The organism is Shewanella sp. 5S214 (assembly GCF_041439795.1).
In the GTDB taxonomy this organism is placed as follows: domain Bacteria; phylum Pseudomonadota; class Gammaproteobacteria; order Enterobacterales; family Shewanellaceae; genus Shewanella; species Shewanella vesiculosa.
In genome coordinates, this window is record NZ_JBGOOV010000020.1 from 1 (window position 1) to 57,671 (window position 57,671).

Annotated in this window: 44 protein-coding genes and 1 tRNA gene (1 of these 45 running past the window's edge); 21 read left to right on the forward strand and 24 right to left on the reverse strand. The window is 43.5% G+C overall.

Going from position 1 to position 57,671, the window contains the following annotated elements:
- The first annotated feature begins 140 nt into the window (after nucleotides 1-140).
- A tRNA-Asp gene (locus ACED29_RS13740) sits at nucleotides 141-217 on the forward strand.
- A 437-nt stretch (nucleotides 218-654) separates the two neighbouring features.
- Nucleotides 655-1,929: a CinA family nicotinamide mononucleotide deamidase-related protein gene (locus ACED29_RS13745; protein ID WP_371697912.1), complete on the forward strand. Its 1,275-nt coding sequence runs from the start codon at nucleotides 655-657 to the stop codon at nucleotides 1,927-1,929.
- 50 nt (nucleotides 1,930-1,979) lie between these two features.
- Here the strand turns inward: ACED29_RS13745 and ACED29_RS13750 are convergent, their stop codons facing one another.
- From ACED29_RS13750 to argE, 4 genes are all read right to left on the reverse strand, one after another.
- Nucleotides 1,980-5,039, reverse strand: a complete 3,060-nt coding sequence (locus tag ACED29_RS13750) for a DUF2339 domain-containing protein (protein WP_371697880.1) — start codon at nucleotides 5,037-5,039, stop codon at nucleotides 1,980-1,982.
- Nucleotides 5,040-5,224: 185 nt separating this feature from the next.
- Nucleotides 5,225-5,764: a DUF1439 domain-containing protein gene (locus tag ACED29_RS13755; RefSeq protein WP_371697881.1), complete on the reverse strand. Its 540-nt coding sequence runs from the start codon at nucleotides 5,762-5,764 to the stop codon at nucleotides 5,225-5,227.
- Nucleotides 5,761-8,409: a phosphoenolpyruvate carboxylase gene (gene ppc, locus ACED29_RS13760; protein ID WP_124018200.1), complete on the reverse strand. Its 2,649-nt coding sequence runs from the start codon at nucleotides 8,407-8,409 to the stop codon at nucleotides 5,761-5,763. Before ppc ends, ACED29_RS13755 begins: the two co-directional genes overlap by 4 nt.
- Before the next feature lie 151 nt (nucleotides 8,410-8,560).
- Entirely contained in the window at nucleotides 8,561-9,712 is a 1,152-nt protein-coding gene (argE, locus tag ACED29_RS13765; protein ID WP_182756060.1) for an acetylornithine deacetylase, read from the reverse strand.
- A gap of 261 nt (nucleotides 9,713-9,973) precedes the next feature.
- On the opposite strand from argE, the gene argC reads away from it, so the two are divergent.
- The 7 genes from argC to ACED29_RS13800 all read left to right on the forward strand — a co-directional run bounded on the left by argC (nucleotide 9,974) and on the right by ACED29_RS13800 (nucleotide 18,165).
- Nucleotides 9,974-10,954: an N-acetyl-gamma-glutamyl-phosphate reductase gene (argC, locus tag ACED29_RS13770; protein ID WP_347690491.1), complete on the forward strand. Its 981-nt coding sequence runs from the start codon at nucleotides 9,974-9,976 to the stop codon at nucleotides 10,952-10,954.
- 18 nt (nucleotides 10,955-10,972) lie between these two features.
- On the forward strand, nucleotides 10,973-11,755 hold the full coding sequence (gene argB, locus ACED29_RS13775) for an acetylglutamate kinase (protein WP_124018203.1): 783 nt from the start codon (nucleotides 10,973-10,975) through the stop codon (nucleotides 11,753-11,755).
- Nucleotides 11,756-11,769: 14 nt separating this feature from the next.
- Nucleotides 11,770-12,675, forward strand: coding sequence for an ornithine carbamoyltransferase (locus ACED29_RS13780; RefSeq protein WP_124018204.1), 906 nt, complete (start codon nucleotides 11,770-11,772; stop codon nucleotides 12,673-12,675).
- A gap of 93 nt (nucleotides 12,676-12,768) precedes the next feature.
- Nucleotides 12,769-13,992 carry an argininosuccinate synthase gene (locus ACED29_RS13785; protein ID WP_124018205.1) on the forward strand — a complete coding sequence of 408 codons (1,224 nt, stop codon included), beginning with the start codon at nucleotides 12,769-12,771 and terminating at the stop codon, nucleotides 13,990-13,992.
- 155 nt (nucleotides 13,993-14,147) lie between these two features.
- Nucleotides 14,148-15,512, forward strand: a complete 1,365-nt coding sequence (gene argH / locus ACED29_RS13790; RefSeq protein WP_273058720.1) for an argininosuccinate lyase — start codon at nucleotides 14,148-14,150, stop codon at nucleotides 15,510-15,512.
- Nucleotides 15,513-16,053: 541 nt separating this feature from the next.
- Nucleotides 16,054-17,103 (forward strand): hypothetical protein, encoded by a 1,050-nt coding sequence (locus ACED29_RS13795; protein ID WP_182722984.1) that lies wholly within the window; start codon nucleotides 16,054-16,056, stop codon nucleotides 17,101-17,103.
- A 6-nt stretch (nucleotides 17,104-17,109) separates the two neighbouring features.
- Nucleotides 17,110-18,165, forward strand: a complete 1,056-nt coding sequence (locus ACED29_RS13800) for a hypothetical protein (RefSeq protein ID WP_371697882.1) — start codon at nucleotides 17,110-17,112, stop codon at nucleotides 18,163-18,165.
- Between the two features lie 279 nt (nucleotides 18,166-18,444).
- On the opposite strand, the gene ACED29_RS13805 is transcribed toward ACED29_RS13800, so the two are convergent.
- From ACED29_RS13805 to ACED29_RS13815, 3 genes are read right to left on the reverse strand one after another with little or no spacing between them, the layout of a single operon-like run.
- Nucleotides 18,445-20,748, reverse strand: coding sequence for a molybdopterin cofactor-binding domain-containing protein (locus tag ACED29_RS13805; protein WP_371697883.1), 2,304 nt, complete (start codon nucleotides 20,746-20,748; stop codon nucleotides 18,445-18,447).
- Nucleotides 20,732-21,211, reverse strand: a complete 480-nt coding sequence (locus ACED29_RS13810; protein WP_101084828.1) for a (2Fe-2S)-binding protein — start codon at nucleotides 21,209-21,211, stop codon at nucleotides 20,732-20,734. Before ACED29_RS13810 ends, ACED29_RS13805 begins: the two co-directional genes overlap by 17 nt.
- 18 nt (nucleotides 21,212-21,229) lie before the next feature.
- Nucleotides 21,230-22,528 (reverse strand): cytochrome c, encoded by a 1,299-nt coding sequence (locus ACED29_RS13815; RefSeq protein ID WP_371697884.1) that lies wholly within the window; start codon nucleotides 22,526-22,528, stop codon nucleotides 21,230-21,232.
- Nucleotides 22,529-23,204: 676 nt separating this feature from the next.
- On the opposite strand from ACED29_RS13815, the gene ACED29_RS13820 reads away from it, so the two are divergent.
- From ACED29_RS13820 to ACED29_RS13830, 3 genes are read left to right on the forward strand one after another with little or no spacing between them, the layout of a single operon-like run.
- Nucleotides 23,205-23,522, forward strand: a complete 318-nt coding sequence (locus tag ACED29_RS13820) for a hypothetical protein (RefSeq protein ID WP_124018213.1) — start codon at nucleotides 23,205-23,207, stop codon at nucleotides 23,520-23,522.
- A gap of 2 nt (nucleotides 23,523-23,524) precedes the next feature.
- Nucleotides 23,525-23,782, forward strand: coding sequence for a hypothetical protein (locus ACED29_RS13825; RefSeq protein ID WP_124018214.1), 258 nt, complete (start codon nucleotides 23,525-23,527; stop codon nucleotides 23,780-23,782).
- Between the two features lie 15 nt (nucleotides 23,783-23,797).
- On the forward strand, nucleotides 23,798-25,387 hold the full coding sequence (locus tag ACED29_RS13830; RefSeq protein WP_371697885.1) for a PepSY-associated TM helix domain-containing protein: 1,590 nt from the start codon (nucleotides 23,798-23,800) through the stop codon (nucleotides 25,385-25,387).
- A 68-nt stretch (nucleotides 25,388-25,455) separates the two neighbouring features.
- Here the strand turns inward: ACED29_RS13830 and ACED29_RS13835 are convergent, their stop codons facing one another.
- Together ACED29_RS13835 and ACED29_RS13840 are read right to left on the reverse strand one after the other, a co-directional pair.
- Nucleotides 25,456-26,151 (reverse strand): pirin family protein, encoded by a 696-nt coding sequence (locus ACED29_RS13835; protein WP_124018216.1) that lies wholly within the window; start codon nucleotides 26,149-26,151, stop codon nucleotides 25,456-25,458.
- Between the two features lie 45 nt (nucleotides 26,152-26,196).
- Nucleotides 26,197-26,643 (reverse strand): DoxX family protein, encoded by a 447-nt coding sequence (locus ACED29_RS13840; protein ID WP_182722990.1) that lies wholly within the window; start codon nucleotides 26,641-26,643, stop codon nucleotides 26,197-26,199.
- Nucleotides 26,644-26,792: 149 nt separating this feature from the next.
- Here ACED29_RS13840 and ACED29_RS13845 point away from each other — a divergent pair, with 149 nt between their 5' ends.
- Nucleotides 26,793-27,686, forward strand: a complete 894-nt coding sequence (locus ACED29_RS13845; RefSeq protein WP_273058638.1) for a LysR substrate-binding domain-containing protein — start codon at nucleotides 26,793-26,795, stop codon at nucleotides 27,684-27,686.
- Between the two features lie 153 nt (nucleotides 27,687-27,839).
- Here the strand turns inward: ACED29_RS13845 and ACED29_RS13850 are convergent, their stop codons facing one another.
- The gene (locus tag ACED29_RS13850) at nucleotides 27,840-29,042 is read right to left on the reverse strand and encodes an MFS transporter (protein ID WP_371697886.1); all 1,203 of its coding nucleotides are present in this window, start codon (nucleotides 29,040-29,042) and stop codon (nucleotides 27,840-27,842) included.
- Between the two features lie 179 nt (nucleotides 29,043-29,221).
- Here ACED29_RS13850 and ACED29_RS13855 point away from each other — a divergent pair, with 179 nt between their 5' ends.
- From ACED29_RS13855 to ACED29_RS13865, 3 genes are all read left to right on the forward strand, one after another.
- Entirely contained in the window at nucleotides 29,222-30,103 is an 882-nt protein-coding gene (locus ACED29_RS13855; RefSeq protein WP_273058642.1) for a LysR family transcriptional regulator, read from the forward strand.
- An 89-nt stretch (nucleotides 30,104-30,192) separates the two neighbouring features.
- Nucleotides 30,193-30,705, forward strand: a complete 513-nt coding sequence (locus ACED29_RS13860) for a DUF2937 family protein (protein WP_124018219.1) — start codon at nucleotides 30,193-30,195, stop codon at nucleotides 30,703-30,705.
- A 30-nt stretch (nucleotides 30,706-30,735) separates the two neighbouring features.
- Nucleotides 30,736-31,209, forward strand: coding sequence for a peroxiredoxin (locus ACED29_RS13865; protein WP_124018220.1), 474 nt, complete (start codon nucleotides 30,736-30,738; stop codon nucleotides 31,207-31,209).
- An 81-nt stretch (nucleotides 31,210-31,290) separates the two neighbouring features.
- Here the strand turns inward: ACED29_RS13865 and ACED29_RS13870 are convergent, their stop codons facing one another.
- The 10 genes from ACED29_RS13870 to ACED29_RS13915 form a co-directional block, all read right to left on the reverse strand.
- A complete protein-coding gene (locus ACED29_RS13870) occupies nucleotides 31,291-33,246 on the reverse strand; it encodes a methyl-accepting chemotaxis protein (RefSeq protein ID WP_371697887.1) in 1,956 nt (651 codons plus the stop codon).
- Nucleotides 33,247-33,370: 124 nt separating this feature from the next.
- The gene (gene envZ, locus ACED29_RS13875; RefSeq protein WP_124018222.1) at nucleotides 33,371-34,702 is read right to left on the reverse strand and encodes a two-component system sensor histidine kinase EnvZ; all 1,332 of its coding nucleotides are present in this window, start codon (nucleotides 34,700-34,702) and stop codon (nucleotides 33,371-33,373) included.
- Nucleotides 34,703-34,705: 3 nt separating this feature from the next.
- Nucleotides 34,706-35,431 (reverse strand): two-component system response regulator OmpR, encoded by a 726-nt coding sequence (gene ompR, locus ACED29_RS13880; RefSeq protein WP_182697654.1) that lies wholly within the window; start codon nucleotides 35,429-35,431, stop codon nucleotides 34,706-34,708.
- Between the two features lie 417 nt (nucleotides 35,432-35,848).
- The gene (locus ACED29_RS13885; protein WP_371697888.1) at nucleotides 35,849-36,649 is read right to left on the reverse strand and encodes a hypothetical protein; all 801 of its coding nucleotides are present in this window, start codon (nucleotides 36,647-36,649) and stop codon (nucleotides 35,849-35,851) included.
- Nucleotides 36,650-36,897: 248 nt separating this feature from the next.
- Nucleotides 36,898-37,830 carry a heme o synthase gene (cyoE, locus tag ACED29_RS13890; protein ID WP_124018229.1) on the reverse strand — a complete coding sequence of 311 codons (933 nt, stop codon included), beginning with the start codon at nucleotides 37,828-37,830 and terminating at the stop codon, nucleotides 36,898-36,900.
- A 13-nt stretch (nucleotides 37,831-37,843) separates the two neighbouring features.
- Nucleotides 37,844-38,167 carry a cytochrome o ubiquinol oxidase subunit IV gene (cyoD, locus tag ACED29_RS13895; RefSeq protein WP_182771502.1) on the reverse strand — a complete coding sequence of 108 codons (324 nt, stop codon included), beginning with the start codon at nucleotides 38,165-38,167 and terminating at the stop codon, nucleotides 37,844-37,846.
- On the reverse strand, nucleotides 38,167-38,790 hold the full coding sequence (gene cyoC / locus ACED29_RS13900; RefSeq protein ID WP_124018231.1) for a cytochrome o ubiquinol oxidase subunit III: 624 nt from the start codon (nucleotides 38,788-38,790) through the stop codon (nucleotides 38,167-38,169). Before cyoC ends, cyoD begins: the two co-directional genes overlap by 1 nt.
- Nucleotides 38,790-40,772, reverse strand: coding sequence for a cytochrome o ubiquinol oxidase subunit I (gene cyoB, locus ACED29_RS13905; RefSeq protein ID WP_124018232.1), 1,983 nt, complete (start codon nucleotides 40,770-40,772; stop codon nucleotides 38,790-38,792). Before cyoB ends, cyoC begins: the two co-directional genes overlap by 1 nt.
- Nucleotides 40,773-40,774: 2 nt before the next feature.
- Nucleotides 40,775-41,812, reverse strand: coding sequence for a ubiquinol oxidase subunit II (cyoA, locus tag ACED29_RS13910; RefSeq protein ID WP_182723003.1), 1,038 nt, complete (start codon nucleotides 41,810-41,812; stop codon nucleotides 40,775-40,777).
- Between the two features lie 175 nt (nucleotides 41,813-41,987).
- A complete protein-coding gene (locus tag ACED29_RS13915; protein WP_243640999.1) occupies nucleotides 41,988-42,320 on the reverse strand; it encodes a hypothetical protein in 333 nt (110 codons plus the stop codon).
- 801 nt (nucleotides 42,321-43,121) lie between these two features.
- Between ACED29_RS13915 and ACED29_RS13920 the strand changes: the two genes are divergently transcribed.
- Together ACED29_RS13920 and ACED29_RS13925 are read left to right on the forward strand one after the other, a co-directional pair.
- The gene (locus ACED29_RS13920; protein ID WP_371697889.1) at nucleotides 43,122-43,937 is read left to right on the forward strand and encodes a RecX family transcriptional regulator; all 816 of its coding nucleotides are present in this window, start codon (nucleotides 43,122-43,124) and stop codon (nucleotides 43,935-43,937) included.
- A 167-nt stretch (nucleotides 43,938-44,104) separates the two neighbouring features.
- Entirely contained in the window at nucleotides 44,105-45,631 is a 1,527-nt protein-coding gene (locus tag ACED29_RS13925) for an EAL domain-containing protein (protein WP_371697890.1), read from the forward strand.
- Between the two features lie 155 nt (nucleotides 45,632-45,786).
- Here ACED29_RS13925 and ACED29_RS13930 read toward each other — a convergent pair whose 3' ends face one another.
- Complete coding sequence (locus ACED29_RS13930) at nucleotides 45,787-47,163, reverse strand: lyase family protein (protein ID WP_371697891.1); 1,377 nt, start codon at nucleotides 47,161-47,163, stop codon at nucleotides 45,787-45,789.
- Nucleotides 47,164-47,255: 92 nt separating this feature from the next.
- Here ACED29_RS13930 and acnA point away from each other — a divergent pair, with 92 nt between their 5' ends.
- Nucleotides 47,256-49,991 carry an aconitate hydratase AcnA gene (acnA, locus tag ACED29_RS13935; RefSeq protein WP_371697892.1) on the forward strand — a complete coding sequence of 912 codons (2,736 nt, stop codon included), beginning with the start codon at nucleotides 47,256-47,258 and terminating at the stop codon, nucleotides 49,989-49,991.
- 199 nt (nucleotides 49,992-50,190) lie between these two features.
- Here the strand turns inward: acnA and ACED29_RS13940 are convergent, their stop codons facing one another.
- Nucleotides 50,191-51,735 carry a methyl-accepting chemotaxis protein gene (locus tag ACED29_RS13940; RefSeq protein WP_371697893.1) on the reverse strand — a complete coding sequence of 515 codons (1,545 nt, stop codon included), beginning with the start codon at nucleotides 51,733-51,735 and terminating at the stop codon, nucleotides 50,191-50,193.
- A 286-nt stretch (nucleotides 51,736-52,021) separates the two neighbouring features.
- The gene (locus ACED29_RS13945) at nucleotides 52,022-52,918 is read right to left on the reverse strand and encodes a LysR substrate-binding domain-containing protein (RefSeq protein WP_371697894.1); all 897 of its coding nucleotides are present in this window, start codon (nucleotides 52,916-52,918) and stop codon (nucleotides 52,022-52,024) included.
- A gap of 97 nt (nucleotides 52,919-53,015) precedes the next feature.
- Between ACED29_RS13945 and ACED29_RS13950 the strand changes: the two genes are divergently transcribed.
- Nucleotides 53,016-54,608, forward strand: coding sequence for an NADH-quinone oxidoreductase subunit L (locus ACED29_RS13950; protein WP_371697895.1), 1,593 nt, complete (start codon nucleotides 53,016-53,018; stop codon nucleotides 54,606-54,608).
- Between the two features lie 2 nt (nucleotides 54,609-54,610).
- On the forward strand, nucleotides 54,611-57,031 hold the full coding sequence (locus ACED29_RS13955) for a YbcC family protein (protein ID WP_371697896.1): 2,421 nt from the start codon (nucleotides 54,611-54,613) through the stop codon (nucleotides 57,029-57,031).
- Nucleotides 57,032-57,389: 358 nt separating this feature from the next.
- Here the strand turns inward: ACED29_RS13955 and ACED29_RS13960 are convergent, their stop codons facing one another.
- Nucleotides 57,390-57,671, reverse strand: partial view of a copper resistance protein CopC gene (locus ACED29_RS13960; protein WP_371697897.1) — the 3' portion only. Its footprint extends 141 nt past the window's final position; only the last 282 of its 423 coding nucleotides appear in the window; the start codon falls outside the window, past its right edge; it ends in the stop codon at nucleotides 57,390-57,392.

Here is a 57,671-nt window from a genome sequence, read left to right on the forward strand (position 1 = left end):
GATGGTAGTGTGGGGTCTCCCCATGCGAGAGTAGGTCATTTCCAGGCGCCTAATTTCTCTTTTACGAAAGAGAAGTCTCCTGATAGTGACATATCAGCGACTTAAAAAGATTTAGCATAGTGCGTAAGCAATTTGCTAAAGGAGCGGTAGTTCAGTTGGTTAGAATACCGGCCTGTCACGCCGGGGGTCGCGGGTTCGAGTCCCGTCCGCTCCGCCAACTTAAGATGAAAGCCCTAGCAGAAATGCTAGGGCTTTTTTCGTTGGGCGATAAAAAGTTAACAACATAAAATCCCGCGGCGGTTCGTTGAAGTGACAAGGTTGCGAGATTATAGGGCATGGCCCCATCCATGGCTTGTTAGCCTCTTTATGAACAGACAGCGGCCTGTCTTTGTCGCAAAGACTCACGGATTAAGCTCCCGTTCGTTCCGGCAACGTAAGTTGAAGGCTGTTGCTGTAACCTACTTTGGCAACATAGTGCCAACCTCATTGGTATTGTCTGTTTATCTCCTTTAATTGTTTTGAGCTATTTGTGTTGATTTGTTGTAATCCATTCATCTACTTATGATTTAATTTTCTCTTATTTCGATCTATTTTCTTGCCATTCAGATGTTGGACGCCTAAGTTAGTGCCAATGAAAGGGTATAGGAAATAATGATGAAGCTAGAAATGATTTGCACGGGTGAAGAAGTATTATCTGGTCAGATAGTCGATACTAATGCTGCTTGGGTTGCTAATACTATGATGGAAATAGGTATTGAGATGCAGCATAGGGTAACCGTTGGCGATCGAATGGAAGATCTCATTGCCGTATTCCAAGAACGTAGTAAGCATGCAGATGTTATTATTGTGAATGGTGGTTTAGGGCCTACTAGTGACGATATGTCGGCATTAGCGATGGCTAAAGCTAAAGGCGAAGAGCTTGTCGAAAATGTGGAGTGGCGTGAGCATTTAGAAGACTGGTTTACGCGTAATAACCGGGTGATGGCGAAGAGTAACTTAAAACAAGCTTGGTTACCTGCCTCGGCTATTATGATCGATAATCCTGTCGGTACAGCTTGTGGCTTTCGTGTGAAGTTGAATAATGCATGGCTATTTTTTACTCCTGGTGTGCCATTTGAATTAAAGCACATGATCACCGAACAGTTTATTCCATTTATTATCGAAGAGTTTGGTGCTCAACAAAAGTCAGCTTTAGAAAAGTTACTCACAATTGGTCACGGCGAGTCATCTTTAGCGGACACCTTATCTGAGCTGAATTTACCTGAAGGTATCGAGTTAGGTTATCGTTCATCAATGCCACACATTGAAATTAAAATTTTTGCTCGTGGTGAAAAAGCTATCCGTCAGCTACCCAAAGTAACAAAGCAGGTTAAAGCCTTGTTAGGGTATGCAGTTGTCGCTGAGAATCGACCAACATTAGCAGCTGAAATTCATCATCGCTTATATCAGTCTGGCCTGAGTTTAAGTGTCGCAGAGTCATGTACTGGTGGAATGATTACCAGTCAGTTAATCGACTTTGCTGGCAGTTCATCATACTTACACCATGGATTGGTGACCTATAGCAATGAATCTAAAGTGAGAGTTTTAGGTGTTAACCCACAAATATTGGACGATCATGGTGCTGTCTCTATTGCTACTGTTGAGGCGATGGCGCAAGGCGTACGCGCTATTCTTGATAGTGATTATGCATTAGCCACTAGCGGTATTGCTGGCCCAGATGGTGGATCTGATGATAAGCCTGTTGGGACAGTGGCGATAGCATTAGCAACTAAACATGGCGTATACAGTCAAATGGTGAAATTACCAAAGCGTTCACGCCAGCTTGTAAGAAGTATGAGTACCGCAATTGCTTACGATATGCTTCGTCGTGCATTGCTTGAAGAAGCTGTTATTGTCGATTACCCGTCAATTCCACGGTTTGCCAAGTAGGTTTACATCGAGCTTGCTTACCTCTGGTGTAAGCAAGCTCGATGTAATGACTAGGCTGTAAGGTCATCAGGTAATTGATTGTTTTTCGCCTTTTGATAAAAGTAAGCAACCGTCAGCAAAATAACGCCAATCAAAATAAAGGCGACGATTTTTTGAATTAATTCAAATGACGCCATATCAACAAAAATCACCTTGATACAAGCCAGAGCAAATAGCAGCGCAGCTAGCCTAACCAGGTTCGCTTGCTGAGGCCGTAGGCTTATAAACATCACCACACAGGCATGTACAACTAACAGTATTGCACTCATTGGTGCTGCAATACTCTGGTCGAATTGATAGCTCCACAGCAAGTAACTTATTACTAATAATGCATGCCAAGCCCACTTAAGCGCGACATAAGAGATAATTTTTCTGTGTGCTCTAATGCCTAATCTTGCCGTTAACAAATAACGACCTAATAACATCAGCACTCCAAGCTCTGCTAAATTAATCAGCACATTATCAATATTAAAGGTGAGCTGTGTTTCGCTGTGAAATAGGATAGGTAAAATCGCACAAGTAAAAATCATACAATATGCCAAGCTATAGCTTGGTGCTAAAGCCTGCTTAAAATGTTGACCGATACGTGTGTTTCTTTCGCCAATAACACTAAAATATCCACAGATAATTAACGCTGTAATTGCCCATGATGGATGGAACAAGTTGGTGATGGTTTGGCTTAACACGGCTATCACTAAGGCAATATAGTATGGCGCAATGTGCCATTGTAGCGTGGTAATGTGTTGCCATTTTTTGGGTAGTTGTTCATAACGTAAGCTAATAAATCCGAGAAATAGCAAGCCTAGGACCAATGCTGCAAGTCCTTGCCACTGTTCTGCTAGACACATTGCTGCGGTGATCATGGTTGCTAGGATCGTGAGTATTTGCGTCTCATAGTGAAGACTTTTGTGCTTAACAAAGTAAGCCAAACCTAGACTCATCAAACTGCTCAGCCACAATGAGATAGCAATGTAGTCAGGATAGCTACGTATGATTTTGGGCAATATTAGTAACGGTAGCACTAGGTAACAAATTAACTGAACATAGTAAGCAAAGCGGATTAACTTGGCATCAGCATAGTATTTTTTGTACCAATAATACGCCAGTAATAATCCGCCAAAGAGCTCAATACGGGCTAATTTAGCGTTGATTGCTTGGTCGGCAAAGCTAAGGCTATCAGCGTCTACCATGCCAAAAATAATTAAACCTAATAACGGCAGTTGCAATAACCAGGCTAATACTTCGCTAAAGCGTAAGGTGTGTTTAGCGCTCATGTACAGCAGCAATAAGCTGATGAATGGCAATGTATTAAGCCAATATTGCTCGGTGATGAAGAAGCTCACCAGCAATAAGGTGATTGTATAAAGCACCCCAAGTAACTCGCGGATAAATCGCACTGCTAAGTGTTCTAATTTCATTAAGTCAGCTTGATGGCGGCTAAGCAGCTTTTGCGCCGCCAAAGTCATCGCGCAGGTTAGCGCCATCGATATACTCAATAATGCTTGATATCCTAATAGACCATCATTGTCATAGTTCGACAGTGTTAGCACATCAAAGACGTTAGCAAAGCTGCTGATTATGCCTAGTATAAGTAAGACATAGGCTTCAGCTCTAATAGGGCTAAATAGCTGTTTACAGCCAATCCACAGTAACAGCAAACCTTCTAACAGCAGCACTAGTCCTAGCAGTTCTACGCTAAGTAAAAACAGTGCAGCAAAACCAGCAAAGCTTCCTGCAAAAGCCAAAGCTAGGGCTGCAATATCTTTATCGCGTTTAATCACCCAATATAACAAGCCACACAGTAATGTATTAAGTACAAAAATCTCTCCAGCAAAAACGCTCCATTGCGTCAGGGCGTAAAGGATAAAGGCCATTAGTGCGATTGGAACCGCTAGCAGTCTTGGTGTTAAAGCTGATTTTATGACAAATAATAAACTGGCAATACTGTAGAGGTAGAACAACCCATTGATCATCAGTAATGCTAAGCCGGTTTGCCAATCGATAACAGGTAAAGGCAATTGAATAGCTAAGCCCAATATTTGTACGCAAGCAATGTGGAGTAATGCGGTGACTTCGATAAGTATCGGCCAAGCTAATTTGTGGCTTTGGATCATCGAGCAGATGCCGATAAGCATCAAATAGGGTAGATATAATAAAGGTGTTTGACCGCCGTCAAGTAACATCAATGGCGCAAGTGAGCCGCCAATTAAGGCGATAATTGCCACTACTTTGGTGTCGAGTTTACTTGAAAGGCCATAACCTAATATCGTATTGAGAAATAGCAAACCAAAGCAGGCAACATCGGCAATAAGATTAAAATATGGTCCTAGGAAATACAAACACAAGTAGTTAAGAATAAGCCCAAGACCGACGAGTCCGGAACCAAAATCTTGCATCCCCGGGCGTTTTTGCCGAATAAACACTCCGCCGACAATAATGCTATTTGCGACCCCGAGTCCTAGTAAGGCTTTACCCAACTCTGAAAACCAGTTGTTGATTGAAAACTGCAGTAAATAACCAAAGCCTAGTGTCAGAGTAATGATGCCCGCCACTGTCATCAAAAATACTGGGCCTAAGCCTTTAGCTTGGTAATGCTGATAAAAGCCTTTTGCTTGTTCGGTTAACCCAGACAAAGGTGCAAGTGCAGATGCACTGAACTCACCAATAGCTTCAGCTAACTGGGTGAGCATGGCACTAAGGGCGCTTTGTCTGGCTGGTGACTTTGTGACTACCGAAGTTTGTTGTGCCGATATCGATGCTGCTGACACCGAATGACTTGTGTCTGACGGTTGGCGCTCCCAAGCGGAAGATGAGTATTGAGGCTTATCGGCAACAATATTGCTGCTCGAATCGTTTGCTCGACTCTCGTGCACAGGAATATGTAAGTTTTCTGCAGACAAGCTAAGCGGTTGTTGATTATTACTTTGCGCCTGTACTTGCTGGGCTAAAGCATCAAGTTGCTGAGCGAACCGAGCCAATTGTTGATTTACATCGGCCTGTTGTGCACCTTGCTGTGAGACTAGCTCCGCCAGTTGTGCTTTTAATTTGGCTACGTCATCCATTAACGGCATCATTCATCCCATGATTATTATGCACTCCAATATTGCCAAGTTATTGTACGTGGTTATGATTGAATAGGAAATGCTCAGTTTTTTGATATTTGAGATGTTGAGCCTTTATTGATTATGTGGATGTACAGAGATTTGAAGCAATAAAAAAGCACCCGCAGGTGCTTTCTATTACGATGATGATAGTGCTAAAACTTAACTACCAGTTTGCCCTGTTGTACGGCAATCTCTTTGGTCATTTTCGCCATTAGCGCTTGATTACTGTCGCGAGTGTCTAAGGTATACACTGGCTGATTTTCAAGATAACTACATAAAAAACTCATTAATTGTGGCGTAGCTTGGCTGATGTAACGCTCAATATCAGCGGGTTCAGACTCAACTTTGACTAAGTTTAACTGTCGTAGATACACGCTCTTAGTGTCAGTATCGTACCAAGGCACTGCCTCAAATGTCGTTTTTAATTTAGCGTGAATGGGCAGTAATGGGTTATTAACAGTGATCATAGTTGCTGCTGTTACTGCCATAGTATTTGGCTTAGCGCCTAATACTACCTGCATGTCATTTAGCTTAAGCGACACTCCAATTAACTTATTGCCCTGTTTGACCTCAAAATGCATGTCTTTATTAAGGTATTGTTCTATTTCAGACTCAGTGATGCTGTACTGACTGGCACAGCCAGTCAGTAGTAATAACAATCCAAGTCCAAGGGTTTTAACCAAGGTTATCATCCAGTATTTCTCATTCCTGCAGCAACGCCGGCAATAGTCAGCATCAATGCTAACTGAACATGCGCCGATGGCTCTACCTCTCTACGTGTACGGGCTAATAGCTCGGTTTGTAAAAAGTTAAGTGGGTCGATATAAGGATTGCGCAGTTTAACAGATTCACGGCTCCAAGGAGTATGTGCCATTAACTCTGTTGCTTGGGTTAATGACAATACAGCATCAATACCCAGTTGCAGACGTTGACGCAACTTTTCGCCTAAATGATGTAGTTCTGGTTTAACTAAACATAGCTCGTAATACTTAGCTAAGTTAGGTTCTGCTTTGGTGTAAACCATCTCTAGCATTGAAATACGAGTTTCAAAGAAAGGCCATTGGTCTTCCATCTCGCGTAATAGTTCAAGCTCGCCGCGATCCGCAGCATCTTGTAATGCTTCACCAGCACCCAACCAAGCCGGTAACATTAAGCGGTTTTGTGACCAAGCGAAAATCCACGGAATAGCACGGAGACTTTCAATGCCACCATCGACTTTTCGTTTCGCTGGGCGGCTGCCTAATGGCAGTTTACCGAGTTCAACTTCTGGCGTAGCGGATCTAAAGTACGCAACAAAGTCTGGTTCTTCACGAACAATACCGCGGTAATGCGCTACTGACTCAGCAGCGATACGTTGCATACAATCACGCCATGCCTTTTTAGGCTCGGGTGGCGGCAGTAGTGTCGCTTCCATTACGGCCGAAGTGTACAGCGCTAAACTTTGCACTGCTAATTTGGGTAAGCCAAATTTAAAGCGGATCATTTCGCCTTGCTCTGTCACACGAATGCGACCATCAACCGAACCTGGTGGTTGCGATAAAATGGCTTTGTGAGCTGGTCCACCTCCACGGCCAATTGAGCCACCACGACCATGGAACAGCATCAACTTAACGTCAGCCTTTTTACAGACAGCAACGAGTTGCTCCTGAGCACGATATTGTGCCCAAGCGGCTGCCATAACCCCAGCATCTTTTGCAGAGTCAGAATAACCAATCATGACTTCTTGCATGCCTTTGGTGTAACCACGATACCAATCAATGTTGAGCAGCGCTGTCATACAATCAGCTGCACTTTCAAGGTCTGCTAATGTTTCAAATAACGGTACCACCCGCATTGGGTTCGTGCAGCCAGCTTCTTTTAACAGTAACAACACTGTGAGTACATCAGATGGCTTACTGGCCATAGAGATCACATACGACCCTAATGCATTAACGGGTTGTTGGGCGACTAAGTTGCAGGTTCTGACAACTTCTGCCACATCATCACTTGGTTGCCAATTTGCAGGGATCAGCGGGCGTTTACTGGTGAGTTCACGCAGTAAAAAGGCTTGTTTTTCATTTTCGTCCCAGTGGTTGTAATCGCCCATACCTAAATAACGGGTCAGTTCGGCGATTACGTCGCTGTGGCGTGATGCATCTTGACGGATATCGAGGCGCAACATGTGAATACCAAAGCAGGCTAAACGACGCAAGATGTCGAGTAACAGGCCGTTGGCAATTAACTTCATGCCGCAATCGGTCAAGCTTTTATAAAGCAACTGAAGCGGTTCAAGTAAGTCTGTTTTATGCCAAATAAGCTCGCGAGTATCGACGTCAGGTTTTTTACCTTCAAGGCGAGCGTTAAGGTAATCGATAGTGTTACGTAACTGACAGCGCAACTTGCGTAACACATCACGGTACGGTTCTTTACTGTTATCGGTTAACGCTGATAATTCAGCATTAGCGTGTTCCATCGACAATTCGCCGAGTAAGGTCACAATATCTTTTAGATATAGTCTGGCTGCCGCGTGACGATTACGGTCAAGCACTTCTTGAGTGACGGTAGAGGTCACAAATGGATTGCCGTCGCGGTCACCACCCATCCAGCTCGAAAAGCGTACTGGAGATACATCAATAGGTAACTGCTGGCCGGTTTTATGCTCAACTTGATCATTTAATTGACGTAAAAAGTCAGGGATCGCTTGCCACAATGAAGTTTCAATCGTGCTCAAGCCCCAGCGTGCTTCATCAACAGGTGTTGGGCGTTCGCTGCGGATTTCGTTGGTATGCCAAATTTGAGCAATCAACTGACGAAGACGCAGTGTGCTTTGTTCACGTTCGCGATCGGTAAGCTGAGAATTTTCTTGCTCGGTTAAGCAATCTACAACGGCGGCGTATTTTTGGATTAAGGTGCGACGAGATATTTCTGTTGGATGTGCCGTTAATACTAAATCAATGTCTAAGTTTTTTAAGCACTTTATGACATCTTTTTTATCTAAATCAGTGTCTAGCATTCGCCCGAGCAGTTGCTCTACAGGATCCGGAACACACACTAGCTCGTCGCAATTGCGGCTAATGGTATGGAATTGTTCTGCGATATTGGCTAAGTTTAAAAATTGGTTGAAGGCTTTCGCGAAAGGCACCAGCTCTTCGTCTGGTAACGCGGTTAATAATGCTAGCATTTGCTCACGAGAGGCTTCGTCACCCTGGCGAGATTTTTTGGCTAAAATACGAATTTGTTCTACTTTTTCTAAGAATGCATCACCTAAGTGGGTTTGCATTGTTTCGCCTAATATCTGGCCTAGATGCCCCACATTTGATCGAAGTGACGCATACATATCTGCCGTTTGCTCTGTCATACTTACTCCCGAAAAATGAACGATTTTTCCAATATCTCTTACATCACAATACCCAGCGTATCAATATCGGTCAATACACGGGCAGTGTGTTTCGTAATTTTATTTCGTAAAAATGTTACATTTATATCGTTAAAAAACCTAACTGCGCCGATTATTTGATACAAGCGTGATAAATCATTTTTTTGATCAATTCAACCGTAGGTGTGAGGTATTCTAAGCCAATAAATTCGTCTGGCTGGTGGGCTTGGTTAATACTTCCTGGGCCCAATACTAAGGTTTGGCAACCGAGTTTATTGATGTATGGTGCCTCAGTAGAATAGTTGACCACTTCAGCTTCATTACCTGATAATTGTGCCACTAATTTGGTCCACGGGTTATCTGCTTTTCCTGCAAATGATTCAGCCCCTGGATACAAAGTACTGACGCTAATACTGCCAGGATACTCTTTACTGATGTCAGATAAGTAGTTTAATACCATTAATTCCAGATCAGCTAGCTCCATACCCGGTAATGGGCGAATATCTAAATGCAAGTCGCAGCAACCACAAATGCGGTTAGCCGCATCACCACCATGAATATGGCCAAAGTTCATCGTAGGATAAGGCACGGTAAACGCATCTTCGCGGTAATTTTCACTTAAATGCTGTTTGAGTAGCATTAGTTTGCCAATGACTTTGTGCATCACTTCAATGGCATTGAGGCCGCGTGCTGGATCAGATGAATGGCCACTGCGACCAATGACGCGGATCCCTTGGGCTAAATGCCCCTTATGCATGTAGACAGGTTTCAAGCTGGTGGGCTCACCGATAACCGCATAATCTGGCGCGATAACAGCAGAGTCAGCAAATGCCTTGGCGCCACTCATAGTGGTTTCTTCGTCAGCGCTGGCAAAAATAGTTAAAGGTCGCTTAAATTGATCGAGTGGCATGTCTTTTAATGCTTCAAGTACTAGCGCAAAAAAGCCTTTCATGTCGCAAGTACCTAAGCCGTACCAACGATTATTTTTTTCAACCATCTCAAATGGGCTTTGGCTCCAGCGGCCTTCATCAAATGGCACGGTATCGGTATGGCCTGCTAATAATAGTCCGCCGCTACCTGAACCTATTCGGGCAATAAGATTTTGCTTATTACGCGAATCTTCTACTGTAGGGGTTTCACATTCAAAACCAAGCTCGCTAAACCAGTTTTGCAACAAGTTGATAACTGCATGGTTACTCATATCATGTTCAGCTTCGAGTGCACTGACTGATGGCGCTGCAATCAGCTGTGTAAAACAACTTTTTAGATTTGGGAGTGTGCTCATGGGTTATCCTAAAAATAATATGTAAAATACTTATTCACATATATTGCATAATTAATGTTGTGTGGTAGTCTAGCAAACAGCATTAACCGACACCATAAATTGAACATTAGAAATGAAAATAAATATGTGCATTCTCGCTGCTAAATCCACTATATCAATAATCATCGCTAACTTCCTGCGACGATAGTTCTAAATTAGGCGGCTCCCGTCTAAATAGGCTATGCTGACACTTTCTCTCATTATCAAAAAGAAACCAAACTTATGAAAAGCATCGCAATTATTGGCGCCAGTGGCTACACAGGTGCACAAATCACCTCGTTAATTAATGCAGACACTAATCTAAGCGTTCAAGGTTTGTATGTATCAGAAAATAGTTTAGATAAAGGTCGTAAATTAGCTGATTTATACCCGGTATATAGCCACATGGCTTATACACTATCGCCATTATCTGATGATGCTAAAAAACGAATTGTAGCCGAAGCTGATGCAGTAGTATTAGCGACTGAGCATTCAGTGAGCCTAGAGCTTGCGGCATGGTTTTACCAGCAGGGTTTGGCTGTATTCGATTTAAGTGGTGCTTATCGTTTTGCTGATGTGGCGCAGTACCCTAAATGGTATGGCTTTGAGCATACTCATCCTGATGTGTTAGCTCAGGCAGTGTATGGCTTAGCCGAGTGGAATAGCGAACAAATTAAACAAACCAGAATGATTGCGGTACCCGGTTGTTATCCTACGGCATCACTTACTGCACTAAAACCGCTTAAACCATTTTTAACTGAAATGTACCCAGTGATTAATGCGGTTAGTGGTGTCACGGGAGCGGGACGTAAAGCGCAACTGCATACTAATTTTTGTGAAGTCAGCTTAACGCCATACGGTGTGTTAGGCCACAGACATCAGCCTGAAATTGCCACACACTTGGGTCAAGAAGTGATCTTCACGCCGCATTTGGGTAACTTTAAGCGCGGCATTTTAGCGACGATAACCGTACAGCTAAAGCCGGGCACTACCGAAGCGGATGTGGTCAAGGCTTACAGCGTCTACGATAATGCCCCAATCGTAACGGTTAAGCACAACCAGTTTCCTAAAGTCGATGATGTAGTCAATACAGCCAATTGTCATTTAGGTTGGAAATATGATGCTAAAAGTGGTTATTTAGTGGTCGCCAGTGCGATTGATAATTTAATGAAAGGCGCTGCCAGCCAAGGGCTTCAGTGTATTAAAATCCATTTCGATGTGTAAGCGGATTAAGGAATAATAATAATGACTACAAAATCAGTGTTAGTGCTTAAAGTCGGTGGTGCTTTACTGCAATGCGAAATGGGTATGGCGCGCTTAATGGATGCCGCTGCTGAAATGATTGCCGCGGGTCAACAAGTGATATTGGTACACGGTGGTGGGTGTTTAGTTGATGAGCAACTGACTGCAAATGGTAAAGAAACTATTAAATTAGACGGTTTACGCGTTACGCCTGCCGATCAAATTGCAATCGTGGTAGGTGCACTCGCTGGCTCGTCGAATAAAATTCTACAAGCCGCAGCCGCTAAAGCTGGCATTGTCAGTATCGGCATGAGCCTAGGAGACGGCAATGTCGTTACGGCTAAAATTAAAGATGAACGTTTAGGGCTGGTGGGCGAAGTTGAGCCAAAAGATGCTACCTATTTAAACTTTATTTTAAGCCAAGGTTGGATGCCAATTTGCAGTTCTATTGCCATTTCTAGCCAAGGCGAGATGTTAAATGTGAATGCTGACCAAGCCGCAACGGCACTTGCTAAATTAGTAAATGGCACCCTAGTGCTATTGTCAGATGTATCGGGTGTATTAGACGGTAAAGGGCAATTAATTCATAGTTTAAATAAAAGCGAAATTGAACACTTAGTCGCCCAAGGGGTGATTGAAAAAGGCATGAAAGTGAAAGTGGAAGCGGCACTAGAAGTTGCTCAGTGGATGGGGAAACCTGTGCAAGTGGCTTCGTGGCGCGACGCGGAACAATTAAAAACCTTAGTCAAAGGTGGGTCCGTCGGGACTCAAATACAACCTTAATGGAGTAGTCGTATATGCAGCACCTATTGTCGATAAAAGAGTTAACTCAATCTCAGCTATTAGCCATCATTGAATTGGCTAAAAAAATTAAGCACAACCCAGCTGAGTACCGTCGTGCCTTAGATGGAAAAAGTGTGGTGATGTTATTTGAAAAGCCATCACTGCGCACCCGAGTCAGCTTTGACATTGGCATTAATAAATTAGGTGGTCACTGCTTATACTTAGACCAACAAAATGGCGCCTTAGGCCAACGTGAAACCGTGGCAGACTTTGCAACTAATATTTCATGTTGGGCTGATGCCATTGTCGCGAGAACTTACTCGCATACGACTATCGAACAGCTCGCGCTGCATGGCACAGTACCAGTGATTAATGCATTGTCTGACTTATATCATCCTTGCCAGGCTCTGGCCGATTTTTTAACCTTATCCGAGCAGTTTGATGATGTAAGCCAAGCAAAATTAGCTTATGTTGGTGATGGTAATAACGTCACCCACTCACTCATTTATGGTGCGGCGATTTTAGGTATGACCATGACAGTGATTTGCCCTGAAGGTGCATTCCCTGATGCATTAGTGGTCACCGAAGCACAAGCGTTAGCGCAAAAAAATGGTGGTAAGTTAACGTTGAGTGCTGACATTAATGCTATAGAAGGTCATGATGCTGTTTATACCGATACGTGGATTTCTATGGGCGATGACACTCCGCTTGCTGACATAAAAGCCCGTTTTGCACCGTACCAAGTTAACAGCGAGCTAATGGCTCAAGCTGGTGCTAAATTCTTTATGCATTGCTTACCAGCACATCGTGGCGTAGAAGTAACCGACGAGGTAATGGATGGTCAAGGCTCGTTGATTTTACATCAAGCAGAAAATCGCATGCATGCGCAAAATGCAGTATTAGTGACCTTATTAAGTTAGGCACCTTATTTAAGTTATTCAAAAGATTAAGACAATAATGCCTCTGGCGTTATTTAAATTGAACATATACGTAATCGATTCTAGGAATTAAACATGTCTAGTGCAGTGAAAAAAACCGGCGTTAAAAAAGTGGTATTGGCATATTCAGGTGGTTTAGATACTTCAGCCATTATCCCGTGGTTAAAAGAAACCTATGATAACTGCGAAATCATCGCATTCTGTGCCGATGTAGGCCAAGGCGAAGAAGAGCTCGTTGGCTTAACCGAAAAGGCATTAGCCTCTGGTGCTTCTGAGTGCCATATTGTTGATCTAAAAGAAGAGTTTGTTGCCGATTATATTTACCCAACTATCGCCACGGGCGCTATTTACGAAGGCACTTATTTATTAGGTACTTCGATGGCGCGGCCGATTATTGCTAAAGCGCAAGTTGAAGTGGCCCGTAAAGTCGGCGCCGATGCGGTATGTCACGGCTGCACAGGTAAAGGTAACGACCAAGTGCGTTTTGAAGGTTGTTTTGCCGCATTAGCCCCAGACTTAAAAGTCATCGCGCCATGGCGTGAGTGGGAAATGCGTAGCCGTGAAGACTTGTTGGCTTACCTTGCTGAGCGCGGCATTAAAACCAGCGCCTCAGCTACTAAAATTTATAGCCGTGATGCCAACGCATGGCATATTTCACATGAAGGCGGTGAGTTAGAAGATCCGTGGAACGAGCCATCAAAAGGTGTATGGACGCTAACAGTCGCGCCAGAAGATGCACCAAATGAAGCAGAATATGTGTCGTTAGCGATTAAAAATGGTCGTGTTACCCATGTCAATGACGAGGCATTATCACCATATGCAGCATTAATGACGTTAAATGATATTGCTGCTAAGCACGGTGTTGGTCGTATCGACATTACTGAAAACCGTTTAGTGGGCATGAAGTCACGTGGTTGTTATGAAACCCCTGGTGGCACAGTGATGTTTGCTGGTTTGCGTGCCATTGAAGAATTGGTATTAGATAAAACCAGCCGTACCTGGCGCGAGCAGATTGCAGCCCAAATGTCGCACCTAGTGTACGACGGTCGTTGGTTTACGCCTTTATGTAAGTCACTTATCGCAGCATCTGAATCATTAGCGGAGTCAGTTAACGGTGATGTAGTGATTAAGCTGTATAAAGGCCAAGCAACAGCAGTTAAAAAGCGTTCACCTAACAGCTTGTATTCAGAAGCTTTCGCTACCTTTGGTGAAGATGACGTATACGATCAAAAACACGCTGAAGGCTTTATCCGTTTGTATTCTTTAGCTAGCCGTATTCGCGCGCTCAATACTAAATAACCAATACGGCAACCATATAAAGGCGCTGCAAAGCGCCTTTCTTATAATGACTTTTGGGCTAATGGCAGAGTCATTACAAGAAAGAGAATATGATTTACAGCTATATTATTGAACACCCAGTTCTTAACACAGTTTTTAATACAGAGGATACCGACATGGCGTTATGGGGCGGAAGATTTCAAGGTGAAACCAGTGCACTTTTCAAGTTATTTAATGACTCACTGCCGGTTGATTATCGCTTATTTGAACAAGACGTTGTTGGATCAATCGCATGGGCTGATGCTATTGCCAGCGTAGGCATTATTACTGCTCAAGAATGTACTGATTTAAAAGCGGCCCTCAATGAATTGCTGGTGGAAGTGGGTAATGATCCCCAAGCTATCATCAGCAATGGCGCAGAAGATATTCACAGTTTTGTTGAACAAAAGCTGATTGCTAAAGTCGGTGATTTAGGTAAAAAACTCCATACAGGCCGTTCACGTAATGATCAAGTCGCTACCGATTTAAAACTGTGGTGTAAAAAAGAAGGTGCAGCGCTGCTAGCGCGTTTAGGCACATTACACGCAGAATTAATTGCCCTTGCAGAGCGTGAAGTCGATGCAGTAATGCCTGGTTATACCCATTTACAGCGCGCACAACCGGTCACTTTTGGCCACTGGGCGTTGGCCTATGTCGAAATGTTCGAGCGTGATATTAGCCGTCTGCAAGATGCATTGGGGCGTGCCGATTCATGTCCATTAGGTTCAGGCGCACTTGCTGGTACCGCGTATCCTATTGACCGTCACGCACTCGCAGCAGCATTGAACTTTGCCCGCCCGACATTAAACAGTTTAGACAGTGTGTCAGATCGCGATCACGTGGTTGAATTATGTAGCACAGCGTCTATCAGCATGATGCATTTAAGCCGGATGGCCGAAGACTTAATTTTCTTCAATTCTGGTGAAGCTAATTTTATCTCGTTAAGCGATCAAGTTACCTCTGGCTCATCATTAATGCCACAAAAGAAAAACCCAGATGCATTAGAGCTTATTCGTGGTAAAACCGGCCGTGTTTATGGCAGTTTAGTGGGGATTCTCACTACCATGAAAGCCTTACCTTTGGCTTACAACAAAGACATGCAAGAAGACAAAGAAGGCTTGTTTGATGTGGTCGACAGCTGGGCTATTTGCTTAGACATGGCTGCATTAGTGTTGTCGGGCTTAACCGTTAACCGCCCGCAAGCTTTGGTCGCGGCGCAGCAAGGTTACGCTAATGCCACTGAACTAGCCGACTACCTTGTAGCTAAAGGCATGCCATTTCGTGAAGCGCATCATGTCGTCGGTGAGGTGGTGGTATTTGCCATTGGTGAGCAAAAGCCGATTGAAGACTTAAGCGTGGCTGAGTTGCAACAATTTGCAAAAGTGATTAGCGATGATGTGTATCCAAACCTTACGATTGAAGCGTGTTTAGAAAAGCGTGATGTATTAGGCGGCACCGCCATTAATCAAGTGCAAGCCGCCATTGCGGCTAAAAAAGCGTAACCAATCTCATAAGATGAAGTGAGCAAAATAATCTGGCGGTTTGTCTTTGGCAGACAGTCTGTAAAGCCCTATGGATGCAAGTCTATAGGGCTTTTTTATGTCTAACACTGCTTATAGATAACCAGCATTTGGGATAATAGTGTAGCTTATCTATTATGTTTTGATCTGAGTCAGCGTAAATATCAGCAAATTTTTTGCACATACTTCGATTCTTGAGCATCTCAAACAGGTGAACTAAGTTTTTATCTAATATTGGAGTAAAAGCTTAAAACATATGTGTTAGTGCTTACTGCCATTGTTAAATTCTTGTTATCGCCTATTGGTAAGATCTGCTCTCGATATCGACCACTTATCGATTGTTTTGATTCAAACACTCGGGTGTTTTTGGTGTAAAAATCTTGATTTTTAAGAGTTGCATTGTTTTATTTCTGCTCTATGTTGATGTTGGTGCTGGAGTGAAATGCATCAATTCGGTAACAAAAATATAAAAAAACACGCACACGGCACAGGCTGATGTAGCGGAAAATATAAGGATATTGCGATGAAAAAATCTCTATTTTTATTATTAGCGGGTTTATTAACTGGTGCAGCACAAGCATCTGTGGGGGGATACCCTGTGGTGTTAGTGCACGGTTTTCAACCCGATAACTTACAAAGCAAACCGACTGGGGAGAAGGTAAGCGAAAATGGTGGCCAATATTGGGCACAGTATTGGCGTGATCGCGCAGACGAACGTATTGATTGGCCCTCGCAAGAGCGCATTGCCAATAAAATTACCAGTCAATATGTATGGCCTAAACTACAGCAATTATCGCGTTCAGGGACATGTGACAGTGGTTGTGTATTTGTCACCCATTCTACTGGTGATTTAGTGATGCGCTATATTATTGATAATCAAGCGTTATGGTTACAAAATGCCGGTTTAAAACCGCTTAATATTGTCGCCACATTTGATTTTTCTGGTGCCGGCGGTGGTGTTGAGCTGGCAGATTTAGCCGCGAATGTTGCCAGTGGCTCAGGTTTACTGGATAGCACATTAAAACTGGCAGTATCACTATGGTTAGGTGAGCTGCCGTCGTCATCCAATATTGGGGTATTGAATGACTTACGTGTAAATACTGCACGTCAATTGGCCGCGTTTCCTGACAGTCGAGTTCCACGTTTGCGTTTTGCTGGTGCAGGTTCTGACTTTCTCGGTGTTACGGGGGCATTTTTACCCGGCGAAGATGATGGTGTTGTTGCCAGTCACTCGAGTTGCGGTGCTGCATCAGTTGGCAGTTACAACAGTTGCTCACGCAGCGTGGCATTTGATGGCAAGCTCACTTCAACAAATGGCCCAAGTGGATTTATGCCTTATCACTATCCTATGTTAATGAGTAAAGGGTATAGCCATGGCGATACTATTTTAAATAGCGCTAAAGATGAAGTGACTTCTGCTAATAGTCGTGCCAATTATCTCAATGGCGATAACTTACAATTCAGCACCTATGATGAAAAACGTGGCTGGTGGATATTTAGTTCGCGTTATAGATTGGTGAGTAATTCGAATAAAACCAGTATGTCAGCACTGGTATATCAAGCAGCTAACTAAGCGTATATGAAATATAAAAAACTCGCTATAACCATTACCCTACTTGTTGTAGCGGTAGGGTATGGGATATACCGCTATACCGCAGAGCCGACACTTAAGCCGTCTCTGGCGGTTGCTGTAGCGCCGGTTGATCTTGTGTCTGTTCAGTCCAAGGTGCCCTCGATGAAGCCAAAGCAGATAACCGTAGTTGAAAAGCTGCCTCAATCGATCAGCGACAGCTTTCAGCTTATGGCTCAGGCTTATGCTAGTGACCTAACTTTGCCCGCTTATTCGATACCACTGTCAGCTAATGACAGTACCTTGCTTAACCCTAATGCTTATATCCCACAAGCGGTTTTACTACAAGATGGCGCCAGCGCCAGTATCGTGTTACCACAATACCGCTTTAGTTTTCCAGAACCTGTGGTGGTAAAGCTTGAAGTAAAGGGCTTAGCGGTTAATGGTGCAAGTGTATCGTTACGCAGCGAGCTTGCTGGTGGAACAGAGGTATTAGTGGCTAAAACCATGCTAGGGAGTGATGGAGAATGGGCGATAACTCTCGATGCCGAAGAGGATTGGGATGGCCCAATAGAGATCAGTGTAACCTTTAGTGCTAAGGGCAAAAAGCAAACGCTAAAAACCGGTATAGAATATAGTCATCCTACTGCAACCATAACTGGAGTCGGGGATATTCGTGCTGAAGGCAGTGATATGTTAATCCCGGTTAAAGTGGATGTCGAGCTAGCGGGCTATTATCGTTTACGTGCCAATTTATATACAGCAGATAAGCAGCCGATTGCCTTGCTAACTGGCTCAGACAAGCTGACACAAGGTTCAGTGGTGTTGGATCTTAAAGCCTATAAAGAAGTGTTAGCACAATATAAAGGCCCTTATGTTCTAAGCACATTTGTATTGGAGCGTCGTCCAGCTGTGCCCGGTGAATTAACTCAGTACGGCCATAGTGAGGAACCTGCCTATGAGCTAGGTGACTTTGCCGTTGAGTCGTTATCTGATGAGCCATGGCAACCCGATGAGCAAGAAATGCAGCGACTTGAGTTTTTGCAAAAAATGGCAGGAGACTAAGGTTTAGCCATTGTTACTTACATTATCTAAAAAACCGCATTAGTAAATAGTGCGGTTTTTTTGTGTCTAAATAACGTCAAATTAGCCATGTATGCAGCATGAAATTGTGCAGGTAATCCGATTAGTTTCCTCGTTTTTCAAGCGTTTCAAGGTATTTTTTAATCAGTTCTATACTGAAATTGGCTTCACTGTCTATTCAAGCAATGGCAATGATGAGGTTAAGTGGGTATAAAAAAGCCCAGTCATTATGATAAAGACTGGGCTATTAGTGCAGATAAATTATGCTTTAGTTAACGCGCTTTTCACGTCGCTAGGCTTCATCGGAATTTTACGTAAACGCACACCAACTGCTTGGTAGATTGCATTGGCAATCGCTGGCGCAACAGGAGTTACCGCCGGTTCACCTAATCCAGAGGGTGGCATTTTGCTCGGGATAAACTCGATTTTAACGTCTGGAGTTTGACCTAAACGCAGCGGGGTATAAGTATCGAAGTTTGAGTCTTTATACTGACCATTAAGCAGTTCAGTACCTTCATACAAGGCCATCGATAATCCCCATAATGCCGCGCCCTGACACTGCGCTTCAGCACCATTAGGATCAACAATAATACCAGCATCGATAGCGATATACAGTTTCTGAACATTGACAATACCGTTGCTTTTGTCGACATGAACTTGTACTGCACACGATACCCATGTTGGCATGTCACGCTCTTGGCCAAAGGTTGATGCAATTCCAAGCGCTGTATCTTTGGCTTGTGGAGTACCCCAACCAATCATCTCAGCAGCTTTCTTAAGTACTACGGCTTGGCGAGCCGCGCCACCTTCAGCAACGGGTGTGCTACCAGCATTTCGGCCTTCGGCAATAAGCATGTCTAGGCGGAACTGCAATGGATCTTTACCCGCGTGATGTGCCGCTTCATCCATAAAGCTTTCAACAGCCCAACCTGTCCAACCTGGTCCAACTGAACGTAACCAACCTGGTCTGAAGGTCGCAATCGCAAGATCATTGGATACCGCACGTACTTTTTGAGCTCCAACAGTGTACCAATGGTCTGCGCCGGCAATCGAGAACGGATCATACGGTTCACCATTGGTGCCTTTAGGCATAAATCCTGGGGCTAATACTTGAGTTGGCCAACCTGCTGTGGCGTGATGTTCCATTGCGGTAACCGCTTTTTTGTCATCAAATGCCATTTTTAGCTGTTGAACTGATGCAGAACGTGCGCTATCAAATAACATGTCTTGTGGACGCATCATCACCATTTTAACCGGTTTACCGCCTAATGCTTTAGAGGTCAATGCCGCTGGAATGGTGTAGTCGCCGTTAAGTCTGCGGCCAAAGCCGCCGCCTAACATGTAGCTACGAATAACAATGTTAGCTTCTTCTTCACCTAATGCTGTTGCTAATACGGGGAGGGTAAGTGATTGCCACTGACAACCTGAATGCACTTCCCATATACCGTCTTGGTTTTTAAATACCAAGGCGTTAAGCGGTTCCATTTGCGCATGTAATACCGTGCTGGTGATGTATTCTTCTGCAATGGTGCTTTTGGCACTGGCAAATGCTGGCTCAGTGTCAGCATTGCCCGTGTCTAAAATACTGCCTTTGGTTTGATCGCCAAGTAATTTTTGACCATGAGCAATGATGTCTGCTTCAGACACGTTGGCCGTTTTACCCGCATCCCATGTAACCTTTACCAGCTTTGAGGCTTTTTGGGCCGCATTGAAGCTGCTGGCGATAACCATTAACCATCCTGGCACACTGCCACTGGCATCATCTAGTACGATAGTTTGTTGGTAACCCTTTACTGCTTTTGCTGCAGAGTCATCAAACTTAACGACTTTAGAGCCATAACGTGTAGGAGGCAGAATAGGGTTGGCGTACACCATGCCATCAACTTTCGCATCGATACCAAATATGGTTTTACCATTGGTCTTGTTGGCGATATCAAGAGACGTTACCTGTTGACCAACAAGTTTAAGATCGGCATTAGGTTTCAGCGGCAGGGTTTTCAGTTCTTCTTCAGTAAACTGACGTGTTAAGCCCATAGTGACTAATTCACCGTAAGATAGCTCGCCTTTAGTTGAGATAATTTTACCGTTACTGGCTTTACAGTCTTTTGCAGCGATGCCCCATTTTTTAGCCGCAGCTTCAATTAACGCTGTACGACCAGCAGCACCTGCTTGACGGTATACAGGCCAACTTTGCGAAATAGACCAGCTGCCACCCGTAACCATGTAACCCCAGCGTGGATCACTGTCGACATGGATAATTTCAATATCATCCCATGAAGCTTCTAGTTCATCAGCAAGAATACGAGCAATAGCAGTACCGACATGTTGGCCCATTTCTGAGCGCATAATGTTGACTTTAATTTTGCCGGCGGTATCGATTGAGTACCATAAAGACGGTTCGTAAATGTCGCCTTCACTTGGTAATACTTTACCGTCAGGGCTAGCCGGATCCATTGCCGCCATTAAATGGCGAGGAAAACCAAAGCTGACACCTACCGCTGTCATGGCAATTAAAAAACCGCGGCGGGTTATCCCAGCCGATCCACGTTTAGGCAGTCTGCTCATCGTTGCTCTCCTTGATTGCGTTTGCTGCTTCATGAATGGCGCTACGAATACGAACGTAGGTCATACAACGACATAAGTTTCCGCCCATCACAGCGTCAATGTCTTTGTCTGAAGGCTCTGGAATGTCTTTTAGTAGTGCTGCAGCTTGCATAATTTGGCCCGACTGGCAGTAACCACACTGTGGTACTTGCAGTTTTTGCCAAGAAATTTGCAATGGATGATCGCCCTTTTCAGAAAGCCCTTCAATCGTGGTGATTTCAGCTCCTTCAACTGACGATATCGGGGTTATACACGAACGTGTAGCTCGGCCGCCAACATGGACGGTACAGGCACCACAGGTACCAATACCACAGCCAAATTTAGTGCCTGTCATGTCCAGTTCATCACGAATAACCCACAGTAGAGGAGTATCACTCTCTACGTCGGCAGTCATCGGTTTGCCGTTTAAAATAAATTTTGCCATTGTCACTTCTCCAGTGAATTAGTGCTCAAATCGGGGTTGATTGCGGATCTCGCCCACTTTTTGTTGTAGTTTCGGCCAGGTGTTTTCCCCAGCTGCTTGACGCAAATAGGCTGCTATAGCGGTAATATCATCATCGTTAAGTGCATCGCGGAATCCTGGCATTACAACGCCGCTAATCCCTTGGTCGCTGCGTACGCCATCCAGTATTACGTTAATCAGGTTGCTTGGATCATTAAGATGTGTTGCTGAGCCAATAGTAATCAATGGTCGCCCTTTCACTAATTGGTCGCTGTTGTAGTGGCATGCTTGGCAAGCCGTCGCATATAAACGTGCACCTTGATCAATCCGCTGATCTGGTTGTTGATCTTGTGCCGCTATTGCTGCCTGTAAGGTGCTACTTGAGTCAGGCTCGTCGGTATTATTGGTACCGGCAATCTCAGCAAAGTATCCACTAATGGCTTCTATGTCACTGTCAGGTAGAGCTGACAGACCTTTGTGCATAACCGGCGCCATTGGACCTGCCGCACTACCATGGTAAGGCGAGTTACCAGTAGTAAGGTATTCGTAAAAGTCTTGCGCGTGCCATGGCAGAGGTGAAGTACTCGTTGATGTTAATGATGGTGCTATCCAACCATCAATGGCAGCCCCTTGGTACATTTGTGCATATTTTTCGCCGCCCAACGCATTACGTGGTGTATGACATGCACCACAGTGAGCAATACCTTCAGCTAAGTAAGCCCCACGGTTCCATTCTGCAGATTGCTGGCTGTTGATCTCAAAAGGTTGGGTGTCAGCAAACAGCAGTTTCCAACCCGCTTGAAACCAGCGGATGTTGAGTGGAAACGGAATACCGTTGTCTTTTTTGGCTTGGTTAACTGCCGGAACTGACGTCATGATGTAAGCGTAAATCGCGTTTATGTCATCGTCGGTCATTTTATTAAAGTGTTCATAAGGGAACGCAGGCAATAAATGATGTCCATCGCGGCTCACACCAGTGCGCATGGCACGAGCGAAAGCGGCTTGCGACCAGCTACCAATGCCTGTTTCGACATCAGGAGTGATGTTACTTGAATAAATGGTGCCAAAGTCAGTATGCATTTCATAGTTACCAGCATAGGCGGTGCCACCCGGTGGTGTATGACAAGTACTGCAATAGCCTGCTGCGGCTAAGACTTTACCTTGTTCGATAACGTGTGGAGAGTAATCTGTTTGAGTAGGTTCGACGGGATCAATTGCTGGGTGCCAAGCATATATACTGAATATACCTAATCCAACAATAGCTGCGCCACATACGCCGTAAACGATGCGCTTTAGCATATAACATTGCCTTATTTTAAATAAAAAATGATATTAGAGAAGGGAAAATCTTATTTAACATTCCCTGTTCGACTTTGTATTATTATTGTGATTGGTCAAATATTAATCCTAAGCAAGGGATAGCCCTTTGTCCAGCATTGATAATGACGGATCTTGTATTGTATTAGAATAAAATAATACAGCACTGTGCTGACAAGTAACATTGAGTACGGTAAAAAAAACATTATAGTTAATTTTATGTTAGTTAACCGTTTTTTAGGTTTACTCTATGTTGCGTTAATCATAGCGTTCTATTACAAATGTGACCGGTACAACAAGATTGATGAGCGAGTGGACGTACGGTTTTAAAAAACGCTATTTTCTGACTGACTCCTTTATATATTAAGCGGCCTTCATTTGCCTATGACTGACTTGTTCCATGATTATATAAGGTAGTAACCATGTGATTACCTCTAAGGTGGCTTGTTTCAAGGCGGTAATTCTCTTAGCAACTCTGCCTTTCACCTGGAGATACCATTGTGGCAGTGGTATCGCTAAGTGGATAAAGCGCTTTTAGATTGCCGATCCAGAGTTATTGTTAAGCCTGATTGACATTCTACTTGTAATAATCGAGTACATTTAGGATAATTAATGCAAATCATTATCATTTGCGTTAATCGGCTTGGGATTGTATCAAATGGAACTTGTCAGTGTATCTTCTTTATGGCTTGGTTGTTTGTTTGCCTATTTGGCATCTGACAAACAGCAGCTCATTAGTTTGCCTTTCCCTAAATTATTAGCTTGGAGCTTGTGCTGTTTAGCGGTGTTATTTTCTGTGTGGGGATTTAGTCATACATACAGTGTATTAGTTGCCAGTTTAGTGGTGCTGATTTGCATGATGACCATGTGGATATTGCTGGTGCTGGTGGCCTCGCACTATAAAGGTCGAAGCATCTGGGTCAGTTCGCTAGGCTTTGCATTGTTTGTCAGTATCCTCCTTATTGGGGTTAAATAACCATGTGGCCTAAATCTGTTGCTGCATTTTTATGGGGATTAGTACTGGCCATCAGTTTAATGCTCATCGTCTTTCGGATATTGCCGGCTGCTGTTGATGTAAAACTATTTGTGGGGCTAATGCTGGGTTTTTGTATGTGGGTTGGGGTGATGACATTTTGTTATAGCCGCAATAGTGCAAAGGCGGCCAGTGTCGTATGTGTAAAATGGCTTATGGCCAGTAGCCTTATCAATGCGTTGTTATTTTTTTCTCAAACTTAAGTCATGAATACCTCAATGAAGTCTGATTATCCCGTTAAGCACAAGGTCATTAAAAATCTTATCGAAGCCCATAGCTGGCTTGGACTAATTATTTCACCGTTATTATTTTTGGTTTTTTGGGCTGGAGCCGTAACCTTATTTCACGATGAGATCACTCAATGGGCCGTCACCCCGCATCATCCAATTGATCCTACTCAAGTTGATATTCCTTTAGCAAAACTTGTCGAGCAAAAAAGGGCTGAATACCCAATGGATCAAACTGGCCGTTTTCGGATTAATATGCCGACCCAGCTAGTACCTTATTATATTTTTTACTTTGACAAAGTAAGAGACGATCCACAATCTGCATCTCAGTCAATGGCGATACTGGTTGATCCTAAAAGCGGTGAAACTGTGGCTGATAAGGATGACTTTTATTTATCACAATTTATTTACCGCCTGCATTACAACCTTGATCTGCCTGGCGGCAGTTATTTAATTGGTGTGGTGACGCTGATTTTTCTATTTGCGTTAGTCTCGGGTATTTTTATCCATGCGCGTAAATTACTGAAACATTTCTTTTTGTATCGTGTCGATAAACAACGCCGGGATAAATTACTTGATCTTCATACTGTTGTTGGGGTGATGACACTACCTTTTACTTTGATGTATGCGTTGAGTGGCTTGATCCTTAACTTGGCCATAGTGTTTCAGCTGGCTTTTGTGGTGTTTATTTATCAGGGCGATCGACAAGCTTTGTTTAATGATGCCGGTTTTAACCGTAGCAGCGAACCTCGCAGTGAAATGCCACTGGATATGAGCAATGCGTTTACCTTAATTGAACACACTACACAGCAAGCGAATTTTGAATTACGGAATATTATTTTCCACCATTACGGCGCCGATAATGCTCTGGTACAAGTGCGTGGAACCGACACGGTTAATTTCGCCCAACGAGATGAAGTGACCTATCGGGTTCAGGACGGCACTGTGATGGATAAGGTTAATGCAGATAATTACAATGTGTTCCGTCAAGGTAGAGATGTATTAGTGACATTGCATTTTAGTAACTTTGCAGGCTTAGATATCCGTATTTTGTACTTTATTTTGGCGCTAGCTATCAGTGCCATGATTGTGACAGGCAATATGCTATGGATTAACAAACGCAGTGCTCAGCGCCAGTCTTCTCCTCGCAGTATTGCTATCGTAACTGCCATGACGATTGGCGGCTGTGGTGGCATTATTGTGGCGACAGCAGTTGGTTTTTTGTGTGAACGACTATTACCCACAGCCTTAATAGGGCGAGGGGAATGGCTGGTGGGTTGTTTTGTAACGTCACTGTTGGCCGTCATGTTGTACAGTCTAAAAGTGAGTGATATTAAGCGTCATATCAGTCAGTTGCTGTTACTCACCAGTGGCATATTAGTCATCACTGTTGTGGCAGATTGGTTGTTGTTTTCTGAGCAAATATTAGCATTATGGCAAGGTGGTTATCATGGAGTCATCGGCATCCAAGTCGGCATGATACTGATAACAGCAGTGTGTTTATGGACCGCTAGTCAGTTAAGAGTATCACCTTGTTCGCTGCCAACAATGGCTAAAAATATCACAGCTACCAATGGATAATGAATTGATATAAATTGATTAAACCTGTGAACAACACTATCACAGGCTTAATCATTAACTAGGCTGATCTAGGGCAAATCAAAAATCAGTGCTGTTGACTGAGTGTCCGCTGGATTAACTAAGGTCACTGTGGTGATGTCGGTAAGTTTAGCACCGTCTCCAGCACTCAGATTTTGCTCATCAATACTCAGCTGTCCAGCCACCTGATGCACGTATACTTTGCGTCCAACAGTCACCTGATAGGTTATTTCGGAGTTAGGTGCCAGAATCAGTTGTGACAATGTCGCATTTTGCTTGATTTGCAAGGTACCTTTGTCACCCGTTGGCGTAGCTATCGTCGTTAGTCCTACTGCTTGACCAAAGTTTTTTTGTTGGTATCCAGGCGTGTTACCTAAGGTATTTGGCTGGATCCAAATTTGCAAAAACTTCAGTGATTCAGTTTTTGATGCATTGTATTCACTGTGACTAATACCGCTACCGGCTGACATCAATTGAAATTCCCCAGCGGGTAATACTTCAACATTGCCTTCGCTGTCTTTATGGGCGATAGAGCCTTCAAGTACGTAGCTGATAATTTCCATGTCACGGTGACCGTGAGTAGCAAATCCTGCACCTGGAGTGACGCTGTCATCATTGATGACGCGTAGCGCTGAAAAGCCCATGTGCTCTGGATCGTAATAGCTACCAAATGAAAAGCTGTGCTTACTGTCTAACCAGCCAAAATTAGCTTTACCGCGTTCACTTGCAAGTCGTAATGTAATCATAATGTGCTCCTAAAGCGTGATCTAAATACAGAATATAAGCTCGGCTTACTTAGCTAATTTCGCGGCAATGACGTTATCTATCCCAACTCTGCCTGAACCCGATATTGCCAGTGACACTGTGATAGCCAACAGTGCTAACGCAAATTCATAACCGTTATTTGCCATAAATAAACCGTTACTGATGTGTACGCTAGCAATGGCGATGACCATAGTGAACGCTAACACCACCGCAGCTGGACGAGTCAGTAAGCCTAATAGAATGAACAAGCCACCGAAAAGCTCTGCACTGCCAGCCATAAACGCCATTAATACGCCAGGTTCCATGCCTATCGATGCCATCCATTGTCCTGTGCCTTCTAAACCATAACCGCCAAACCAACCAAACAATTTTTGTGCACCGTGAGCCATAAAAATAATCCCAACTGGTACACGTAATGCCAAGGTACTGAAACCAGCGGTAGAGCGAGTGATATTTTTGATTAGTGCTTTCATGATAGTTATCCTCAATAAATTTAAACATAATATAAATACTGTTGTGAGTAGGTCTCACCGATTGATAATGAGTATATTGAGACTTGATTGAATAAAAAATCGGAATAAACTGAGCTCATAGTTCAAAATAATTGAATATGGAGTTAGCCATGCACCATGCCATTACGATTGATGCATTACGGGCGCTAGACGCCATAGAGCGTAAAGGCAGTTTTGCTGCTGCGGCCGCGTCACTGTATCGGGTTCCGTCAGCATTGACCTATACCATCAAAAAACTTGAAGATGATATGGGCACGGCATTATTTGACCGAACAAAACAAAAAGCCCAGCTGACGCCCGCAGGCAAAATTGTGCTGGAACAAGGACGGCAAATCTTACTCGCCACCAATCGGTTGATTGATTCAGTGCAGCAGTTAGAGTCAGGTTGGGAAACCGAAATTCGGCTGTCGCGCGATACTGTCATTCCTCAAGCGCCACTGTTTCAGTTGATTGAGCAATTTAACCAATTAGATCATTCAGTCGACATTAGTATCGATGTCGAAGCCGTCGGCGGAGGCTGGGATGCATTACACAGTCGCCGTGCCGATATTGTCATTGGTGCATCTGGCGAGTTACCTCGAGGCGTATTTCAAACCCATAAAATCGGTGAAATTGAATTTGTATTTGCAGTAGCACCGCATCATCCATTGGCGTTTGTTGATGGCGTGTTAGAAGCTGACAAGCTCACTGAATACGCTTCAGTGGTGGTTGCTGATACCGCACAAGTTTTGCCGACACGCAGCAGTGGCCTGTTTAAAAGTAAGCAGGTGATTAAAGTGAACACCATGGAAACCAAGATAGCTGCCCAACTGCAAGGGCTCGGGATTGGTTTTTTACCTAAGCATATGGTGCAATGCTACTTTGACAGTGGTGAATTAATTGAAAAAAAATGTTCAATTCCAAGGCCAAATCAGAGTTTGTATCTTGCCTGGCATAAAGATCATCAAGGTCGCGCTTTTGACTGGTTTGTGGAGCATTTACCTAATGCCGACTGGGGTTTGTAGCATCTGATGAGAACACAGTAACGACCAATGCGAGGTCGCAGATACGAGCTCACATTGGCGTTAATCAATCTAATCAGCATAATTGTGATATTGAATATCGACGTTGATGTCGTTGCTAAACAACTCGCTTAACTATTCCTAATTCCTATTCCTTTAACTATTCGCTTGAACACTCATTTGAACATTCTTGCTAACGTTAGTTTTCTTGTCCAGAAAGCCACTGAAACGTGTTAATCCTAGCGCTATAACCACAATCACAGCACCAACCCAAGGGGTATGCATTAGTCCTGCCTTAGCAACAATTAGCCCACCTCCCCAAGATCCAAGAGCAATTCCAACATTAAAAGCGGCAATATTTAATCCTGAAGCCACATCAACAGCATCGGGGGTGTACTTCTGCGCAAGTGACACCACGTAAACTTGTAGCCCGGGTACATTACCAAATGCAAAAGCGCCCCAGATTAAAATAGTGATCACAGCAGCAATAGGGTTAACCGCAGTAAAGTTAAATACCACTAATATGGTCGCAAGACCGCTGAAAATAATGCTTAACGCTTTAATTGGGCCCATTTTATCGGCCATTTTTCCGCCCCAAATATTACCAATGGCAACCGATATCCCGTATACCAACATGATTAGGCCAATAGATTGAGCTTCAAAACCAGACACTTGCTCTAAAATGGGGGCTAAAAAAGTAAAGGCCGTGAATGTGCCGCCATAACCTAGCGTAGTAATGGCATAGACCAGTAATAACCTTGGTTGAGTCAGTACTTTTAATTGCGATGATAATTTTGCCGCTGGTGGCTGGCTTAAATTACTCGGTACCAGCAAGCTGCTGCCAATCAAGGCCACAAACCCAAGGATTGCGACAGTTAAGAAAGTAGCTTGCCAGCCAAAGGTTTGGCCAATGTAAGTGCCCAAAGGAACTCCTGTCACCAAGGCGACGGTTAATCCGGTAAACATAATGGCAATTGCACTGGCGGCTTTCTCTTTTGGCACTAACCCTGTGGCAATAGTTGAGCCAATAGAGAAAAACACTCCGTGGGCTAGCCCTGTGATAATACGTGCGGCGATTAAGGTTTCGTAACCGGGCGCTTGCCAAGCTAGTAGGTTACCAGCCACAAACAGTATCATTACTGACAGCAATACATGTTTGCGATTCCATTTTCCTGTTAATGCCGTTAGTACTGGTGCACCTATCGCAACACCAAGAGCATATAAGCTAACGAGTAACCCGGCGGAGGGTAAAGACACGTTAAGGTCTTGCGCCATCGTGGGTAGCAATCCCACAATGACAAATTCTGTTGTTCCTATGGCAAAGGCGCTAAGCGTCAGTGCAAGTAAAGCTAACGGCATGTTGTAGTCCTCTTTGAGTCATCAGTTAAATTGCTTGTCTGTTAATAGCGGCTATTATTGATTAGATTTTTGTTGCCAAAAACAGTATCTTTAGCAAATGACTTTTGTAATAAATAACAGTAATTGATACTAATAACCTCCAATCGGGATAACCCTTGAGGTTAATGAATGGGGTAGCCATGTTGACGCGATCTGATGACTTAGATATTTTATTAACTGTGGTCGACAGTGGCGGGTTTTCTGCTGCGGCAGACTCACTCAATATTCAAGTTGCGCGGGTGTCTCGTGCAGTGAGTAAAATTGAGCAACAACTTGGGGTGACCATATTAAATCGCACCACGCGGCGGATTGAATTAACCGATGAAGGGCGGCAATTTGTTGAGTCTGTTCGTTGCGGTTTATTGCAGTTGCAGCAAGCTGAGGATGATTTGGTTCGCCGTGGTGAACTACCGCAAGGGCGTTTGCGCGTCGATGCTGCCAGCCCATTTGTGTTCCATCAGTTAGTGCCGTTAGTACAAAATTTTCGCGCAACCTATCCAGATATCGAACTTGTGCTGACCTCTAATGAAGGTTATGTCGATTTATTAGAAAAACGCACCGATGTGGCAATTCGTATTGGAAAATTAGCAGATTCAAGCTTGTACGCGCGGCCATTAGGTCACAGCGCGTTACATATCGTTGCCTCGGCAGACTATTTAGCACGTCGTGGAGTACCGCAAAAGGTAGCCGATTTAGCCAATCATGATTTGCTTGGTTTTACCGAACCTAAAGTGCTGAATCAATGGCCACTAAAGGGCTGCGATGCGATTACTCCAACGATCAGCACCAGCAATGGCGAAACCCTGCGCCAACTGGTATTAGCGGGTAATGGTATCGCATGTTTATCGGGATTTATGATCAAAAATGACCTCGCCGCAGGGCGATTAGTGCCAATGCTCATGAATGAAAAAATCATCGCAACAGAACGTGAACAAATTAATGCTGTGTATTATAAGTCGTCAATAGTGGCTAGGCGGATCTCGGCATTTATTGAGTTTATTCAGCCAAGGTTAACCTTGTAAATTAACATCCCTTTATACAAGATGCTTAGTTAACTGAGAGGTGATATTGTGGTGTTTGTGAATTTATTTTTATCGTAACCGATGACATCATGATAAAACATTTAATGGACTACCTTCGTTTAGTGCTGTTTGTTTGTGGCGTATTGATTGGCATTCAAGTTCCCGGCTTTGTTGACCAATACGGCCAACGCCTAGAAGCGCATCAGTTAGAGGCGAAGCAGAGTTTGGGTGAGTTTCAGCATGACGCCGACCGTTTTTTTGGTGGTGATATCAATAAACTGATCCGTCATTATCGACAGAATAACGACCCAGTGTTCAGTGCTGGTGGTGAGAGTATTGAGTCTATCTACCAGCGTTATGTACTACTAACTGATGCATTAACTCGTTTTCGTCAACATAGTTATAGTCCTTACCAGCAAGTGTTTCTCGCACCGCAAACAGACATTCAGGCTGAAGTATGGCAAAACTATTCGCATGTTATTTTGTTAAAGCCAGAAGCTATTGCGGTAGGTATGTTGTTAGGACTATTGATCTCGATTCTATGTGAATCAGTATTATCTATTCTATATTTGGGCTGCCGTAAAGTATTGGCGCCAAGATAACCCTTCTTATTTAACTGTTAAGGAAATATTATGATCGCGAAAGGACAATCTCTACCAAAAGCTACCCTAAGCCAACTGACTAAAGACGGTATGGTTAACCATGATGTAACTGAATTATTTGCCGGTAAAAAAGTGGTCTTATTTGCCGTGCCGGGTGCATTTACCCCAACGTGTTCAGAAGCGCATTTGCCTGGTTTTGTTGTATTAGCTGACGAGTTCAAAGCTAAAGGTGTTGATCTTATCGCTTGTGTTGCTGTAAATGATGCATTCGTTATGAAAGCGTGGGGCGAAGCGCAAAATGCATCTGAATTGATGATGCTTGCAGATGGTGATGCCAGCTTCACTAAAGCATTAGGCTTAGAAATGGATACCGCAGGTTTTGGTGGCATTCGTTCACAACGTTATGCAATGGTCATTGACAATGGCGTGGTGACTTTACTGAACGTTGAAGAAGGTAAGTCATTTGAAGTCAGCACTGCAGAAGCGGTAATGGCTGCACTATAATCTGTTAATAACAGCTTGATGATATGACAAAAGGGTGCCGAATGTGGCACCCTTTTTACATTTGAAAAGCCTGTTAGAGATTTAAACCTTACTCGCACCAATCCCCAAGTTTTGTTCGATATTATCGACACTGTTGCTCACTTCTAATGCAATGGTCTCACTTTGTTCAAAGGCATGCTTTGCCCGCTGGAGTAAATTGTCCATGGCTGCTACAAACTCATCAAGATGATGTACTTGTTGGTTAGCGTGTTCACTGCCTTGGCTGGCACTCTTTGCCATAGTACTGGCTTGTTGCTGTACTTGCTTAGCCACTGTTAACAAGCTTTGCGCGCGTATTTTTTGTTGTTCAGATGCTTGGCTAATGTCATTAACGCTGCTACTGAGCGCAGCATTAGAGGTCGTTAATTGGGTCAATATCGCCATAATATCTTTAAGCGATAACTGAGTTCGATGAGATAAGTTACGCACCTCATCGGCTACGACCGCAAATCCACGGCCTTGTTCGCCCGCTCTTGCTGCTTCAATAGCAGCATTGAGTGCCAACAAGTTAGTTTGATCGGCAATATTACCAATCACATCAACAATTTTAGCGGCATCAGCGACAGAGGTACTTAGCTGGGTTAGTGAACGGTTACATTGGTTGACTGTCGTCAGGGTATTTTCGGTTGCCGTCAACACACCTTGCGCCTCTTGCTGGCTGGCTAGCATGTCATTCATGGTCTGTTGGGCGCTGTCAGTTAACTCGCTAGACGACCGGTTTACTAATTCGGCTAGCGCAATTAAATCAGCGGTTTGCCCTTGTGCTTGCTGCACCACGGTTTGCGTTTGCTGGGTGCTATTTGATAATGAGCCTATTCTGGCAACTAATTCGCTTAATGAGTGCGACACTTGGGTCATATTGTGTTTTTGCTGCTCATCCTCTTGCTCAAATCGTTGCAGTAGTCGATTAAAATGCGCCGCAATTTGGCCTGTCTCACATTGGCTTGTTACGGGGAGCGGTTCACGTTGGTTAGACTCACTTAACATAGAAAAAGCACGATTTAAGCGTTTTAACGGCGCTACAACTCTGCGCTGTTGTAAGATTAAATAAATCACTGAAAACAGTGCCAGCAAGGTCACCATGCCATACAGCAACCATTGTAAGTTGCGCTTTAATTGTTGGTCAGTTGCTGTCTGTATATCGGCCAGAGACACTAATTGCTGCTCGACTTGGCTAGTCGCATTCATTAGCGCCTTTTGTACCGCTTGAATATCGGTTTGCATTTGCTTGGTGTTGGCAACCTCTTTACTGTAGCGCTGGGTTAAGCTGAGTAATTCTGAGCGAGGCGATTCGCCAATTTCAACTCGCTCGGGCTCATCATCACCTAAGGCAAACTCATCGACTTCTTCAGTGCGGTAAATGCCTAATAATGGCAGTCTTTGCAAATCATCATGCCAAGTATTAAGTGCACTTATAGAGAAGTTAACACTGTTGATTACACCCGTATCTTGGTCTATTAGTAAGGTTTGGGTTAGCTGTGATAATTGATAAACCAAGCTGGGTAATTCCAGCGTAAGCGCTAAATATTGCTGAGCATCGCTGTTGTCTTGTGGGGCCGATTGAGCATAGCGGGTTAGGCTGCGAGCGTAGTTGAGCATTTCTGATTCAGCAAATGCTAACAATTGACGTGGATTACCTGCTAGTTTGCCAGCAGCACGATATTTAGTGTCTAAGTCGCTGATCAGCTGGGTCATTAACTCAGTTAACGAGGTGCTATCTAGCTGCGGATGTGCCTGATGTAATTGGTTAATGCTGTTGGTGATACCTATAATATCGGTACGCGCTTGTTCGAGGTAGTTGCTTTGCCCAGTTTGTAGGTAGTTACTTATATTATTGCGTACATCGAACTGAAAGGTGTGTTGGATTTGCTGTAAATTTTGATTGAGCTGTTCGCTCACTTGTCGTTGCTGGTTACTCCATAGTACTGTTGCCGCTAATAAGGCTGCAAGTATTAATAATAATGCCGATGCACCGAGGGATAAAGTTGATATTTTCATGCTATCCAAACTTAACAGAAAGACCATTATGTGTATTTTATGGCACTAATGTTACAGTTTGTGTTGCGCAGTGAAGGTTGTTTAAGATAGGCCGAAAATCGGTCATAACATCAGTTTAGTGATATTAGTTTTTATCGATTATCGGCAGTGATACGAGTGCTTTCAGGCCACCTTGGGGGCGATTAGACAATTGAATATTGCCATGATGACGATCAACAATGCGCTTAATAATGGCTAAACCTAAGCCTGAGCCCACACTGCCACGAGCTGAGTCGCCTTGGGTAAAGGGTTGAAACAGTGACTCGACTTTAGTTTCATCAATGCCGGGGCCATTATCTTCAACACTAAAACATACTGTATTACCTTGATGATAAGAGCTTATTTTTATCCAGCCATTGCCATAACGGAAAGCATTTTCAACCAAATTACTCAGCACCCGTTTGATCGCTACACTATTAATGGCGATGTCAGGACAATCGGCTAATGATAATTCGAGGGTTTCTTCACGATGTGACTCTTGTTGGCTAATTTCTTGGATTAAGCGGTTGATTTGGTCAGGCTCACGAACGCCTTCTTGGTCGTTACGAATGTATGCAATAAATTGGTTAATAATCGCATCCATGTCTTCAATATCGGTGACTATGCCTTCTTTTAGATACTGATCATCTTCCACCATCATTTCAGATGCTAAGCGAATGCGGGTTAACGGAGTGCGTAAATCGTGAGAAATTCCTGCCATCAGTAAGGCACGGTCTTGCTCAAGTTGCTTCATGCTGTTGGCCATTTGGTTAAATGCATGAGTTACTTCAACAATCTCGGTAGAGCCGCTTAATGGTAACGTTGGCGGAAAATCACCTTTAGATACCGCGACGGCAGCTTTTTGCAGTCGTTTTAACGGTCTGTTTTGTCGCCGTGCAAACAACCAGCCTCCGGCGACACTGAGCCCACCAATAACTAATAAATACAGCGTTAATGGCGATAAATCTGACTCGTTAATACTGCTCAGCGGCACTTTAATCCATAACGTCGGTGCTTGTGGTGGCTTAATCCACACATTGAGTTTTTCACCTTGCGAAAAACGCACTTCAGCTTCACCGCCCAGATATACCGACATTTGCTCAGATAAAAAGCTGTAATAAGTGGCTTGGTTCAGTCCCGCTTCTTGAGCTTGTTTAAGATTATAAACCGTCATACCATCGTCACGCACTTTGGCATTTAAGGCATCAACCATGGTGAGATGCTCACGGCCAACATCAACACCATCGACAAATAAAATATTGATTTGGCGGGCGATCAGTTGGTTAATTTGTTCATAACTGGGTTTGATAAAGTAAACGGCGACAGACCAATAAGACACCAATTGATTGATCAGCAGTAAACTGCCAATCAACAATACGGTCTGGCTAAAAGCGCTGCGGGGTAAAAAGCGTTGCCACCATTTTAACTTAAGTTCCATGACTTATTTACGTGTGGTGCCGTCGGGGACAAATACATAACCTAAGCCCCAAACCGTTTGGATATAGCGTGGGTTAGCAGCATCTTTCTCAATTAAACGGCGTAGGCGTGAAACCTGCACATCAATAGAACGTTCAAGTGCCGAATAATCACGCCCTCGAGCAAGGTTCATCAGCTTGTCACGCGATAATGGCTCTCTAGGGTGGTTAACCAGTACTTTAAGTACTGCAAATTCACCGCTGGTTAGGGCAATGCTTTCATCACCATGAAACATTTCACGGGTGGCAAGATTTAGTGAAAACTCACCAAATTCAATCATTTCTTCTTGTTGAGCTGGTGCTCCAGGGACTTCGATTATTTGACGACGCATTACCGCTTTAATGCGCGCTAATAATTCACGCGGGTTAAAGGGTTTTGGTAAGTAGTCATCGGCGCCCAGTTCTAGGCCGATAATTCGGTCTACTTCATCGCCTTTGGCGGTTAACATCACAATCGGAATAGGGTTTTCTTGTTGGCGCAAGCGGCGACAAATCGATAAACCATCTTCACCGGGTAGCATCAGATCAAGTACTAAAAGGTGAAAGTTTTCGCGCTCAAGTAATCTATCCATTTGTTCTGCATTCGCAGCACTACGAACTTGGAAGCCTTGCTCTATCAAGTAACGTTCTAATAATGAACGTAATCTCATGTCGTCATCGACAACGAGAATCTTCGAGGTTTCTTGGCCCATGACATATCCTTTAAACACTAAATTGATACCAGCAATGACTCAGTATGAAGTGTAATCGCTTAAATTTGAATAGCTGATTGTGGCAGAAATTGTAACTAAATAGCTGTAAATGTTTGTTTATCGCATAAATAGTACTGGATAGTTACATAAGTTGTCTTTCATTAAACTATTTAGGGTTAATGAGGTGATGGATAACGACTTATCATTATCCTTGTAATAACCGGCTAATACTGTGGCGTAAGATGCGTTTAGCGGCCAAAAATGTAATTGCAATAATCAGTAAAGTGCAAAACACAATCCCATATAGCCATAACATAGGTTGCCACATTGATACCCCTAATAGGCTTATGCTGTAGTCATCTATTGTGAGCATCAGTAAGCCTGCGCACAGAGCTGCAATTTCATATTCGGTTTGAGCTAACGTCGATATCGTTGATTAATCGCGATGTCATCAGGATTAGCCTCCATCATAAAAGATAACGTCAATTGCTGTTTGCTAGGCAGATAAACAATGCTCGAAATGGCGCTTAATAAGCTTGATGTTTGTTGTGGATGGCTATTAAACATGGGCTCAATGGTCAGCTGCTTTTGTTGCAGTACAAATCGCCCCCATTGTAGATGGGTGAAGTGCTCATTAGCTTGTGGGTCTTGGTGGAGGTTAATCTTCACCATGGCGTAATAGCCATTATCGAACAGCACCAAGCTACTCAGTGCAGGGGTCGACAACTGATGCCAGACACCATAGACAGATTGGCTTGGAGTGATGTCATAGTGATGTTGTTCATCGGCAACGCTGTCACCATTAGTGTCGATACTAAAGACTAACCGGGCTGACTCGACAGTAAGTGCTATGTGCAATTTAGGATGAGCTATTTGATAGGCAACTAGACCCTGTTGTTGATTACTACTGTAGCTTGGAAAAAAGTGAACATCAGCTTGCTGGATATCTATTCGTCCCCATTCTGCAACGCTGTTTTGTGGCTCAATTAAGTTTAATTGTATGTATAAGTAACTCTGGTCACGAGTTAACTGTAACAGCGTGATTTGTTCTGGGCTATCAATGATCCAATTACCAAAAATAGTCGCTGTAGGCGGCGATTGCGGGGCTGCATACAGTGAGTTGACCGTGATCAAAGCGCACACTAGCAACAACAATCGCGGAACGATATTTTTGACGCGATTAAGTGCAAGCGCTGGATGCTGAATTGTGCGTGACATGATAAACATAAGATCCCTTTATGTTTGCCTTTACAGTTCGGTGTGATTCTTATTGAACCGTGAGAGGTCTAGCTAGTGTATTTTAGCCCCAAATCTTAGCGAGTACTAAGCTTAGACCTTAGTGTTAAATCCTAATTGATGGCTTAATTTTTAGAGTTTAAGCCTAGTAACATATTCTGATTAATCAAATAAAAAAGCCCATTGCGTTATGTAATGGGCTTAAGAATGGTTAATTTTTGCTGAGCGACTTAAGGCGCTAATGTTAGCAGTGCAGGTTGGGCTACAACTTGAAAGTCCAATGCCATGGTCACGCTTAATGCGGTAATGGTAATAATGGAAAATCCAAATACTTGCCTAGCCCAAGACTGTAAGTTGATGTCGCGACGATAACCTTTTAACGCCATGGCTAACCACCATAAACTGGTGGCAAAGGTCACGGCCATAAAGGCAATACCTGTATAACCCGCCAGCGGTAATAGTGCGCTAACCAATGCAAACACGGCAATGTAGAGCACTATATGCAGTTTTGCTTTGGCCATACCTTCAGCAACAGGTAACACCGGAATGTTGGCTGCGGCATAGTCATCAAAGCGAAATATTGCAATTGCATACGAGTGTGGCATTTGCCATAAACTGAACATCAGTAGCAAAATGATTGCACCTGTGTCCATTTGTCCACTGACCGCACAATAGCCTACAACTGGTGGCACAGCACCTGAGAAACTACCCACTAAGGTGCCGTAAACCGAGTTGCGCTTCATGTATAGACTGTACACGCCGACATAAACCACATAACCGATAGCGGCAAATAATACCGCTAAATTGTTAGTGAATATGGCTAGCATGGTAAAGCCAATAATCCCCAGACCAATGCCAAAGCTCAATACAGCTTGTACCGATATTTCACCGGTAACGGTAACTCGGTTACGAGTACGCTGCATTTTGGCGTCGATATCGCGATCAATACAATTATTGACAGCGCAACCAGACGCCACCACTAAAGAGAGCCCTATCATGGTTGCAAACATCAAGGTCCAATCTACGTTACCTTGTGCGGCGAGTAAAAACCCGCCGGCGACGGAAATTAAATTGCCCATGATGATGCCAGGCTTAGTGACCTGAACATATCCTCGTAAGCGTGATGTTAATTGTGCTGACATAGATTGACCTTGATTATTCATGATAGCTGTCTAATTACATCATCAATTCGTTAGCTGCGTAGATAATCCACACAGATAAACCCACTACCATGACAATAATCAGTGCAGTGAATAAGAAAGAGAATGTATTGATCCTGCCTTCTTTAGAAAAATCTAAATGAAGGAAGTACTTTAAGTGCACCACGATTTGTACTATTGCCGCAGCAACCACAATCCATAAGGTGGTTGTATGGTCAAAGCTGTGAGTCATCACCGACCAAAATGGAATACCGGTTAAGATCACCGATAACACAAAGCCGACTAAATATGACTTAACACTGGCGCCAAAGTCGCCCTCGCTTGAATGTGCATTGCTCATCACAAGACTCCTAACAAATAAACAACGGTAAACACACACACCCACACGATGTCTAAGAAATGCCAGAATAAACTTAAGCAACTTAGGCGAGTGATACTACGATTATTTAAACCGCACTTGATAACTTCGACCATCATGATCAGCATCCAAATTAAACCCGCGGTAACATGCAAACCATGCATGCCGACTAAGGCAAAAAATGCTGATAAAAAGGCGCTGCGATCTGGGCCATTGCCGTGTTCAATCAGATGATGGAACTCGTACACTTCCATCGTGATAAACACACAACCTAACGCGAAGGTGATTAACAACCACGCTAATGTCGCCGCTTTCTTTTGGTGTCTAGCGCAAATCATGGCAAAGCCATAAGTAATACTACTGACTAGTAAGGCGGCGGTTTCGATAAGCACGAAGTCTAATTCGAAAATATCTTTGCCCGACACCCCACCATCAGTGTTCATGAATAACACTGCATAAGTCGCAAAAACGGATGCGAACAAAATACAGTCGGTCATTAGATAAATCCAAAAACCGAATAAGGTGTTACCACTGGTATCGTGGTGTTCATCATGGTGCTCAGCAGAATGAGCGTCGTGTAAATCTGCTTTAATAGCAATACTCATTATCTGCCCCTTGCTACGTTATCTATATGTGCATTTTCAATACGCGCGATTTCGTCTGGTTGCACGTAGTAGTCAACATCATTGTCGTAAGCACGCATTAAGAACAATACAAACGCACCTGCAAATCCAACAATGGCTAACCACCAAATATGCCAAATTGCGGCAAATCCCATAGCGGTAATCGCAGCGGCCATAAATATCCCACTGGCGGTATTTTTAGGCATATGAATCGGCTGGTATGTTTCACGACGTTGATAGGCAGTGCCTTTTTCTTTCATGTCGGTGAACGCATCAATGTCTGTTACTGGATCTAACTGGGCATAGTTATAGAACTGTGGTGGTGAAGAGGTTGACCACTCAAGCGTATGGCCATTCCATGGATCGCCAGTAGTATCTAAGTTTTGCTCACGATCACGGAAGCTGACATACAATTGTACAAACTGTAAAATAATACCCACAAGGATGATAAACGCGCCGACCACGGCAAAGTAAAGCCAGAAGTTCCACGCTGGGTTATCTGTGTGGTTAATACGACGAGTCATGCCCATAAAACCAAGCACATATAACGGCATAAAGGCGATATAGAAGCCTATCTGCCAACACCAAAATGATGCCTTACCTAAACGTTCGTTGAGGTGAAAGCCCATCGCTTTAGGGAACCAGTAGGCAAAACCAGCCATGTAACCAAATACTGCACCACCAATAATGGTGTTATGGAAATGGGCGATTAAAAACAAGCTGTTATGTAGTACATAATCTGCGCCAGGTAATGCTAACAATACTCCGGTCATGCCGCCGATGGTGAAGGTCACCATAAAGCCTAAAGACCACAATACTGGCACGGTGAAACGTAAACGGCCGCGATAAATGGTAAATAACCAGTTAAACAGTTTTACCCCAGTCGGCACCGCAATCACCATGGTCATCACCCCGAAGAAGGCGTTAACGTTAGCGCTCGACCCCATGGTAAAGAAATGGTGTAACCAAACAATAAAGCCAAGTACAGAAATCGCACCCGTTGCCCACACCATTGAGGTGTAACCAAATAAGCGCTTAGAGGTAAAGGTTGAAAACACTTCAGAGAAAATACCGAAAGCCGGTAATACCAAAATGTATACTTCAGGATGACCCCAAGCCCAAAACAGGTTGATGTACATCATGGCGTTACCGCCACCGTCATTGGTAAAGAAATGGAAATCTAAATAACGGTCTAAGGTTAATAAACCTAACACAGCGGTTAAAATTGGGAACGATGCAACGATTAACACGTTTGCCCAAGTACAGGCCCAAGTGAAAATTGGCATTTGCATTAGCTTCATGCCCGGAGCGCGCATTTTTAACACAGTGGCGATAAAGTTCACCCCGGTTAAGGTTGTCCCGATGCCGGATATTTGCAAGGCCCAGATGTAATAATCAACCCCCACCCCCGGACTGTATGCGAGTTCTGACAATGGTGGATAAGCTACCCAACCCGTTTTGGCAAATTCACCTAATCCAAGTGATATATTGATTAATATCGCCCCAGAGGTCGTTAGCCAAAAGCTTAAATTGTTTAAGAACGGGAACGCGACATCACGAGCACCAATTTGCAATGGTACGACCAAGTTCATTAGACCAATCATAAATGGCATCGCCATAAAGATAATCATGATCACGCCATGGGCAGTGAAGATTTGGTCGTAGTGTTCAGGTGGTAAATACCCTGCAGCGCCATTGGTGGCAAGTGCTTGCTGAGTTCGCATCATAATCGCGTCAGAGAAACCGCGGATCAGCATTACCATTGCTAACACGATATACATAATACCGAGTTTTTTATGGTCAACCGAGGTTAACCAGTCATGCCAGAGCACGCCCCATTTTTGATACTTAGTCATTAATGCCGCGATAATGAATCCAATAATGGCAACCGCAGCAAGGGTCACCATAATAATCGGTTCATGATACGGAATTGACTCGAGAGTTAATTTTCCTAGAAATGGCATGATTATTTCGCCTCCCCAGATGCAGTCGAAGAATGCTCTGTGGTTGAATGTGAAGGTGATGAAAGCCCAGAATTTTCCGCGTCCTTGTCGACCATGTGCTCCATGTTTTGCATATGCTTGGTATGATCCATACCAGACATTGATTCCATGTTGCTCATGTCGTGCATACCTTCCATGCTGTCCATTGGTTTCATATTCGAGTCTGGATGCATGTATTGCATGACAATGTAGTTAAACATGCCTTTTTGTACTGACCCGTAGTATTGCACCGGATTGTTTTCGCTCTTTTCAGCCAGTTGCTTATATTGCTCAACATCCAAGGTATTACCTTGCTGTTTTACCTTGGCAACCCAAGCATCAAAATCGTCAGCGTTTGCAGTTGCAATCGCATTAAACTTCATTCCAGCAAATCCAGCACCACTGTAGTTAGCTGAAATACCCTCAAAAGTGCCTGGCTCGTTTGCGATAAGGTGTAACTTAGTCGCCATGCCAGCCATTGAGTAGATTTGGCTACCTAACTGCGGAATGAAAAATGAATTCATTGCTGTGTCAGAAGTGATTTTAAAGTTAACCGGAACATTGGCAGGGAAGGCCAATTCGTTAACCGATGCGATGCCATATTCAGGATAAATGAACAACCATTTCCAATCTAATGACACCACTTCAACCTTCACCGGTTTAGCGTCATGCACTAGCGGTTTGTAGGGATCTAAATCGTGAGTCGATTTCCAAGTGATAACACCAAGAATGATCACGATAATAATCGGTACGACCCACACCACGATTTCAATGGCGGTTGAGTGTGCCCATTTAGGTGCATAAATTTCTTCATCGCGACCGTCGCGGAACTTCCATGCAAAATACAAGGTCATGAAAATTACTGGAATAACCACAATCAACATCAGCAAGGTTGCCACAATAATGAGATGCTTCTCATCGATGCCGATTTGACCTTTGGGATCCAGCACGCCGCCTTCACAACCGGCTAGCATAAATGCTAATGCAGCCAGTATAGGTTTACTTAAATTTCGAATTAACAAAGGAAGATTCCTCTAACCTTAAAGCTTACTACGCTACCAACAGGGGGATTGGCAGTTGCACAATAATCATCAAACGCGAATAGTAGAAAAAGATAAACTAAATCAACAGTATGTGATTTTGGCTTAGTTTCCCAAAAAAGATATATCTCGCGAATGGCGTATTAAAATAAAAAAGTTAAGCTTGTAAAGGCGGGGCGCGACAACCATGTGCCGTATATTCTAGCGATTGAGGAATAACAGGAGATAGAGCACTTAGCGCATCGCTCAGTTCGAGCAAGTTGCTAAATTTAGAATTAAGATTGAATAAACGCCAAAAGTGCTGGATAACTAAGGGATTAATCAGCAATAAACTGATTAAACCCGCACCCAAAAACTCAGCTAATATACCGTCAGCAATAGCGATAAACTCGCCAATATCAATAAAATGTCCGATTGAAATAGACAAGGCATCAGCTAAAGGTTGCAGCAACAGTAACCCGAAACACAGTGTTAAATGTGCTTTACTCAACTTGGATAACCTTGTGATGCGATTAAGCGATTTAACAAGGTATTGGCAAAGGGTTAGTTTCAAGAAACGTTTCCAACCGAGCTCAAAGGAGTGGGTAGTTGAATCAATAGATCCAGCTGACGATTTTCATTTGCAGGAGAATAACAAGAAGGCGCTATTGATTGAAAGTAAATCAGAGTAGTAAAACAGCGGAATTATTAAATAAACTTGAATTTGAACAATATTTACACTGTTTATTTACATTGTTAACTGTTTTGTTACTTATCAATGGCTCAAAAGTCACAAATCTGTGATCCCTAGCACCTAATATAAATGGGTGGATGTGATCAGATATAAGCGCCTTAATTCAACAATCCTAACACGTATTGATACGCCCTTGGGGGGTTATGAGGATCATATTTTTTGCGATCTAAAATATTTTCTGGCTTCTGTATTGTTACAAATCGATACCGCAATAAACGCTTGCGGGCAGCAGATTATCTATTGAAGTTATTGGTGGCTGTCTGCGCCGGTTCAGCAGCGTTAAATAATCAAGTAATAATCACTTATGACTCGAGTATAAAGAGCCCTTATCCACTGATGTTCCGTTGCGCATAATGCAGCTAAGTGAATAATGATGCGGCTTTAGCACAACAAGTCTCCATCGATAAATTACACTATAATTTTTTTAAAGCGCTGCAGTTAACTCACCATAAACAGCTGGTTTTTAAATGATTTAAACAATGAAATATCTAGATCTTTCTCAATAACCGACTGAGCTGCTACACTCATTTTGATTATATTAAGGTAAGATTAATTTTTATGCAGCGCCCACAACTACGCCAAGCTAAAACCATAGATAACGTTTTTAATAGTGCTTATTGGCACCTTAGTCAGCAAGACTTTACTATTGGCGAAATTCGTACCAAGCTTGAGCGTAAAACCGAGAACCAGCAATGGATTGATACCGTATTAGCCAAGCTAATCGACAGTGGTTATTTAAAAAATGACTTCGATTTTGCCGTGCGTTATTGCGAACTCGCCTTTAGCAATGAAGTGGGGACTGGTGCCATAAGGCGTAAGTTACAACTTCGCGGTGTGAGTGCGACAGAGGTTGACGCCGCGCTAGAACAGGTTATGCACGAGCAAAAAATAGATACTTTTAAGCTCGCTACCTCAAGGCTACTAGGCCGATTTGAGAATTTTTACGGCACCAGCAGAGAAAAAGTCTATGCTCAAATGACCGCAAAAGGATTTTCTCGATCTGAAATTGATCATGCATTATCGTTACATCCACAAGGTGCAACATTGCGCAGTAAATTGGCGATAAAAGCAGAAAAAGTCGATTTAACAACTGAAATAATTAAGCTGTTTAATAAAGGTAAAGGTAAAACACTTATTTTACAGGAACTCAAACAGCGATTGATTGATGTGAGTGATTTTGAAGAAACCTTGTATCAATTAACCTTAACAGAAGATGTCGATTTTTATCAAAGCTGTAAAAATGAGTTGGCTAAAAAACGCTATAACTTATCTGATTATAAAGAAAAGTCCAAAGCGTATGCGTTTCTATCTCGTAAAGGTTTTGCCAGTGATGAAATAAAAGAGGCCATGAGCCTAGATAATGATGCATCATAAAAATAGCTTCTAGAGAAGTGCTAAACATTTTAATAATAAGCTGTGAATAAATTTTATCGATTATTCTCATTTAAAATAAATATTATACTTACGTCATCATAGTCGTTATATCGCGTTAATGTGGTTGGCTACTATTCATGTGTTATTACTATTTGGGGCGGCAAATTATGTCGTTTAAACATAAGTTAGTGTCATTTATCGTTAGTTTGTCTCTGGGCACTTTGTTTTTTCTATTTTTATTCTTATGGATAGAAAAACAGATTGTCGTTGAGCAAGAGCAAGCTGCAACAACCCATTTAGCCTTAATGAGTACTATTAGCAAAGACATTCAACACACTCTTGAGCGATTAGATAGGCTTGATGATCCAGTGTGTAGTAGTGAAATGTTGCTGCATATGCGCCGTGAGAATTTCCTGTCTATCTTTATCAAAGATATAGGCTATTCAGATGAAAATGGTAAATTGTTGTGTACCGCAGGTTTAGGGATAATTGTTACAAAGAGTATGGAATCTGAGCCCGACTACATTAATAACTACGGTGCAAAAGTGTGGGTAAATAAAGCGTTAGAGCTTTTTGATAGGTTACATACAGCGGTTGTCATCAAGCATAACGCTTTCAATGTAGTGATTGAGCCTGCGGAGATCAATAAATTCAGTTCTATGGGGTTCGATTGGGAAATTGTATTCAATAGAGCAAATCATTATAAACATGTGTCAGGCAGCAATAATCTATATGTCAAAGGTATCGTTGGCAGAGTGAACTTAACCCATGCCTATCAATTTCAACAATGTGATCCTGAATCATCTTACTGCGTCGCACTGAGCCTTAGTGCTGGCGAGTTTTATGAAAAAAACCGCCTGTTGATTGCTATCATTATTGCGTCATCATTTTTTCTGACATTATTTTTATATTATTTTATATCATTTAAAATCAATGGTTTTATGTCAATAAGCGCTCGGGTTAAACGAGGCGTTAAATCAAACAAGTTTTTTCCTTTATTTCAACCGATAGTCAATATTCAAACCGGTAAGATCGTCGGCTGTGAAGTGCTGGCGCGATTTGAAGATAACGAAGGTAAAATATTTCCAGATGAATTTATTCCCAAAATTAGACAGCTGGGCCTGTCATGGGAGTTTACTGAGCAACTTGTTGAAAAATCGCTGCTGCGCCTAAGTGAAAGCGGTATTGATTTGAATGGTTTTAAAGTCAATATTAATATTTTTCCTTCTGATGTTTCTAGCGGAAAAGTGTTAAAGATAATTGATCTGCCGTATGTGAATGATCATCCCATTAAGATTGTTCTTGAGATTGTAGAAGATGAACAGTTGACCGGTAAAGAGTTTGCAAACCACTTAGAGATCCTAGTGCAACATGGTTTTCTGATTGCAATCGATGATTTTGGCACTGGATATTCAAATTTAAACCAAGTGTCAAAATTGTCGTGTCATATTTTGAAAATCGATAGAAGCTTTATTAATGCCATGGAAGGAGGGTCCATCCGTTCATCATTAATACCTTATATTGTCCAAATGGCTAACGAACTACACATAGACGTTGTTGCTGAAGGTGTTGAAAACATCATGCAACATCAAGCACTTAAAAATTTAGGAATATTAAACGGGCAAGGATGGCTATACGGTAAGCCAATGAGTGCCGATGATCTTTGCCCAATAATTAAACATTTTAAGATTTAATGTTTGGTTTTATTCTATTGGCCCAACCTTGGGTTGGAGATGAGTTCAGCAAGGCAAGTTAGCGAGATTTTACCTATTCACATAAATAGGTTTCTATCTCGCCAACTCTGTTTAGCGTTAGTCTTTTGCACTCTTAGCGCTGGCTGTTGGTGGCGTTATTGATGAGGCTTCGCGAGATGCAAGGGATCGAGTATCGCAGTGAGTTCATCTTCGCTCAGCTCGGTTTCTTCCAGTGCAATGTCTAATACCGATTTATGTTCTTTATGTGCACGTTTGGCTATTTTCGCGGCCATATCGTAACCCACCACTGAATTGAGTGCGGTGGCAAGAATAGGATTTTTCTTCAACACTTGAGTCAAGTTGTCGGTATTGGGCGCAAAATCTGCAAATACCTTATCCGTCATGGATTGGCAGGCATGGGTTAATAAATCTATGCTGGAGAGTAACTTGTCTGCAATCAGTGGCAGCATGACATTTAATTGAAAATTACCCGATTGCGCCGCGATGGTTATGGTCGTTTCATTACCGATCACTTCAGCGGCAATCATGGCAACCGCCTCCGGAATAACCGGATTAACCTTACCGGGCATTATCGATGAACCAGGTTGCAGCGCGGTTACACTAATTTCTTGTAGTCCGGCGATAGGGCCTGAGTTCATCCAGCGTAAATCATTGGCAATTTTCATTAAGGTGATCGCCAATCCTTTGAGCGCCGAAGCCACGGCAAGAGTGTGATCTTGGCTACTCATGTATAAGGCCGGTACAGGTGCCGCCTGCCAAGGATGCTGGTCTTGCTGCTGTAAATAATCACAAGCGAGTTTGGCAAAACACGGATCACAATTAATCCCAGTGCCAACCGCAGTGCCGCCCAAAGGTAAATGATGTAAGTTGAGCTCTGCTTGTTGGAGCTTCGCTTGAGCAGCATTGAGCTGTAGTCGCCAACATTGTAGTTCTTGCCCTAAGGTAATGGGCATAGCGTCCATTAAATGAGTGCGTCCAGTTTTGACCAAATTTGCATGCTCATCGGCCAAAAACGCTAATTTGTCACTTAAGCTATTAATGGCCGGATACAGTAGAGCCTTTAAATGCCGCACTGTACTGATGTGAATACCGGCAGGCACCACATCGTTGCTGCTTTGGCCCATATTGACATGATCGTTGGGGTGAACTTTATCCTGCAAAATGTCGCTGGCTAAGCTGGCAATCACTTCGTTAACATTCATATTGGAACTGGTGCCTGAACCGGTTTGGAACAGATCCAGTGGGAAATGGGTTGAAAAGTCGAGCTGTTTACTGGCGGTAATCGCTTGTTGGATCGCCGCCGCCATGGCGTTATCCAGCAAACCTAACTGACTATTAGCGTGTGCTGCCGCTGATTTTATGTCGAGTAGGGCAACGATTGCCGGTGTAGGAAAACGCCGCTCTGAAAATTGAAAATTATCCTGTGCTCGCTGGGTTTGTGCCTGATAATAAACATCATTTGGCACTTCAACTTTACCCATGCTGTCATATTCTATACGTATCTTACTCATAATATTTCCGACTCGATTTTTGATTGGGATATGTTAGTGTGTTCACTAAGCTTAGCAGGAAGTACTCATAAACGTTTATAGGGAGATCATTAATGAAAGACTCTATGCAATTATTGAAACAACTTGAAAGTAATGGAAAAAATTTCCGATATTACAGCTTTGACCGGTTAGCCGAACACTTCGATTTATCCCGCTTACCCTTTGCGGCAAAAATATTATTAGAAAATCTACTGCGCTATGAAAATTCGGAGTTTGTCCAGCCAAAGGATATTGAAACCTTGGCCCGCTGGGATTTAGATGACTGGTCTGAAACCGAAATTGCCTTTGTCCCATCCCGGGTCATTTTACAAGATTTTACCGGTGTACCTTCAGTCGTCGATTTAGCCGCCATGCGTGATGCCATTATAACGCTAGGTGGTAATGCCGCCGCGATTAATCCGCTGAACCCGGTAGAGCTGGTTATTGACCACTCTGTGATGGTCGATGTATTTGCCGAAACAGGGGCATTGCAACAAAATACTGCCATTGAAATCCAACGAAATCGCGAACGATATCAGTTTTTGCGTTGGGGTCAGCAAGCCTTCGATAACTTTAAAGTCGTGCCGCCAGGGCGCGGTATCGTGCATCAAATCAATCTAGAATATCTGGCAAGAGTGGTTTTTGTTAAAGAAGATGAAGATAACTTATTGTATCCAGACACCTTAGTCGGAACCGATTCCCATACCACCATGATCAACGGCTTGGGTGTGTTAGGGTGGGGCGTGGGCGGTATTGAGGCTGAGGCTGCGATGTTAGGCCAACCAGTGACTATGTTGTTACCCGAGATAGTTGGTTTTGAATTTGTCGGCAAATTGCCTCCTGGGGTTACCGCTACCGATCTGGTGTTAACCGTAACTGAACAACTGCGCTCATTTGGCGTGGTCGGCAAGTTCGTCGAGTTTTTTGGTGCCGGGGTTGATCAATTAACCTTGGCCGATAGGGCGACCATTGCCAATATGGCGCCAGAATACGGTGCCACCTGTGGCATTTTCCCGATCGACCAACAAACGCTAGATTACCTAAAGCTTACTGGTCGTGATCCAGAGCATATCGAGCTGATCAAGACATATCTTAAAAAGATGGGCATGTGGGCCAGTGCATCCGATAACAAAGCCTGTTATCACGCCAGCTTACAACTGGATTTAGGCAGTATTGTGCCTTCTATCGCAGGTCCTAAAAGGCCACAGGACAGAATTGCACTTGAGCAAGCTGGAGTCAGTTTCCGTCAGTGGTTAGACAGTCAGATCCCTGTTAGCCAAGTCGACGCTGAAGGTAAAGATGAGCTGGCAAGCGAGGGTGGCCCATCGGTGCAAGTCCCCGTCGTCGATGGTAGCGCAGGTGTTGCGTGTCGTTATCGAGATAAAGACTTTGTGCTCGAAGCCGGCGCTGTGGTGATAGCTGCGATAACCAGCTGTACTAATACCTCTAATCCATCAGTGTTAATCGCCGCTGGACTATTGGCCAGAAATGCCCGTAAAAAGGGTTTACAGGTTAAACCTTGGGTAAAAACCAGCTTTGCACCTGGCTCGCAGGTCGTGACAGATTATTTAATAAAATCAGGTCTTAATGTCGATTTAGATGCTCTAGGCTTTCAGTTAGTTGGCTACGGTTGCACTACCTGTATTGGTAATTCCGGCCCATTGCCTCAGCCCGTCAGTGAAGCGATACAACAGGGCAGGCTGAAGGTGTGTTCGGTGTTATCGGGCAATCGTAACTTTGATGGTCGCATCCATCCAGAAGTACAAGCCAATTACTTAGCATCGCCGCCGCTGGTGGTGGCATATGCATTGGCCGGTAATATGAAAGCCGATATGGTCACTGAACCACTGGGTGAAGATGCCAATGGCAAAGCCGTCTATTTAAAAGATATCTGGCCAGACAATCAGGAAATCCAACAGGTTATGGCCAGCGCGGTGCAAAGCGAGATGTTTGTTTCCCGTTATGCCGATGTATACAGCGGTGATGTAGACTGGCAAGGACTTGAGGTAGTGCAGAGCCAAAAATATAACTGGCCTGATTCCACTTATGTTAAACAACCGCCATTCTTTGATGGGATCAGTGCAGAGGTCCCCCAAATTATGGGTATCGACAATGCCCGTTGTTTACTTAAGTTGGGTGATTCGGTCACTACCGACCATATTTCACCCGCGGGCTCTATTGCACCAGACAGCCCAGCCGGAGATTATTTACAGCAAGCAGGGGTTGCCATTAAGGACTTTAACTCTTACGGTTCACGCCGCGGCAACCATGAAGTCATGATGCGCGGCACCTTTGCCAATGTAAGGCTAAGAAATTTGCTGGCGCCAGGGACCGAAGGTTGCTGGACTCGCTTGATGCCGACAGGTGAGTCGATGACAGTATTTGATGCTGCCATGTATTATCAGCAACATAACACAGCGTGTATTGTGCTTGCGGGTAAGGAGTACGGTACTGGCAGCTCACGCGATTGGGCGGCGAAAGGGCCTGCACTTTTGGGAGTAAAAGCGGTTATCGCACAAAGTTATGAACGTATTCACCGTTCTAATTTGGTTGGCATGGGTATTTTGCCGTTGCAGTTTATGCCTGATGACAGTGCGGAGTCGCTAAATCTTACCGGTGAAGAGCAATTCAGTATTCCTGCTGTAAGCGCCGATCAGAAAACCGTCAATGTGTCAGTGATTGACAAAGCGGGTAAGCAACGTTTGTTTGAAGCTAAAATCCGTATTGATACGCCTAATGAGTTCAGTTATTACCGACATGGCGGTATTTTGCATTATGTATTACGCAATTTGGCTAAGTCGTCTAGCTAAGTCATTGAGGTGTATTTCAGTTGAACAGGGCGTTAAATAGCCTGTAAATGGGCCCAAGTTGCATGACTTGGGCCTCTTTTTTGGAATCGAGATGAGCTGTGGCAGCGATGGCTGGGGAGGCGTTATTTACTTGTATTGAGTTTAGATATCGCCGCTAGCTATATTCCCAAAACGATTGTGACCGAAATAATGCAGGGTATTAATTTTCTGCCTTGTAGCCAATTCTAAATCCGCCCCAATGTTTACCGTTAACATAAATTGGGGCTGAGAGATCATGCATCACTTCGCCGGTATCTCGTTTATATGTTTGCAATAAGAAACTTTCAACGTTACTGCCGCAGCGTTTACCTGTTGGATCATCAAAAATACGCTTGGTGCGATTACCGGCAAGATCGCGTTCGCGATTTCCGGTTAACGCTTGGGTAAATTTGCGGTTATGAGTGGGGAAATATCCTCTAACATCCACCGCACCAGCATAAATAATATCGGCATTATTATCTAAAATAGCTTCTTGAATACTCGGTAAATTTGAGTCGGTAAAACGATCAAAACCTGTGGTGAACTTTTGTGGGTTGGTATTAGGAATGGGTTGGTAATTTGAATCAAATAATTGCGCCTGTGTAAGCGAACCTTTAGTTAAGGCTTGTTCAAAAATAGCGCCGACATTGGCCGCAGCATTCAAAGCTACTTTGGCGATGACGGCATGTTTATCGGATAATTCAAAATGTTGTAGATGACGGAATATCTGTTCTGCAAAGCCACTTAGCACGAGCACCCTATCTGAAGCTTCAATTAAATCAGTATCGACTTTAAGGATAGAAGCGCCAATGCCTTCAATATTTGCCCCAATACCATTGGTATTATCAACGGTAAAATTAACGGTTTGATCCATTTGCAGCATTTCGCTCGCGGCACTGGCCATGCTTTCTTGACTGGCTTTGGTGAGTATATAAATTTCATTCATCCGACTAGACAGTTTGCCGCCCATATCACTGACTTGTTGCATGGCTTGTACTGATTGAATACTGTTTTGACCAATTTCGGATAGCAATGACTCAATACCTTGGGTTGCTTCGGCCGTTTTATGAGCCAAATTGCGCACTTCATCGGCAACGACTGCAAACCCTCTGCCTTGCTCTCCAGCTCTGGCGGCCTCAATGGCAGCATTGAGTGCCAGCATATTAGTTTGATCAGACAGTTTATTAATCGTATCTGTGATGCTGCTGATCGCGCTGGCTTTATTTTTTAGTTCGATGAGTAATACTGCAGTGGATTCAATTTCAGTCGACAATTTTTGTTGTTGTTCATCCACTTGCTTTATTTCTTCGGCGTAGCTAGACGCTTGTGTACTGGCTTCTTCAACTAGCGCTCGTACATTGGCTGATTGGCCTAATAGTTGTTGAGCACCTTGTTCTAAATTGCTGGCGCGTTGTGAGATTTCTTGAACATGCTTAACTTGTAAACCCATTGCGTGTGCGAGTTTTTCAATAAAAAATGATACTTCGGCTCCGCCAATGGCTATTCGAGTGGCGGCTTTATTTATGCCATTGGCAACGTGTTCATCTTGTTGAGATGAGTCCGTGTTATCTGCAGCTATAGGTTTTTTTTGGGTAAGCAGTAAGGTGATAACAGAGGCAACCGCGACTAAAAATGCATATAGCCATGAAGGTAGAGATAAAAAACTCAGCAGCATTGCTAAGGTAAATATCACTAAACCATTAATCAACATTATTTTAGTTAGCATGAAGACTCCAATCCATTTTTATTCAGATTAGCACTCTATATGTCATTGTAGGCTATCGACTTTGGTCTAAGCTTAAATAATCTACTCAATATGTTCAGTGTGTCGTTAAGTGATATTTACCAATGTTTTAAGCTAACTAATTTCCCTCGAATAGGCCAAAACGCATTCACCGCAAGGGATCTGAAATGAACAGCCACGGATTAGGCTTTATGCTCGACAATTTAGCGTCGACATAGTCATTTCTGCGGGCTTAGCGATATCATTGGCGAACAAATATGGATAGACATTAATCACTAAATGCAGGATCAAGCTGCTGCTTCAATAGTGCTAATAACACCTCAGGTACAAATTTTCGTTGGGTGGTAATGGCATAGAAATTTTCATAAACATTGGGTAAGTGCTGATACACATTTAAAATTCCCTGTTCAATTTCGTCTTTAACAACCACCGGAGGTAACACAACCAGTGCGCCACTGTCGCGGGCTAAAAGACGCAGCATGGCCATGTCATCGGCTTCTGCTTGCACATCGGGTTGATATTGCCAGGTCGCGCAAAAGGAATTAAATGCTGCCCTAATTTCAGTATTTTTACCCGGTAGAACCCAGCGCATGTCTTGATAACCTTCCGGGAAACTGGCGTTTATCCGGTTAGCTTTGGGGCCCACAATCGCCAAAGGTTGCCTGGAGACCAACTGGGTTTGCCATAATGGATCTTTTTTATCGACACTGATAGGTCGATTAGTCAGTACTAAATCCAGTTCGTGATCCGCCAGTCCGTTTAATAGATCACTCATGCCTCTGGCCGATAAAGAAAAGCTCACATTAGGATTGGCCAGCAACGGGCTGATAAAATTCTCCACAAAGTTACGCGATAATGTGGTTAAGACCCCAATAGATAAATGCTGCTTTTCACTCATACTGCCTTTGCGTAAAAAAGACTCCAACTCTTCGCCTTTACCGAATATATCATCGGCATAAGCCAATACACGATGACCATGCACCGTTAGGTTGAGGCGTCGTGCTCTGCGCTCAAACAACTCAACATTCATGTTGTGTTCAAATTGCTTAATTTGTGCCGACAATGCTGACTGAGAAATATGCAGGTCTTTAGCGACTTGCGTCAGGTTGCCTACAACAGCGACACGCCAAAAATAATAAAGGTGATGATAATTAAGACGACTCATTATAGTTAACCAAAACAGAACGTTTTATTAGTTTATATATATTTTTATTAAATATACAGCTCTGACATACTCTGTTGACTAAAAGAAGAGGCAGTTTATGAATATCGCGTTATCGTCCGTTTTTTTATTATGTATTCCCATTACGTTACTTTTGGCTAGCGCCCTGAGTGGGCGTTTGAGTGACCGTGCGAGGTTTAATAATAAATCTACATGGTTAATTAAGCTCAGCGGTCTTATTGTTGTGCTCTATATTACAGCCTTGGTGGTAAGTATTGCGTTACCGAGTCTTCACGCTGATGCGCAATATATTAGCCAATCACGACTCAGCCTCTTGATGATGGGGCTAGTGGTCTTTATGAGTGTTATTTTAATCGCATTTTCGCGTAATTATATGGCGGGCGAACCTCGTAGCGGCACTTATTGGCACTGGCTACTGAATATTCTCGCGGCAGTGTCTGTGGTAGTGATTAGTAACCATTTATTATTATTCTGGCTCGGTTGGGTATCAATTAGCTTAGCCTTGCATAAGCTTTTAACCTTCTATCCTGAACGCCCTCGCGCGGCGCTGGCTGCACATAAAAAATTCCTCTTAGCACGCACCGCAGAAACCTCGTTATTGGCTGCAATTATATTGTTGTATCAGCAGCACGGCAGCTTATTGATAAGTGATTTACTTAGCCACTTTAATGCGGTGGCCACAAACGACAACTTACAACTAACGACCGTCGATCATATTGCTGCAGTGCTAATTGCACTCACGGCCTTAATTAAATGTGCGCAATTACCGGTACACGGCTGGTTGATACAGGTTGTAGAAGCGCCGACACCGGTAAGTGCTTTACTGCATGCAGGGGTCATTAACCTCGGTGGTTTCTTGCTGATTTTATTTGCGCCCTTGTTTATTCAATCTACTGTCGCGCAGTGGCTAGTGCTAATTGTTGCAGGATTAACCACTGTGATGGCGGCATTAATCATGACCACTCGAATTAGCATTAAAGTGCGTTTAGCTTGGTCTACCAGCGCGCAAATGGGCTTGATGTTAGTTGAATGTGCATTAGGGGTGTTTGAATTAGCCTTACTGCATTTATTAACGCACTCAGTTTACAAAGCCTATGCATTTTTGAATTCAAGCAGTGCGGTTTATGAAGACATGCAAAGGCGTCTTGCGCCAGCGGCCAATCCTAAGATGATAGATTGGATAGTGGCAGGGGTATTTTCAAGCATTATCGTCTCGATGGCAGTGATGGTTATAGACTATCAAGGAGTATGGAGTGTTTGGTTGTTATTGGTATTAGCGCTCACCATGTTATTGGCTCAGCGCCACAGTGAGCGACTGCGCAGCAGCATGATGCCCGTTTTCCTCTTAAGCATATTATTAGTGATCAGTTACAGCGGGTTTAAGTGGTTGTTTGGGGCCATCATTCCCGCCACGTCAGCCATGCATGTTGAGGCGTTAAGTGCGGTCGATATTGTCGCAATACTGTTATTTGTCAGTTTGTTTGTGCTCAATTGGATGTTGCGTTATCAGCCACATAGACCCTCAATACATCATTTACATATCGCCTTATTTGCTGGTTTATATTTAGATGAATGGCTCACTCGATTGACGTTACAAGTGTGGCCAGTGCAGTTGCCAGCACCCAGCAATAATAAAGTGTTAGATAAAGCCACCGAAGTTGAGGAAGTATGACCATGAGTATCGCAGTTAAATCACCTTTGATAGCGCAACTGACTGATAGCCAGCAGGCAAAATTAACTTCCGCGGGTAACAACATTGCCCCGACATGGCCGCTCGATAAAATGATTGCTGTTAATCCATTTTGGCAAATGCGTGAGCAACCGATTGAACAAGTGTCGGCGCGAGTATCGGCACTCGATCGTATTCAGTGTTTAATGCCCAAAGGTTATTATCAGCATTTATATGCACAAGGCGACATTAGCCAGCATGCGTTGTTACTAGCGGCTGAGCAACAAGAGGTTGCAATGTCAGTGGATCAGCTTGAAGCCTTTCTTGAACAAGCCGATGATCTGACTCATTTTCACAATATTGCCGATTTATTAGATAATCAACGCGACCGATACAAAATGGCATGGCGGGATGAAATCATTCATCAAATCAGTCAATTTTGTGCCGCATATTATCAACAGTTGCGGCCCATTTTGCCTTGTCGTGATAGTTCAGCGCAGCCAGATCTATACTGTCATTGGCTCGAGGTTACCGGTCGGGATCGCGGCCTGAGTATTATTATGGATGAGCCAGGCTTGCTGCACTATTTCAAACAATTACCGCAAGATGCACCGACCTTGCTCGCAGAAGCTGTTGCTGAGTTGGGGATTGATGACACTGTAATCGAGTCTTATGCCCATGCATTGTTACTTGATATTAATGGCTGGGCTTCTTGGGTCGCCTATTTGCGCTGGCAAGGAGACTTGCAGGCAACGCCGAGCGATGAAATGCTGCAACTACTGGCAATTCGTATGGCTTGGGAGTTAGTGATTTGGCGTTACTTAAAAGCACAACAAGCGGACAGTTTTATTCACTTAGCCGCGCTTTGGATGCGTGAAAAAGATCAACTGCCGCATTTACTCACGCAGCATGAGCAAGCACAACAGCCCCTTTGGGTGTGGGCAAAGGCAGCTGAACTGAGTTATCAACACAAGCTGAACACTCAGTTAGTGAATGCTCAAAAGCACCCTATAACAGCGCCAAAGTTACAGGCCGCATTTTGTATCGACGTTCGTTCAGAGGTCATACGCCGGGCGTTAGAAAATCAGAGTGATGATATCCAAACCATGGGGTTTGCGGGCTTTTTCGGATTACCTATCGAGTATCAACCGCACGACAGTGAATTGTCTCGCCCTCAGTTACCGGGATTGTTACAGCCGATCATCCGTGTGTCTGAATGGCGTGATACACAGGCTCAAACCGATACACTAAATAGCAAGGCTCGTTGGCAAACCTGGTCACAAGCTGCGCCGTCAGCATTTTCTATGGTGGAATCCATGGGCTGGCTCTATGCTTTTAAAATGCTCAAAAAATCATTTTTTGCCAAACAAACCCACAATCCTGTTAATGCACTGACTCATCAAAAAAGCTGGATCTTACGTAAAAATGATCAGCTACTGTCGTTAACCGATAAAGCTGAACTGGCTAAAGGTATCCTAAATGCCATGGGATTAAGCCAATTCTCACCTACGGTATTATTGGTCGGACATGGAAGCCACACCACCAATAACTTACATGCTGCGGGCTTGGATTGTGGTGCCTGTGGCGGTCAAACTGGTGAAGTAAACGTGCGGGTTTTAGCCCAATTATTAAATGAGCAAGATGTACGTAAAGCATTGTTAGATCTAGAGGTTGTAATTCCTAGCACGACCCATTTTGTGGCCGCATTGCATAACACCACCACAGATCATATTGATTGCTTTGATACCGATATCGATCCCGTCCTAGTCTCATGGCTAACAGCGGCTACAGAAACGGCGCAGCGAGAGCGTTTGGTTCACATCTCCCCAGAGTTAGCTGGTAGCAGTGCAGCTGAATTAGATCGATTTTATATTCAGCGCAGTAATGATTGGTCTCAAGTGCGTCCAGAATGGGGTTTGGTAAACAATGCCGCTTTTATTGTGGCACCTCGATCTTGGACCAGAAATGTCAATCTGCAAGGTCGAAGCTTTTTACATGATTACCAATGGCAAAATGATGCTGACTTTGGCGTTTTAGAATTGATCATGACCGCGCCTATGGTGGTAACCAATTGGATTAATATGCAATATAACGCATCGGTGAGCGATAATGTTAAATACGGCAGTGGTAATAAGTTACTGCATAACGCTGTCGCGGGTCATATTGGTGTGTTTGAAGGTAACGGTGGTGATTTACGTATTGGCCTGTCGATGCAAACGTTGCATGATGGCCAAAAATGGATGCATCAACCGCAACGTTTAGCTGTGTATCTCGCTGCACCAAGAGAGCCCATTGAGCAGATCACGGCTAAACATGACAATGTGCGCTGGCTTGTCGATAACCAATGGTTGTATTTACTGCGCTGGTCAGATGAAGGCGTAATTGAACGTTACTATCAGGGGCAGTGGTTACCACAAGCGGCTTAACATTTGTCGCCCTGTAACGTTAGTGCAGGTGGTAACAATTATAATGAGTCGCGATTATTTTTATCAGTCGTCCGTTGGCGTATGAACCTCGCGTAGAGGTCAATACGCCTTGGAAATAGGTTTACCGAGTCATACTGGCCTAACAAGGACTTCATTTTGCTATCGCTTTTTATTCCATGTTGAGCGCTTACTGTCCGACTTTTCACAAGCCACATAATGGATACTGTTGGCGTATTTGATATGTTAAATCGCTTTAACCCCGCGGATCATCTCGAACTGTATTGGTGATGATCTGCGAGTAAGTAAATGCTTTAGTCGCTAATTCGCAATCTTGTGAGCCAAACTATCGGCAAATTATTTAATGATGCAATTTGTTATGCAGGATAGCGTACTTATGTTTTTTGGTTGATGGACGAGGGTAGCTATCGTCATCTTCAATGGTTAGCTTAAGCGTTCCCTTTTTAGCGACGTTATCATGATTATGGACCTGCCATAAAACAACATAATCAGTCGGCATAAGTGAGGGTATCTCAACAGAAAAGACCTTGCTTTCACCTTTCGGCACTTGAATGTTTAAATTGAGCCCGTAGCCATCCATGTCGTTAAGCGTTAGTGAATCTAACGTCACTATTTCATCAAA

Excerpts from the sequence above, each read along its gene's own strand:
- ACED29_RS13745 (WP_371697912.1), top strand. The coding sequence starts at position 655 with ATGAAGCTAGAAATGATTTGCACGGGTGAAGAAGTATTATCTGGTCAG.
- ACED29_RS13750 (WP_371697880.1), bottom strand. The coding sequence starts at position 5,039 with ATGCCGTTAATGGATGACGTAGCCAAATTAAAAGCACAACTGGCGGAG.
- ACED29_RS13755 (WP_371697881.1), bottom strand. The coding sequence starts at position 5,764 with ATGATAACCTTGGTTAAAACCCTTGGACTTGGATTGTTATTACTACTG.
- ppc (WP_124018200.1), bottom strand. The coding sequence starts at position 8,409 with ATGACAGAGCAAACGGCAGATATGTATGCGTCACTTCGATCAAATGTG.
- argE (WP_182756060.1), bottom strand. The coding sequence starts at position 9,712 with ATGAGCACACTCCCAAATCTAAAAAGTTGTTTTACACAGCTGATTGCA.
- argC (WP_347690491.1), top strand. The coding sequence starts at position 9,974 with ATGAAAAGCATCGCAATTATTGGCGCCAGTGGCTACACAGGTGCACAA.
- ACED29_RS13780 (WP_124018204.1), top strand. The coding sequence starts at position 11,770 with ATGCAGCACCTATTGTCGATAAAAGAGTTAACTCAATCTCAGCTATTA.
- ACED29_RS13785 (WP_124018205.1), top strand. The coding sequence starts at position 12,769 with ATGTCTAGTGCAGTGAAAAAAACCGGCGTTAAAAAAGTGGTATTGGCA.
- argH (WP_273058720.1), top strand. The coding sequence starts at position 14,148 with ATGGCGTTATGGGGCGGAAGATTTCAAGGTGAAACCAGTGCACTTTTC.
- ACED29_RS13795 (WP_182722984.1), top strand. The coding sequence starts at position 16,054 with ATGAAAAAATCTCTATTTTTATTATTAGCGGGTTTATTAACTGGTGCA.
- ACED29_RS13800 (WP_371697882.1), top strand. The coding sequence starts at position 17,110 with ATGAAATATAAAAAACTCGCTATAACCATTACCCTACTTGTTGTAGCG.
- ACED29_RS13805 (WP_371697883.1), bottom strand. The coding sequence starts at position 20,748 with ATGAGCAGACTGCCTAAACGTGGATCGGCTGGGATAACCCGCCGCGGT.
- ACED29_RS13810 (WP_101084828.1), bottom strand. The coding sequence starts at position 21,211 with ATGGCAAAATTTATTTTAAACGGCAAACCGATGACTGCCGACGTAGAG.
- ACED29_RS13815 (WP_371697884.1), bottom strand. The coding sequence starts at position 22,528 with ATGCTAAAGCGCATCGTTTACGGCGTATGTGGCGCAGCTATTGTTGGA.
- ACED29_RS13820 (WP_124018213.1), top strand. The coding sequence starts at position 23,205 with ATGGAACTTGTCAGTGTATCTTCTTTATGGCTTGGTTGTTTGTTTGCC.
- ACED29_RS13825 (WP_124018214.1), top strand. The coding sequence starts at position 23,525 with ATGTGGCCTAAATCTGTTGCTGCATTTTTATGGGGATTAGTACTGGCC.
- ACED29_RS13830 (WP_371697885.1), top strand. The coding sequence starts at position 23,798 with ATGAAGTCTGATTATCCCGTTAAGCACAAGGTCATTAAAAATCTTATC.
- ACED29_RS13835 (WP_124018216.1), bottom strand. The coding sequence starts at position 26,151 with ATGATTACATTACGACTTGCAAGTGAACGCGGTAAAGCTAATTTTGGC.
- ACED29_RS13840 (WP_182722990.1), bottom strand. The coding sequence starts at position 26,643 with ATGAAAGCACTAATCAAAAATATCACTCGCTCTACCGCTGGTTTCAGT.
- ACED29_RS13845 (WP_273058638.1), top strand. The coding sequence starts at position 26,793 with ATGCACCATGCCATTACGATTGATGCATTACGGGCGCTAGACGCCATA.
- ACED29_RS13850 (WP_371697886.1), bottom strand. The coding sequence starts at position 29,042 with ATGCCGTTAGCTTTACTTGCACTGACGCTTAGCGCCTTTGCCATAGGA.
- ACED29_RS13855 (WP_273058642.1), top strand. The coding sequence starts at position 29,222 with ATGTTGACGCGATCTGATGACTTAGATATTTTATTAACTGTGGTCGAC.
- ACED29_RS13860 (WP_124018219.1), top strand. The coding sequence starts at position 30,193 with ATGATAAAACATTTAATGGACTACCTTCGTTTAGTGCTGTTTGTTTGT.
- ACED29_RS13865 (WP_124018220.1), top strand. The coding sequence starts at position 30,736 with ATGATCGCGAAAGGACAATCTCTACCAAAAGCTACCCTAAGCCAACTG.
- ACED29_RS13870 (WP_371697887.1), bottom strand. The coding sequence starts at position 33,246 with ATGAAAATATCAACTTTATCCCTCGGTGCATCGGCATTATTATTAATA.
- envZ (WP_124018222.1), bottom strand. The coding sequence starts at position 34,702 with ATGGAACTTAAGTTAAAATGGTGGCAACGCTTTTTACCCCGCAGCGCT.
- ompR (WP_182697654.1), bottom strand. The coding sequence starts at position 35,431 with ATGGGCCAAGAAACCTCGAAGATTCTCGTTGTCGATGACGACATGAGA.
- ACED29_RS13885 (WP_371697888.1), bottom strand. The coding sequence starts at position 36,649 with ATGTCACGCACAATTCAGCATCCAGCGCTTGCACTTAATCGCGTCAAA.
- cyoE (WP_124018229.1), bottom strand. The coding sequence starts at position 37,830 with ATGAATAATCAAGGTCAATCTATGTCAGCACAATTAACATCACGCTTA.
- cyoD (WP_182771502.1), bottom strand. The coding sequence starts at position 38,167 with ATGAGCAATGCACATTCAAGCGAGGGCGACTTTGGCGCCAGTGTTAAG.
- cyoC (WP_124018231.1), bottom strand. The coding sequence starts at position 38,790 with ATGAGTATTGCTATTAAAGCAGATTTACACGACGCTCATTCTGCTGAG.
- cyoB (WP_124018232.1), bottom strand. The coding sequence starts at position 40,772 with ATGCCATTTCTAGGAAAATTAACTCTCGAGTCAATTCCGTATCATGAA.
- ACED29_RS13920 (WP_371697889.1), top strand. The coding sequence starts at position 43,122 with ATGCAGCGCCCACAACTACGCCAAGCTAAAACCATAGATAACGTTTTT.
- ACED29_RS13925 (WP_371697890.1), top strand. The coding sequence starts at position 44,105 with ATGTCGTTTAAACATAAGTTAGTGTCATTTATCGTTAGTTTGTCTCTG.
- ACED29_RS13930 (WP_371697891.1), bottom strand. The coding sequence starts at position 47,163 with ATGAGTAAGATACGTATAGAATATGACAGCATGGGTAAAGTTGAAGTG.
- acnA (WP_371697892.1), top strand. The coding sequence starts at position 47,256 with ATGAAAGACTCTATGCAATTATTGAAACAACTTGAAAGTAATGGAAAA.
- ACED29_RS13940 (WP_371697893.1), bottom strand. The coding sequence starts at position 51,735 with ATGCTAACTAAAATAATGTTGATTAATGGTTTAGTGATATTTACCTTA.
- ACED29_RS13945 (WP_371697894.1), bottom strand. The coding sequence starts at position 52,918 with ATGAGTCGTCTTAATTATCATCACCTTTATTATTTTTGGCGTGTCGCT.
- ACED29_RS13950 (WP_371697895.1), top strand. The coding sequence starts at position 53,016 with ATGAATATCGCGTTATCGTCCGTTTTTTTATTATGTATTCCCATTACG.
- ACED29_RS13955 (WP_371697896.1), top strand. The coding sequence starts at position 54,611 with ATGAGTATCGCAGTTAAATCACCTTTGATAGCGCAACTGACTGATAGC.